Origin of the sequence: Sphaerisporangium perillae (assembly GCF_023276435.1) — a bacterium.
GTDB lineage: Bacteria > Actinomycetota > Actinomycetes > Streptosporangiales > Streptosporangiaceae > Sphaerisporangium > Sphaerisporangium perillae.
Genome location: NZ_JALLPO010000040.1, coordinates 1 through 55,475, shown reverse-complemented (window position 1 = coordinate 55,475; position 55,475 = coordinate 1). Strand labels below are relative to the sequence as shown.

Annotated in this window: 56 protein-coding genes, 1 tRNA gene and 1 pseudogene (1 of these 58 running past the window's edge); 25 read left to right on the top strand and 33 right to left on the bottom strand. The window is 70.4% G+C overall.

The window, feature by feature from the left end; all coding sequences use genetic code 11:
• The 4 genes from MYF83_RS32560 to MYF83_RS32545 all read left to right on the top strand — a co-directional run.
• Positions 1-2,506: the 3' portion of an FAD-binding and (Fe-S)-binding domain-containing protein gene (locus tag MYF83_RS32560; protein WP_308201533.1), read on the top strand. Its footprint begins 473 nt before the window's first position; 2,506 of the gene's 2,979 nt are visible here — the last part of the coding sequence; its start codon lies off the left edge, out of view; the stop codon is at positions 2,504-2,506.
• A 272-nt stretch (positions 2,507-2,778) separates the two neighbouring features.
• Positions 2,779-4,641, top strand: a complete 1,863-nt coding sequence (locus tag MYF83_RS32555; RefSeq protein WP_248964593.1) for an acyclic terpene utilization AtuA family protein — start codon at positions 2,779-2,781, stop codon at positions 4,639-4,641.
• Positions 4,642-5,243: 602 nt separating this feature from the next.
• On the top strand, positions 5,244-5,732 hold the full coding sequence (locus MYF83_RS32550; protein ID WP_248964592.1) for a GNAT family N-acetyltransferase: 489 nt from the start codon (positions 5,244-5,246) through the stop codon (positions 5,730-5,732).
• A 505-nt stretch (positions 5,733-6,237) separates the two neighbouring features.
• A complete protein-coding gene (locus MYF83_RS32545) occupies positions 6,238-7,224 on the top strand; it encodes a M48 family metallopeptidase (RefSeq protein WP_248964591.1) in 987 nt (328 codons plus the stop codon).
• 58 nt (positions 7,225-7,282) lie between these two features.
• Here MYF83_RS32545 and MYF83_RS44010 read toward each other — a convergent pair whose 3' ends face one another.
• Positions 7,283-7,789 (bottom strand): SHOCT domain-containing protein, encoded by a 507-nt coding sequence (locus MYF83_RS44010; RefSeq protein WP_248964590.1) that lies wholly within the window; start codon positions 7,787-7,789, stop codon positions 7,283-7,285.
• A 353-nt stretch (positions 7,790-8,142) separates the two neighbouring features.
• Between MYF83_RS44010 and thrS the strand changes: the two genes are divergently transcribed.
• Complete coding sequence (gene thrS / locus MYF83_RS32535) at positions 8,143-9,399, top strand: threonine--tRNA ligase (protein ID WP_372500311.1); 1,257 nt, start codon at positions 8,143-8,145, stop codon at positions 9,397-9,399.
• Positions 9,400-9,420: 21 nt separating this feature from the next.
• On the opposite strand, the gene dhaM is transcribed toward thrS, so the two are convergent.
• The 3 genes from dhaM to dhaK all read right to left on the bottom strand — a co-directional run bounded on the left by dhaM (position 9,421) and on the right by dhaK (position 11,691).
• Positions 9,421-9,813 carry a dihydroxyacetone kinase phosphoryl donor subunit DhaM gene (gene dhaM / locus MYF83_RS32530; RefSeq protein ID WP_248964588.1) on the bottom strand — a complete coding sequence of 131 codons (393 nt, stop codon included), beginning with the start codon at positions 9,811-9,813 and terminating at the stop codon, positions 9,421-9,423.
• A 54-nt stretch (positions 9,814-9,867) separates the two neighbouring features.
• Positions 9,868-10,620 (bottom strand): DAK2 domain-containing protein, encoded by a 753-nt coding sequence (locus tag MYF83_RS32525; RefSeq protein WP_248964587.1) that lies wholly within the window; start codon positions 10,618-10,620, stop codon positions 9,868-9,870.
• Between the two features lie 78 nt (positions 10,621-10,698).
• Positions 10,699-11,691 (bottom strand): dihydroxyacetone kinase subunit DhaK, encoded by a 993-nt coding sequence (gene dhaK, locus MYF83_RS32520; RefSeq protein ID WP_248964586.1) that lies wholly within the window; start codon positions 11,689-11,691, stop codon positions 10,699-10,701.
• Positions 11,692-12,064: 373 nt separating this feature from the next.
• On the opposite strand from dhaK, the gene MYF83_RS32515 reads away from it, so the two are divergent.
• The 4 genes from MYF83_RS32515 to MYF83_RS32500 all read left to right on the top strand — a co-directional run bounded on the left by MYF83_RS32515 (position 12,065) and on the right by MYF83_RS32500 (position 15,776).
• Positions 12,065-12,838, top strand: coding sequence for a cyclase family protein (locus MYF83_RS32515; RefSeq protein WP_248964585.1), 774 nt, complete (start codon positions 12,065-12,067; stop codon positions 12,836-12,838).
• Positions 12,835-14,505 carry a thiamine pyrophosphate-binding protein gene (locus MYF83_RS32510; protein ID WP_248964584.1) on the top strand — a complete coding sequence of 557 codons (1,671 nt, stop codon included), beginning with the start codon at positions 12,835-12,837 and terminating at the stop codon, positions 14,503-14,505. Before MYF83_RS32515 ends, MYF83_RS32510 begins: the two co-directional genes overlap by 4 nt.
• 71 nt (positions 14,506-14,576) lie before the next feature.
• Complete coding sequence (locus MYF83_RS32505; protein ID WP_248964583.1) at positions 14,577-15,320, top strand: lysophospholipid acyltransferase family protein; 744 nt, start codon at positions 14,577-14,579, stop codon at positions 15,318-15,320.
• 39 nt (positions 15,321-15,359) lie between these two features.
• Positions 15,360-15,776 (top strand): PPOX class F420-dependent oxidoreductase, encoded by a 417-nt coding sequence (locus MYF83_RS32500; RefSeq protein ID WP_308201532.1) that lies wholly within the window; start codon positions 15,360-15,362, stop codon positions 15,774-15,776.
• Between the two features lie 6 nt (positions 15,777-15,782).
• Here MYF83_RS32500 and MYF83_RS32495 read toward each other — a convergent pair whose 3' ends face one another.
• The 3 genes from MYF83_RS32495 to MYF83_RS43240 all read right to left on the bottom strand — a co-directional run bounded on the left by MYF83_RS32495 (position 15,783) and on the right by MYF83_RS43240 (position 18,017).
• Positions 15,783-16,157: an anti-sigma factor antagonist gene (locus tag MYF83_RS32495; protein WP_248964581.1), complete on the bottom strand. Its 375-nt coding sequence runs from the start codon at positions 16,155-16,157 to the stop codon at positions 15,783-15,785.
• Positions 16,150-17,748 (bottom strand): PP2C family protein-serine/threonine phosphatase, encoded by a 1,599-nt coding sequence (locus tag MYF83_RS32490; protein WP_248964580.1) that lies wholly within the window; start codon positions 17,746-17,748, stop codon positions 16,150-16,152. Before MYF83_RS32490 ends, MYF83_RS32495 begins: the two co-directional genes overlap by 8 nt.
• A gap of 143 nt (positions 17,749-17,891) precedes the next feature.
• Positions 17,892-18,017, bottom strand: a complete 126-nt coding sequence (locus MYF83_RS43240; protein WP_279340372.1) for a hypothetical protein — start codon at positions 18,015-18,017, stop codon at positions 17,892-17,894.
• On the opposite strand from MYF83_RS43240, the pseudogene MYF83_RS32485 reads away from it, so the two are divergent.
• The 4 genes and pseudogenes from MYF83_RS32485 to MYF83_RS32470 all read left to right on the top strand — a co-directional run.
• Positions 18,018-18,389 (top strand): annotated as a pseudogene (locus MYF83_RS32485) (glycosyltransferase); the annotation flags it as partial.
• Between the two features lie 147 nt (positions 18,390-18,536).
• Entirely contained in the window at positions 18,537-18,875 is a 339-nt protein-coding gene (locus MYF83_RS32480) for a hypothetical protein (protein ID WP_248964579.1), read from the top strand.
• 182 nt (positions 18,876-19,057) lie between these two features.
• Positions 19,058-20,278: a right-handed parallel beta-helix repeat-containing protein gene (locus MYF83_RS44005; RefSeq protein WP_248964578.1), complete on the top strand. Its 1,221-nt coding sequence runs from the start codon at positions 19,058-19,060 to the stop codon at positions 20,276-20,278.
• A 117-nt stretch (positions 20,279-20,395) separates the two neighbouring features.
• On the top strand, positions 20,396-20,560 hold the full coding sequence (locus MYF83_RS32470) for a hypothetical protein (protein WP_248964577.1): 165 nt from the start codon (positions 20,396-20,398) through the stop codon (positions 20,558-20,560).
• Between the two features lie 50 nt (positions 20,561-20,610).
• On the opposite strand, the gene MYF83_RS32465 is transcribed toward MYF83_RS32470, so the two are convergent.
• Positions 20,611-21,366 carry an SDR family oxidoreductase gene (locus tag MYF83_RS32465; protein WP_248964576.1) on the bottom strand — a complete coding sequence of 252 codons (756 nt, stop codon included), beginning with the start codon at positions 21,364-21,366 and terminating at the stop codon, positions 20,611-20,613.
• 49 nt (positions 21,367-21,415) lie between these two features.
• Positions 21,416-22,306 carry an NAD(P)-dependent oxidoreductase gene (locus MYF83_RS32460; protein WP_248964575.1) on the bottom strand — a complete coding sequence of 297 codons (891 nt, stop codon included), beginning with the start codon at positions 22,304-22,306 and terminating at the stop codon, positions 21,416-21,418.
• Between the two features lie 271 nt (positions 22,307-22,577).
• Here MYF83_RS32460 and MYF83_RS32455 point away from each other — a divergent pair, with 271 nt between their 5' ends.
• Positions 22,578-23,168, top strand: a complete 591-nt coding sequence (locus MYF83_RS32455) for an SgcJ/EcaC family oxidoreductase (protein WP_248964574.1) — start codon at positions 22,578-22,580, stop codon at positions 23,166-23,168.
• 132 nt (positions 23,169-23,300) lie between these two features.
• Here MYF83_RS32455 and MYF83_RS32450 read toward each other — a convergent pair whose 3' ends face one another.
• Positions 23,301-24,038 (bottom strand): hypothetical protein, encoded by a 738-nt coding sequence (locus tag MYF83_RS32450; RefSeq protein WP_248964573.1) that lies wholly within the window; start codon positions 24,036-24,038, stop codon positions 23,301-23,303.
• 386 nt (positions 24,039-24,424) lie between these two features.
• Positions 24,425-27,091 (bottom strand): AfsR/SARP family transcriptional regulator, encoded by a 2,667-nt coding sequence (locus MYF83_RS32445; protein ID WP_248964572.1) that lies wholly within the window; start codon positions 27,089-27,091, stop codon positions 24,425-24,427.
• A 107-nt stretch (positions 27,092-27,198) separates the two neighbouring features.
• On the opposite strand from MYF83_RS32445, the gene MYF83_RS32440 reads away from it, so the two are divergent.
• From MYF83_RS32440 to MYF83_RS32420, 5 genes are read left to right on the top strand one after another with little or no spacing between them, the layout of a single operon-like run.
• Positions 27,199-27,876, top strand: coding sequence for a DUF998 domain-containing protein (locus tag MYF83_RS32440; RefSeq protein WP_248964571.1), 678 nt, complete (start codon positions 27,199-27,201; stop codon positions 27,874-27,876).
• 3 nt (positions 27,877-27,879) lie between these two features.
• Complete coding sequence (locus tag MYF83_RS32435) at positions 27,880-28,329, top strand: YdeI/OmpD-associated family protein (RefSeq protein ID WP_248964570.1); 450 nt, start codon at positions 27,880-27,882, stop codon at positions 28,327-28,329.
• A 45-nt stretch (positions 28,330-28,374) separates the two neighbouring features.
• Entirely contained in the window at positions 28,375-29,157 is a 783-nt protein-coding gene (locus MYF83_RS32430) for an alpha/beta fold hydrolase (RefSeq protein WP_248964569.1), read from the top strand.
• Entirely contained in the window at positions 29,154-29,705 is a 552-nt protein-coding gene (locus MYF83_RS32425; RefSeq protein WP_248964568.1) for a dihydrofolate reductase family protein, read from the top strand. The genes MYF83_RS32430 and MYF83_RS32425 overlap by 4 nt, the downstream gene beginning before the upstream one ends.
• A 59-nt stretch (positions 29,706-29,764) precedes the next feature.
• Entirely contained in the window at positions 29,765-30,310 is a 546-nt protein-coding gene (locus MYF83_RS32420; RefSeq protein ID WP_279340371.1) for an NmrA family NAD(P)-binding protein, read from the top strand.
• 126 nt (positions 30,311-30,436) lie between these two features.
• Here the strand turns inward: MYF83_RS32420 and MYF83_RS32415 are convergent, their stop codons facing one another.
• The 3 genes from MYF83_RS32415 to MYF83_RS32405 all read right to left on the bottom strand — a co-directional run bounded on the left by MYF83_RS32415 (position 30,437) and on the right by MYF83_RS32405 (position 34,418).
• Entirely contained in the window at positions 30,437-31,552 is a 1,116-nt protein-coding gene (locus tag MYF83_RS32415; RefSeq protein ID WP_248964566.1) for a sensor histidine kinase, read from the bottom strand.
• Between the two features lie 314 nt (positions 31,553-31,866).
• Complete coding sequence (pruA, locus tag MYF83_RS32410; RefSeq protein WP_248964565.1) at positions 31,867-33,492, bottom strand: L-glutamate gamma-semialdehyde dehydrogenase; 1,626 nt, start codon at positions 33,490-33,492, stop codon at positions 31,867-31,869.
• Positions 33,493-33,500: 8 nt separating this feature from the next.
• Positions 33,501-34,418 carry a proline dehydrogenase family protein gene (locus tag MYF83_RS32405; protein ID WP_248964564.1) on the bottom strand — a complete coding sequence of 306 codons (918 nt, stop codon included), beginning with the start codon at positions 34,416-34,418 and terminating at the stop codon, positions 33,501-33,503.
• Positions 34,419-34,530: 112 nt separating this feature from the next.
• Between MYF83_RS32405 and MYF83_RS32400 the strand changes: the two genes are divergently transcribed.
• Positions 34,531-35,574, top strand: a complete 1,044-nt coding sequence (locus MYF83_RS32400) for a PucR family transcriptional regulator (protein ID WP_248964563.1) — start codon at positions 34,531-34,533, stop codon at positions 35,572-35,574.
• Between the two features lie 24 nt (positions 35,575-35,598).
• On the opposite strand, the gene MYF83_RS32395 is transcribed toward MYF83_RS32400, so the two are convergent.
• The 3 genes from MYF83_RS32395 to MYF83_RS32385 form a co-directional block, all read right to left on the bottom strand.
• Entirely contained in the window at positions 35,599-36,753 is a 1,155-nt protein-coding gene (locus MYF83_RS32395) for a family 16 glycosylhydrolase (protein ID WP_248964562.1), read from the bottom strand.
• Positions 36,754-36,982: 229 nt separating this feature from the next.
• Complete coding sequence (locus MYF83_RS44000) at positions 36,983-38,161, bottom strand: glycosyltransferase (protein ID WP_248964561.1); 1,179 nt, start codon at positions 38,159-38,161, stop codon at positions 36,983-36,985.
• Between the two features lie 174 nt (positions 38,162-38,335).
• Positions 38,336-40,231: a SpoIIE family protein phosphatase gene (locus tag MYF83_RS32385; protein WP_248964560.1), complete on the bottom strand. Its 1,896-nt coding sequence runs from the start codon at positions 40,229-40,231 to the stop codon at positions 38,336-38,338.
• A 130-nt stretch (positions 40,232-40,361) separates the two neighbouring features.
• Between MYF83_RS32385 and MYF83_RS32380 the strand changes: the two genes are divergently transcribed.
• Entirely contained in the window at positions 40,362-41,090 is a 729-nt protein-coding gene (locus tag MYF83_RS32380; RefSeq protein ID WP_248964559.1) for a GAF and ANTAR domain-containing protein, read from the top strand.
• Between the two features lie 69 nt (positions 41,091-41,159).
• Here MYF83_RS32380 and MYF83_RS32375 read toward each other — a convergent pair whose 3' ends face one another.
• Positions 41,160-41,528 (bottom strand): STAS domain-containing protein, encoded by a 369-nt coding sequence (locus tag MYF83_RS32375; protein ID WP_248964558.1) that lies wholly within the window; start codon positions 41,526-41,528, stop codon positions 41,160-41,162.
• 224 nt (positions 41,529-41,752) lie between these two features.
• Between MYF83_RS32375 and MYF83_RS32370 the strand changes: the two genes are divergently transcribed.
• The 3 genes from MYF83_RS32370 (at position 41,753) to MYF83_RS32360 (ending at position 44,549) form a co-directional block, all read left to right on the top strand.
• The gene (locus MYF83_RS32370; protein ID WP_248964557.1) at positions 41,753-42,535 is read left to right on the top strand and encodes a SigB/SigF/SigG family RNA polymerase sigma factor; all 783 of its coding nucleotides are present in this window, start codon (positions 41,753-41,755) and stop codon (positions 42,533-42,535) included.
• Positions 42,536-42,694: 159 nt separating this feature from the next.
• Entirely contained in the window at positions 42,695-43,147 is a 453-nt protein-coding gene (locus tag MYF83_RS32365) for an ATP-binding protein (RefSeq protein ID WP_248964556.1), read from the top strand.
• A 40-nt stretch (positions 43,148-43,187) separates the two neighbouring features.
• Positions 43,188-44,549 carry an NAD(P)/FAD-dependent oxidoreductase gene (locus tag MYF83_RS32360; RefSeq protein ID WP_248964555.1) on the top strand — a complete coding sequence of 454 codons (1,362 nt, stop codon included), beginning with the start codon at positions 43,188-43,190 and terminating at the stop codon, positions 44,547-44,549.
• 108 nt (positions 44,550-44,657) lie between these two features.
• On the opposite strand, the gene MYF83_RS32355 is transcribed toward MYF83_RS32360, so the two are convergent.
• The 5 genes from MYF83_RS32355 to MYF83_RS32335 all read right to left on the bottom strand — a co-directional run bounded on the left by MYF83_RS32355 (position 44,658) and on the right by MYF83_RS32335 (position 48,158).
• Positions 44,658-45,077, bottom strand: coding sequence for a CBS domain-containing protein (locus MYF83_RS32355; protein ID WP_248964554.1), 420 nt, complete (start codon positions 45,075-45,077; stop codon positions 44,658-44,660).
• 110 nt (positions 45,078-45,187) lie between these two features.
• Positions 45,188-45,379: a hypothetical protein gene (locus MYF83_RS32350; protein WP_248964553.1), complete on the bottom strand. Its 192-nt coding sequence runs from the start codon at positions 45,377-45,379 to the stop codon at positions 45,188-45,190.
• 8 nt (positions 45,380-45,387) lie between these two features.
• A complete protein-coding gene (locus MYF83_RS32345; RefSeq protein WP_248964552.1) occupies positions 45,388-46,275 on the bottom strand; it encodes a hypothetical protein in 888 nt (295 codons plus the stop codon).
• Positions 46,276-46,281: 6 nt separating this feature from the next.
• On the bottom strand, positions 46,282-47,139 hold the full coding sequence (locus MYF83_RS32340; RefSeq protein WP_248964551.1) for a hypothetical protein: 858 nt from the start codon (positions 47,137-47,139) through the stop codon (positions 46,282-46,284).
• Positions 47,140-47,717: 578 nt separating this feature from the next.
• On the bottom strand, positions 47,718-48,158 hold the full coding sequence (locus MYF83_RS32335; RefSeq protein ID WP_248964550.1) for a hypothetical protein: 441 nt from the start codon (positions 48,156-48,158) through the stop codon (positions 47,718-47,720).
• A gap of 194 nt (positions 48,159-48,352) precedes the next feature.
• Here MYF83_RS32335 and MYF83_RS32330 point away from each other — a divergent pair.
• Positions 48,353-48,426: transfer RNA gene (locus tag MYF83_RS32330), tRNA-Pro, on the top strand.
• A gap of 79 nt (positions 48,427-48,505) precedes the next feature.
• Here MYF83_RS32330 and MYF83_RS32325 read toward each other — a convergent pair.
• The 10 genes from MYF83_RS32325 to MYF83_RS32280 form a co-directional block, all read right to left on the bottom strand.
• Positions 48,506-49,717 (bottom strand): tyrosine-type recombinase/integrase, encoded by a 1,212-nt coding sequence (locus tag MYF83_RS32325; RefSeq protein WP_248964549.1) that lies wholly within the window; start codon positions 49,715-49,717, stop codon positions 48,506-48,508.
• Entirely contained in the window at positions 49,717-49,953 is a 237-nt protein-coding gene (locus tag MYF83_RS32320) for a helix-turn-helix transcriptional regulator (protein WP_248964548.1), read from the bottom strand. Before MYF83_RS32320 ends, MYF83_RS32325 begins: the two co-directional genes overlap by 1 nt.
• Before the next feature lie 15 nt (positions 49,954-49,968).
• Positions 49,969-51,570: a replication initiator gene (locus tag MYF83_RS32315; protein WP_248964547.1), complete on the bottom strand. Its 1,602-nt coding sequence runs from the start codon at positions 51,568-51,570 to the stop codon at positions 49,969-49,971.
• The gene (locus MYF83_RS32310; protein WP_248964546.1) at positions 51,567-52,217 is read right to left on the bottom strand and encodes a hypothetical protein; all 651 of its coding nucleotides are present in this window, start codon (positions 52,215-52,217) and stop codon (positions 51,567-51,569) included. The genes MYF83_RS32315 and MYF83_RS32310 overlap by 4 nt, the downstream gene beginning before the upstream one ends.
• Positions 52,217-52,582 carry an RRQRL motif-containing zinc-binding protein gene (locus MYF83_RS32305; RefSeq protein ID WP_248964545.1) on the bottom strand — a complete coding sequence of 122 codons (366 nt, stop codon included), beginning with the start codon at positions 52,580-52,582 and terminating at the stop codon, positions 52,217-52,219. Before MYF83_RS32305 ends, MYF83_RS32310 begins: the two co-directional genes overlap by 1 nt.
• A complete protein-coding gene (locus tag MYF83_RS32300; protein WP_248964544.1) occupies positions 52,579-52,827 on the bottom strand; it encodes a helix-turn-helix domain-containing protein in 249 nt (82 codons plus the stop codon). Before MYF83_RS32300 ends, MYF83_RS32305 begins: the two co-directional genes overlap by 4 nt.
• Positions 52,824-53,159, bottom strand: a complete 336-nt coding sequence (locus tag MYF83_RS32295; protein WP_248964543.1) for a hypothetical protein — start codon at positions 53,157-53,159, stop codon at positions 52,824-52,826. Before MYF83_RS32295 ends, MYF83_RS32300 begins: the two co-directional genes overlap by 4 nt.
• An 86-nt stretch (positions 53,160-53,245) precedes the next feature.
• Positions 53,246-53,455, bottom strand: a complete 210-nt coding sequence (locus MYF83_RS32290) for a hypothetical protein (RefSeq protein ID WP_248964542.1) — start codon at positions 53,453-53,455, stop codon at positions 53,246-53,248.
• 39 nt (positions 53,456-53,494) lie between these two features.
• Positions 53,495-54,352: an FtsK/SpoIIIE domain-containing protein gene (locus MYF83_RS32285; RefSeq protein ID WP_248964541.1), complete on the bottom strand. Its 858-nt coding sequence runs from the start codon at positions 54,350-54,352 to the stop codon at positions 53,495-53,497.
• 101 nt (positions 54,353-54,453) lie between these two features.
• Positions 54,454-55,422, bottom strand: coding sequence for a hypothetical protein (locus tag MYF83_RS32280; RefSeq protein ID WP_248964540.1), 969 nt, complete (start codon positions 55,420-55,422; stop codon positions 54,454-54,456).
• Positions 55,423-55,475 lie beyond the last annotated feature (53 nt).

Genomic DNA, 55,475 nt, shown 5'->3' with positions numbered 1-55,475 from the left:
CGACAACGTCCTGACCCTCGACCTCCTCACCGGAACCGGCGAACGCCTGTCCACCCCCCGTCCATCCGGCTCCCCGGCCGGACAGGACGGAACCGGCTCGCCGACGCTGGACGCGCTCCGGCGGGTGGTCGGCGAGAACCTCGCGGTGATCCGGACCGAGCTCGGGCGGTTCCCGCGGCAGATCTCCGGTTACTCGCTGGAGCATCTCCTCCCCGAGCGCGGGTTCGACGTGGCCAAGGCCATGGTGGGCAGCGAGGGCACGTGGGGCGTGCTGCTCGAAGCCGAGGTCCTGCTGGTGGAAGCGCCCGCGCGTACCGCGCTCGTCGTGCTCGGCTACCCCGACATGGCCACGGCCGCGGACGCCGTCCCCGCCCTCCTGCCGCACCGGCCGGTCGCGCTCGAGGGCATCGACGCCCGCATCGTCGACATCGTGCGGGCCCGGCGCGGAGCGAGCCGCGTACCGCCGCTGCCGAAGGGCGGTGGATGGCTGCTGGTCGAGCTCGGCGGCGACTCGGCGGCCGAGCTGCGGTCCGCCGCCGACGCGCTGATCGCGGACTCGGCGGCCGGCGACAGCCTCCTGGTCACCGACCCCGCCCACGCGGCCGCCGTCTGGCTGATCCGCGAGGACGGCGCCGGGCTGTCCGCGCGTACGCAGTCGGGCGCCCCCGCGCACTCCGGCTGGGAGGACGCGGCCGTCCCTCCCGGGCGTCTCGGCGCGTACCTGCGCGAGTTCGAGGCCCTCATGTCCGCCCACCGGCTGACCGGCCTGCCCTACGGGCACTTCGGCGACGGCTGCCTGCACGTGCGCATCGACTTCCCGTTCGACCGCACGGACGGGGCGAAGGTGTTCCGCGCCTTCCTGCTCGACGCCGCCCGCCTGGTCGCCGCCCATGGCGGCTCGATGTCGGGGGAGCACGGCGACGGCAGGGCACGCGGCGAACTGCTGCCGCTGATGTACTCCCCGGCGGCTCTGTCGGCCTTCGCCGCCGTCAAGGACGTGTTCGACCCCGACGGCGTGCTCAACCCCGGCGTGATCGTCCGGCCCGCGCCCGCGGACGCCGACCTGCGGCTACAGCCGCCACCGCCTTTCGCCAAGGGGACGGCGTTCCGGTACCCGGAGGACGGCGGGGACCTCACCGCCGCCGTGCACCGCTGCACCGGGGTCGCCCGCTGCCGGTCCGAGACCACGGGCGCCGGCATCGTCATGTGCCCGTCGTACCAGGCCACCCGCGACGAGAAGGACTCCACGCGAGGCCGCGCCCGGGTGCTCCAGGAGGCCGTGAACGGCTCCCTGCCCGGCGGCCTGCGGGCCCCTGAAGTGCGCGAGGTGCTCGACCTGTGCCTGTCATGCAAGGGATGCCGGTCCGACTGCCCGACCGGTGTCGACATGGCCACCTACAAGGCCGAGGTGCTCCACCAGACCTACCGCCACCGCCTCCGCCCGGCCTCGCACTACACACTCGGCTGGCTCCCGCGCTGGGCCCGGCTGGCGAGCCTGGCGCCCCGCGTGGCCAACGCACTGCTCCGCGCCCGGCCCACCGCCACGCTCGCCAAGCGCCTCGGCGGCATCGACCCCCGCCGGGCCCTGCCGCCGTTCGCCGAGACGAGCTTCCGCGGACACCACCCGGACCGCGGCCTCCGCCTGACACCCGTAGACCTTCTCCCCGTGAGTGGCGGTCATTCCGGGTCCGTGGATCGCCCGCCGGTGCAAGCCGACGATTCTTTACGGCGGGACCGTCCGGAACCGGCGCAGGCCGCAGGCCGCATGGCGGCCGGGGCGGGGCGGACCGTGGTGCTCTGGGTGGACAGCTTCACCGACCACTTCTCGCCCGAGGTGGCGCTGGCCGCCGTGCGGGTGCTGAACCGCGCCGGCCTGTCGGTGGCGGTCCCGCGTGCCGCGTTGTGCTGCGGGCTCACCTGGATCTCCACCGGCCAGCTCGGCACCGCCCGGCGCAAGCTCCGGCGGACCGTGGACGCTCTGGCCCGGTACGCCGAGGCGGGGACGCCGATCATCGCGCTGGAGCCGTCCTGCACGGCGGTCCTCCGTTCCGACGCCGTCGACCTGCTCGGCGGCGACGACCGCGCCGCCCGGCTCGTCGCGGCCTCGGTCCGCACGCTCGCGGAGTTCCTGACCGAGCTGCCCGGCTGGACGCCACCCGACCTGAGCGGGGTGGAGGTGCTGGCCCAGCCGCACTGCCACCACCACGCGGTGATGGGCTGGGACACCGACAGGGCGCTGCTCAAGGGGGCGGGCGCCAAGGTCACCTCGGTCGGCGGCTGCTGCGGCCTGGCCGGGAACTTCGGCGTCGAGCGCGGGCACTACGAGGTGTCGGTCGCGGTCGCCGAGACCCAGCTCCTCCCAGCCGTACGCGGGGCCGCCCCCGGCACGCTGATCCTGGCCGACGGCTTCTCCTGCCGCACCCAACTCGACCAGCTCGCCGGCGTACCCGCCCGCCACCTCGCCGAACTGCTGGCCGAGCCTCCTGGTGGCGAGGAGGGACCATGACACCGGCCGGCGGCCTCCTACTCCTACCGGCGGGAAGTGACCATGGATACCTGCCTGGGTGGCTCCCTGCCATGCGAAGATCCATCCGTACCGATGGAAACCCGTACCCGGAGCGGTGACATGGTGTCCGGCAACGTGCACCGGGTCGTCCGTTGTTGCCCGGCGTCGGTGAACATTGCTGGAGATACCGTGCCGGAGCCGGTGAGCGTTGCTGGACTCTGCATCAGAGCCGGTGAAGGCTGCTGGACACCGCATCAGAGAAGGAGGGCGTGATGGGCGCCTTACGCCGTTCCATCCGGGTCGCCAATGCCTCGGGGTTCTACGGGGACAGGGCCACCGCGTTCGCCGAGATGGTCACCGGTGGGGATGTCGACGTGGTCACCGGCGACTACCTGGCCGAAGTGACCATGCTGGTCCTGGCCAAGGGACGGGCACGCGATCCCGAGGCGGGATACGCGGCCAGTTTCCCGGCCCAGATCGGCCCGGTGCTGGGAACCGTCCTCGAACGCGGCATCAAGGTAGTGGTGAACGCCGGCGGCCTCAACCCGCGCGGGCTGGCCGACCGTCTCATCGTGCAGGCCCACGCCGCAGGCCTGGAACCACGTGTGGCGTGCGTGGTCGGCGACGACCTGCTGGGACGGCTCGGCGCGCTCCAGGACGGCGGCCACCTGCTGGCACACGCCGAGCACGGTGACCCGCTCGCCGGCTCCGGGCTGTCGCCGCTCACCGCGAACGCCTACCTCGGCGCGTGGGGCATCGTCCGCGCCCTGGAGGCGGGCGCCGACATCGTGGTCTGCGGCCGGGTGACCGACGCGGCGCTCACCGTCGGCCCGGCGGCGTGGTGGCATGGCTGGGCCCACGACGACTGGGACCGGCTCGCCGGCGCCGTCGCCGCGGGGCACGTGATCGAATGCGGCGCGCAGGCCACCGGCGGCAACTACTCCTCGTTCCTGGAGATCGACGATCTGACCCATCCCGGCTTCCCCATCGCCGAGGTCGCCGCCGACGGCGGCGCGGTTATCACCAAGCACGCGGGCACCGGGGGAGCGGTGACGGTCGGGACGGTCACCGCGCAGCTCGTGTACGAGATCCAGGGCACCCGTTACCTGAACCCCGACGTCACGACCCTGCTGGACACCCTGACCTTGCGGCAGGCGGGCCCCGACCGCGTTGAGATCACCGGAGCGCGCGGCACGCCCCCGCCCCCGTTCACCAAGGTGGCCATCACCGGCCTCGGCGGATTCGAGAACGAGATCACGCTCGTGCTGACCGGCCGCCACATCGACGAGAAGGCCGCGCTCATCGAGCGCACCGTGCAGGACGGGCTCGAGAAGTCCTGTTCGGTCACCTTCCAGCGCATCGGCACGGCGGGGCAGGACGCCGCCGGCCAGAACGCGGCCTCCTGCCTGCTGCGCATCGCCGTCAAGGGGCCGGAGGAGAAGAAGGTGGGGCGCGCGTTCTCCGGCCTGGTCGTGGGGCTCGCCCTCGGCAGCTACCCGGGCTTCTACGCCACCGGCACCCCACAGGGCGCCCGCAGCTATGGCAGGTACTGGCCGACGACCATCCCGATCACCGAGGTCCACCACCAGGTGGTCCTGCCCGACGGCACCGTGGAGGCCATCCCATGGCCCCCCACCGCCGCCCCCGACAACGAACCCGGGACCGAACCCGGGACCGAACCCGGCACCGAGCCCGGTACCGAGCCCGGTACCGAGCCCGGTACCGAGCCGGGGAAGGAGTCCGGCAACGGGCCCGTCCCCGAACCGGATGCCACGGTCGTGCGGCTGCCGCTTGGTGTGGTGGCCGACGCGCGCTCCGGTGACAAGGGGGGCAACGCCAACCTCGGCCTGTGGACGCGGGATGACGAGGCGTACGCCTGGCTGCGCGGCGCGCTCACCACGGACCGGCTGCGCGAGCTGCTCCCCGAGGCCGCGGCCCTGGCGATCGACCGCTACGAACTGCCCAACCTGCGCGCGCTCAACTTCGTCGTCCATGGCCTGCTGGGCGAGGGCGCGACGGCGACCAGCCGCTTCGACGCCCAGGCCAAGGCCCTCGGCGAGTTCATCCTCTCCCGCCACGTCGACGTCCCCGCGTCCCTGGCACAAAGGGGATCGGGAGGCGCGCCTGATCGGTGATGTCGCCCCGAGAGCCGTCGCCATTCCACCCCACGGCGTCGCCGTGCCGAGCGCCGGCCATGCGGCTCCGGCCGCCCGCGTGGCGTTCGGCCGCCCGGCCTGGACCGGATCCACCAAGGTCGCCGCCGAGCTCCGCAGCACGGGCTCCCAGGTCGCCTACCGCGTCTACGACGGCCTGGAGCACGACACTTACGGAGCCGCGACCGGCATCGACGACTGGCTTGATCCTCGTCTCAGCACCGAGGACGCGGACATGGCCCACCCGGCACCCATGCCGGTGGTGGGCCAGTGGTGCCCACCCGAGCATTTACCCGCATTCACCACGCGAAGGCGCGGCACCACCGGCCGATCAGGGCACCCTCAGGTGACTGGGACACTGACCAGGCACCACCTGATCTCGGATAAGGAGGCAGGACCAGATCCACTACGACCACCCCCAGGGCGAAAGGACACGATGCAACCCCTCCTAGGGCGTAGGGCGTGTCCTGTGTGTGGATCATTAGACCGGTTCGTAGCGAGCGAGCGAATCCTCCTCGGCTCGACGGTCATCGTGGCTCGAAACTGATTTGCGGTTCGCGGCCGGGCGGCCCAGGCTGGCAGCCGTGCTGATCAGAAAAGCGACGTCGCATGACTGGCCCCTGATGTGGTCGTTCATGGTGGGCATCGTGCGGGCGGGCGAGACGTTCTCGTGGGACCGCGGTACCACCGAGTCCCAGGCCAGGCAGATGTGGTTCCCGGAGCCGCCGGGCCATACCTTCGTCGCGGTGGACGTGGACGGAACCGTGGTCGGCACCGCGAACAGCGTCCGCAATCACCGCGGCGGCGCAGCGCATATTTCCAGCGCGAGCTTCATGGTCGATCCGGCTTACTCGGGCCGGGGTGTGGGCCGGGCGCTCGGCGAACATGTGCTGGAGCAGGCGCGCAAAGACGGCTTTCGAGCGATGCAGTTCAATGCTGTCGTGGAGACCAACACCCGTGCGGTCTCCCTGTGGAGGTCACTGGGCTTCGAGGTGATGACCACCCTTCCGGAGGGCTTTCACCATCCGGTCCATGGCTACGTCGGACTGCACATCATGTATCGACAGCTCTGAGTCACCACCAGTCTCCCGGAAACATCTGCTGGGCCGTCGCCTCCTGCGTGGGGGGCGTGCTCCGGTGTTGCTGGTGGTGCCCCATCTTCACTGGTGGTGCCCTGCCTTCATCTGCTGGGTGGAGTCGATTGCTCGGGTGGGCACCACTGGTTCACCACCGGCATGGGTGCCGGGTGGGCCGTAGTCCATGTCCTCGGTGCTGTAGCGGGCACTCAGCGAGTTGCTCGGGCCGGTGCCCGATGTCACCGTGTGGGCGTGCCGGCAGCAAGGAGCTACGGGACATTATCCGTGGGAGCACACGCTGGGTGATCAGCCGGGCGGCATCCACTTCCTCCGCATCGCGAGGTCGGCTGAATCAGATCAGCCCCGGCAAGGAGAGCTCCCTTAGGATCAGCCCACGGCGAGCGTCACGACACGAACACGGCGGGCGTCCGGATGCCTCCGATGCCTTTCCGTGCAGTGCGCGTGGCCACCCCCTCCTGTATTGCCGGAACGGAGTCTCCGTGTGGATGCCCTGAAGAAGATCACCGCTGTGTTCGTGTCGCTCGTGGTGCATGGGATCACTCTCATGTTCATCGTCTTAGGCGCTTCGATCATCTACCGAAGTCCGGGTTTCCTGCTGGCCTGGGCGGTCGGCGGCCTGCTCATCGCGATCGGTGCGCTGCTGTTTCCCCGCCCGCGCCGGCTGCCCGCCGATGCCGAGGTGCTGGCACGCTCTTCGGCCCCGGAGTTGTACGGTGTCGCGCGGCGCGTGGCGGAGGCCGTCCGCGCACGCCCGCCGGCGGCGGTGGCGGTCAGGGACCTGGAGGTGGCGAGTGAATACGTTCGCGTGGGCTGGCGGCTCAGGCCCGTCCTCGTCGTCGGACTGCCCCTCTGGCTGGTGCTGTCGGCGAGACAGCGGGTGGTGCTGCTGGCCCGGACGTACACCAAGAAGGACGATCACGGGCTGCTGATGAGCGGAGCGCTGTGGACGCTGGCGCAGTGGCGCGAGTCGCTGATGTCCGGTGGTGGGCCGCTGGAACTGCGGGAGGAGGCGCACAATCGCCTCGTGATCTCCCTGGGTGCGGAGGCGCCGCGCGGGAGCTACCAGGCCGCCGGCACTCTCGGCCGGGTGGTCGGCTACGTGCTGGGCTGGCCGGCGCTGTTGCTGGAACGGGCGCTGCTCTGGCTCGCCCGCCCGGGTGACGGCCGGGACGTTCAGGCGGGGCCGGCGCCGCTCGAGGGTGTCGCCACGGAGGCGGAGGCGGCCCGGTTGACCGAACTCATCGAAGGAAGGCGCTTCCTGGCCCCCGTGCAGGCGGCGGCACTGCGGGGGGCGACCATCTCGGAGATCCGTGAATCGACGCTGGCCCGCGCGGGCGACCTCGACGAGCGCGCCGCCACCGCCCGTCAGGGTGAGCGCCTGTTGGATCCCGCGTCGTCGGCGGCCATCGACGAGGAACTGTCCGCCCACTACGCCCGAGCGGTACGCGGCTTCGGCCTGATCTCCTGATGGCCGACGCTGATCTCGTGATGGCCGGACGGTGATCTCGGCGTGGATCTCGGGTAGGTCACATCCCGTTGAGGATCCTCGCCTTGGCCGCCTCGAACTCGGTCGGCGTCAGCGTGCCGTCGTCCAGCAGGTCACGGAGCTTCCGCAGCCGGGCGATGGGATCCTCGCCGTCCGCGGGCGAGCCGTGCGTCCCGCCAGGGGTGAACGGCCGCCCCCGTGCCACGATCACCCGGCCGCCGAACATCACGGCCGGGTCGAACGGCGCCGCCCCGGGCTCGCGGGCCGGGTAGGCGGCGCCGGCCGCGGCACGCTTGCCCGTCACCTCCGGCGCAGGTCCGAACCCCTTGAACGTGCCGAGGAAGAAGCTGAGGAGCCCGCCGATGATCGAGCCCGGCAGCACCCAGGCCCATTTCTCCGTGCCGGGCGGACACTGCCGTACGGAGACGTAGTTGCCGCCTGAAGCGCAGCTACCGCCACGGATCAGCTGATACAGCGCATAGAACGCGAACCCCAGGCAGACCAGGGAGATCAGCGCACCGATGAATACCCGGATACGGTAGGCCACAGCCCCGAACCGTACTGCAACGGCACATCGCCCGCTACGTGCTGAGATACGACGTGTTCCAGCTCGATTCCCGGCTTTCAGCCGCGGCCGCCCGAGCTCCCCGCCCCGCACGCCCTCTCCGCCTCGTACGCCGTTCCCCACCACGCACGCCGTTCCCCGCCCCCGCAGTCGGCCGGTCCGCCGAGGGCCTGTGGTCGGCGGGCTCGAAAACCGGAGGTGTGGAGATCGACGCCTCTGTTACCGTTGCCCACATGAAGCGCGCTGGTTTGACGACGACGCCGGAGAGTGTCCCGGCGCGCTGACAGATGTTCTCAGTCCGAAGCCCCGGGGCGAGTGCCCCGGGGCTTCGCCGTGTGGTCACTCGCCCCGTAGTCCGCGAGGAGACCACGATGCACGATCACCGCAAGCTCGGCCGCGAGCTCGAGCTGTTCGACACCGACCCGCTGATCGGCGCGGGGCTGCCGTACTGGCTGCCCGACGGCGCGGTGGTGCGGCACGCCCTGGAGGAGTACATCCGCGACGCCGAGCGCCGGGCCGGCTACCGGCACGTGTACTCGCCCGTGCTGGGCAAGCGGGAACTGTACGAGATCTCCGGGCACTGGTCCCACTACAGCGACGACATGTTCCCCCCGATGGATCTCGGGGGAGAGCAGGTCGTCCTGCGGCCGAGCCTGTGCCCGCACCATGCCCTGATCTACCGCTCCCGCTCCCACAGCTACCGGGAGCTGCCCCTGCGGATGGCCGAGCTCGGAGGCATGTACCGCTCCGAGCTGTCCGGAGTGCTCGGCGGGCTGACCCGGGTACGGGCGATCCAGCTGAACGACGCGCACATCTTCTGCACCTTGGACCAGGCCGCAGGCGAGGCGCGGGCGGCCCTTGAGCTGATCCGGCGGGCCTATGGCGCTCTCGGCATCCGCTCGGCCCGCTACCGGCTCTCCCTGCCGGGGCCGGGCGGGAAGTACGTCGCCGGCCCTGAGATGTGGCGGCGGGCCGCCGCCCTGCTGACCGAGGTCCTCGACGCGTCCGGCGTCGAGTACGAGGCCGCCGAAGGCGAGGCGGCGTTCTACGGCCCCAAGATCGACGTCCAGATCGCCGACAGTGCCGGCCGTGAGGCCACCTTGTCCACCGTCCAAGTCGACTTCCACCAGCCGGAGCGGTTCGGCCTGCACTACATCGGCCCCGACGGCGCCAAGCATCGGCCGGTCATGGTCCACCGCAGCATCATCGGCAGCGTGGAGCGGGCCGTCGCCCACCTCATCGAACTGCACGGCGGCGCCTTCCCCGCCTGGCTCGCCCCCACCCAGGTGGTGGTCCTGCCGGTCTCCGACGACGAACTGCCGCAGGCCGCCGCCCTCGTAGGACGATGCGCCGCCCAAGGGCTGCGCGCCGAGATCGCCGGGCCGGAGCACGGCACCCTGGGCGCCCGCGTGCGGGCCGCCCGGCTCGTGCCCTACCAGGCGGTGATCGGCGCCAAGGAGGCCGCCGGCGACCAGGTCGCCTTGCGCCTGCGCGACGGGCGCCGCCTGGACGCCGTGCCCGCCGCCGAGCTCCTGACCCGCGTCCGCGCTCTGGTCGACGCACACAGCACCGACCTGTGGGACACACCGTGAGGTGACCGCCGGGCGGCGGGGTCAGAGTTTCCGGTACTCCCTGGCTTCCTGGGCGGCGATGAGGACGGTCGCGAGCGTGGCCCCGGTGCCGGCGAGGACGGCGGCGGAGATGGCGCCCTCGACGAAGGGGACGTCGGCGATGACGATCGAATCCGGCTGCTCGAACAGGCGGGCGGTGAGCACCGAGCTGCCCAGGTCGGGGATGAGCACCACCCCGATCCCCTGGTCGACCTGCTCGATGGCGGCGGCCACCTTGTCGGCGCTGGTGCCGCAGCCGCCGTCGTCGGTGCCGCCGGCGGGCGCGACGTGGACGTGCGGGCCAGCGATCTGCACGGCCATGGCGGCGGCCTCCCGCGCCAGGGCTTCGCTGTGGGAGACCAGGACGATGCCGACCTGCTTTTCGGGGATGGTCATCCGGTCACCGCTCTGTCCAGGACGGTCATCCGGCCACCGCCGTCTCAGGGATGGTCATCCGGCGGCCACCGCGCGCAGGGCGGCGAAGATGAGCGCGGTGGAGGCGGCGCCCGGGTCCTTGTGCCCGATGCTCCGCTCGCCCAGGTAGCTGGCGCGTCCCTTGCGGGCCTGGAGCGGGATCGTCGCTTGCGCGCCCTCCTCGGCGGCGGCGAGGGCGGCGTCCAGTGCCTCTTCGGGCTTCATCCCGCCGTTCGCGGCGACCGCCAGCGCGCGCGTCGCGGGGGCGAGGGCGTCCACCATGGTCTTGTCGCCCTCGGCGGCCCCGCCGAGCCTGCGCACCCCGGCGAGCGCCGCCTCGAACGCGGCGGCCAGTTCGGAGAGCGTCACCTCGCCACCGCCGGCGGGTGCGGTGACGCCCTCGGCGCCCGGCGCAGTGGTGGTCCCGGCGTCCCCGGCCGGTGGGACGGCCCCGGCGTTCCCGGGCGGCGGGGCGTCCGCGGGTGGCGGGGCGGGCTGGGCGGCGGCGTTGAGGGCGGTGCCCATCTGGCGGAAGGCGGTGCCGTACAGGGGGCCGGACGCGCCGCCGACCTTGCGGATGAGCGTCGTGCCGGTGAGGGTGAGGACGTCTCCGGGGGTGCCCGCCGGCCTGGCGGCCAGGGCCTCGCGGACGGCGGCGAAGCCCCGGTCCAGGTTGGTCCCGTGGTCGGCGTCGCCGATCGCGGCGTCGAGCCGGGTCAGGTGGTCGCGATTGGCGGCGATGACCCGCGCCGTCTCCTCGATCCAGGCGGTGAAGAACTTGGCGTCCATGAGACTGTGGCTCCTGAAGGCGGCTGCGGGTCGTCCTGTCGGGGGTGTGCCTTGCTCGGAGGGGCGGGGCGGCCGCCGTCACCGGCCCCAGCGCAGGGCAGGGGTCTGCACGGGGGCGTCCCAGAGCCGGGTCAGCTCGTCGGTCAGCCGGCACACGGTCACCGAGAAGCCCTGCATGTCCAGGCTCGTGATGTAGTTTCCCACCAGGCTGCGCGTGGGTGACGCCCCCTTCTCCCGCAGGTACGCGGCGACCTCGGCGAACACCACGTACAGCTCGATGAGCGGCGTGCCGCCCATGCCGTTCACCATCACCAGCGTGTCGCCGGAGAGCGGCAGGTCGGCGTGGACGGCGTCCATGGCGATGCGCGCCAGCTCCCGTGCGGGTGCGGCCGGCGCGCGGGTCCGGCCCGGCTCGCCGTGGATGCCGATGCCCAACTCGATCTCGTTGTCGCTGAGGTCGAAGGTCGGCTTGCCCGCCGCCGGCACGGTGCACGGGGAGAGTGCCACGCCGAAGGACCTGCTGAGCGTGTTGACCTGCCCGCCGATCCTGGCCACCTCGGCCAGGGACGCCCCGGTCTCGGCGAGCGCTCCGGCGATCTTCTCCACGAAGACGGTCGCGCCGGTGCCGCGCCGCCCGGCCGTGTAGAGGGAGTCCTTGACCGCCACGTCGTCGTTGACCAGCACCGAGGTCACCTCGATGCCCTCCTCGGCGCACAGCTCGGCGGCCATCTCGAAGTTCATCACGTCGCCGGTGTAGTTCTTGACGATGTGTAGCACCCCGGCGCCGCCGTCGACGCCCTGGGTGGCCGTCATGACCTGGTCCGGCACCGGGGAGGTGAAGATCTCTCCCGGGCAGGCCGCGTCGAGCATGCCGTACCCGACGAAGCCCGCGTGCAGCGGCTCGTGGCCGGAGCCGCCGCCGGACACCAGCCCCACCTTGCCCGGCGTGGGCCCCTGCCGGCGGTACACGACCTTGTTGTCCCGATCGACCCGGAGGCCGGGGTGGGCCTCGGCCATTCCGGCGAGCGCGTCGGTCACGACGGAGTCCGCGCTGTTGATGAGCTTCTTCATGACCCAGACCTCGCCTTGCGTTGGTGGTCTCTCCGGCCAATCTCTCCCCGTTCGCGACTCCCGGCAAGCACCGTGCTCGTGCTCGTCGTCATCTCGATCTGGGGTGGCATCGGGCTTCCCGCCGTGGTCTACCCTCCACTCCGGATACGGCGCGGCGGTCGCGTACGGGCGAGCGGCCGTCGTCGCAGGTGCTCATGGTGGACGCGGCCGAGGGCCTGTCGAGCCCGCATCCTGATGCCCACGGCGCTGATATTCGCGGCGCCACTTCGTGGCCACCATGAGCTTCTCCGGCATCAAGTGAGCCACGGATGATGACGCAAGGCGGCCGGAGGGAGGAGTATCGGTCCGTACGAGCACGAGTGGGAGGCAAGAGATGTCGGTGTTGAGCAGTCTCGTCGACGGGATCCGGAACGGTGCGATCGAGGTGATCGACCTCACCGCGCCACTGAGCTCGGAGACGCCGATCCTCATGCTGCCCGAGCCGTTCGGCAACACGGTGCCCTTCCAGCTCACCGAGATCAGCCGGTACGACGACCGTGGCCCCGCCTGGTACTGGAACGACATCACCACCGGCGAGCACACCGGCACCCACTTCGACGCGCCGGTCCACTGGATCACCGGGCGCGACGGCGAGGACGTCTCCCAGGTGCCGGCCGCGCGCCTGATCGCTCCCGCCGTGGTGCTCGACTTCGCCGGGCACGCCGCGGGCGACCCCGACTTCCTGCTGGAGATCGAGCACGTCAAGGCGTGGGAGAAGGCCCACGGCCAGCTGCCCGACGGCGGCTGGGTGCTCTACCGCACCGGCTGGGACAGCCGCGCCAACGACCAGGCGGGCTTCCTCAACGCCGACGAGACCGGCCCGCACACCCCGGGCATCTCGGTGGAGTGCGCGAGGTGGCTGGCCGAGGAGACCCCGATCACCGGGCTCGGTGTGGAGACCGTCGGTACGGACGCCGGAGCCGCACACTCCTTCGATCCGGCCTTCCCCTGTCATTCTTTCCTGCTCGGCGCCGGGAAGTACGGGCTGACCCAGCTCCGCAACCTCGACCGGCTGCCCGCCACCGGGGCCGTGGTCCTCGCCCCGCCGCTTCCCATCGTGGGCGGCTCGGGCAGCCCGGTCCGCGTCCTGGCGCTCGTCGAACGATGATCGTCGCTCACGCTGTCGGCGAGGTCCTGGCGGGGCTCGGCGTGAGCACCGCCTTCGGCGTGGTCGGCAGCGGCAACTTCCACGTCACCAACGCCCTGGTGAAGCACGGCGTGCGCTTCGTCGCCGCGCGCCACGAGGGCGGCGCGGCCACCATGGCGGACGCCTACGCCCGCATGAGCGGCACCGTCGGCGTCCTCAGCGTCCACCAGGGACCGGGCCTGACCAACGCGATGACCGGGATCACCGAGGCCGCCAAGAGCCGAACGCCGCTGCTCGTCCTGGCCGCCGAGGTGCTGGAGCCGCGGTCGAACTTCCACATCGACCAGAGCGCCCTGGCCGAGGCGGTCGGCGCGGTGCCCGAGCGGGTGGAGTCGGCCGTGACCGCCGTCGCCGACACCGTACGGGCCTGGCGGCTCGCGGCGGAGGGGCGCAGGACCGTTCTGCTCAACCTCCCGCTGGGCGTGCAGGCCGAGCACGTCGAGGACGATCTCACGGTCCCGTACCTCTCACCGGGGGAGCCCGCCCTGGAGCCGTCCGCCGAAGCGGCGGCGGAGCTGGCGGGGGTGCTCGCCGGGGCGCGGCGTCCCGTCTTCGTCGCCGGGCGGGGGGCGAGGCACGCGCGACGCGAGCTCGAGACGCTCGCCGACCTCACGGGCGCCCTGCTCGCCACCTCGGCCGTCGCCCGGGGCCTGTTCACGGGCAGCCCGTGGAACCTCGACGTCAGCGGCGGGTTCGCCTCGCCGCTGACCGCCGAGCTGATCCGCGAGGCCGACGTGATCGTGGGCTGGGGCTGCTCGCTCAACATGTGGACCATGCGGCACGGCACGCTGATCGGGCCGTCCACGACGGTCGTCCAGGTCGACGTCGAGGCCGGCTCCCTGGGCGCGCACCGCCCCGTCGACCTCGGCGTCCTCGGGGACGTCGCGGCCACCGCGCGGACGGTCGCCGATCTCCTCGCCGGCTCCGGCGCCGACCGTTCCGGCGGTGGCGAGAACGGTGCGGGCGGTGGCGCGGTCCGGACGCCCGCGCTGGCGGAGCGGATCGCCCGCGAGGTCGCCTGGCGGGACGTGCCGTACACAGACGGGTCCGGCGGTGGCCGCATCGATCCCCGCACCCTGTCGATCGGCCTGGACGACCTGCTGCCGGTGGAGCGCGTCGTCGCCGTCGACTCGGGGAACTTCATGGGATACCCCTCGATGTTCCTGTCCGTCCCGGACGAGAACGGCCTCTGCTTCACCCAGGGCTTCCAGTCCATCGGGCTCGGCCTGGCCACGGCCATCGGGGCCGCGCTGGCGCGCCCCGACCGGCTGCCCGTCGCGGCGCTCGGCGACGGCGGCACGCTGATGGGCATCGCCGAGTTGGAGACCGTCGTCCGCCTGGGGCTGCCCATGGTGATCGTGGTCTACGACGACGAGGCGTACGGCGCCGAGGTGTACCACTTCGGCCCGGACGGCCACGCCCTGGACCAGGTGAGATTCCCGCCGCGCGACATCGCCGCCATCGGCCGGGGGTTCGGCTGCGCGGCGGTGACCGTCCGGGAATGTTCCGACCTGGCGGAGGTGTCGCGCTGGCTGGACGGCCCGCGCGACCGGCCACTGCTGGTGCACGCCAAGGTCACCGCCGACCGCGGCTCCTGGTGGCTGGAGGAGGCGTTCCGAGGCCACTGACCCGCTTCCCGCGACACTGATCCGCTCGCCGCCGCCTCGCAGGTTACCGATGCGTAGGTTACGGTGCAGACATGGCTGAGATCGTGTACCCCCCGGTGATCGCGACGGCGCGCGCGCTGTTCAAGGCGCTCGACCTGAGAATCGACGTGAGGGGGGCCGAGCGGGTGCCGCGAAGCGGCGGAGCGGTGCTCGTCAGCAACCACATCAGCTACCTGGACTTCATCTTCGTCGGGTACGGCGCGTTCCCCTCCCGCCGTCTCGTACGGTTCATGGCCAAGAAGGAGGTCTTCGCCAACCCGGTGTCCGGGCCGCTGATGCGGGCGATGCACCACATCCCGGTGGACCGGTCGGCGGGCGCAGGAGCCTACGGCCGGGCGGTCGCGGACCTGCGCGCCGGAGAGGTGGTCGGCGTGTTCGCCGAGGCCACCATCAGCCGGTCCTTCACCATCAAGGATCTGAAGAACGGTGCCGTCCGCATGGCGGCCACCGCCGAGGTGCCGCTGATCCCGGTCACGGTGTGGGGGACGCAGCGGATGTGGACCAAGGGCCGCCCGAAGAGGCTGACTCAGCGGCACATCCCCATCACGATCGACCTGGGCGAGCCGCTGTTCCCCAAGCCCGGCCAGGACCTCGAGGAGGTCACCGCCGGCCTGCGGACCTTGATGGCCGAACGGCTGGAGCAGGTCCAGCGCACCTACCCCGACGACGGAGAGGGCGCCTGGTGGCAGCCCGCCCACCTCGGCGGCGCCGCCCCGACCCCCGAGGAGGCCGCCGCCCTGGACGCCGCCGAACGGCGGGCCCGCCGCAAGGCATGACCCGCCGAGGCCATGCCGTACCGTGACGGTATGGAACTGATGAATGACAGAGAGTGGCGATCGTTCGCGACCGAGGGGACGCGCACGGCGAAGGTCGCGATCACGCGCGCGGACGGCAGGCCGCACGTGACCCCCGTGTGGTTCGCCCTGGACGGCGACGACCTGGTGTTCACCACCAGCGGCACCGGCCAGAAGGCCAAGAGCCTGCGCCGTGACCCCCGAGCGGCCGTGTGCGTCGATGAGGACCGGCCGCCGTACGCCTTCGTGATGCTGGAAGGCACGGTCACCCTGACCGACGAGCTGGACGACCTGATCAAGTGGGCGACCGTGCTCGGCGGGCGCTACATGGGCGCGGACCGCGCCGAGGAGTTCGGCGTGCGCAACGGCGTCCCGGGGCAGATCGTGGTGCGGCTCCACATCGCCAAGGTCATCGCCCAGCGCGACATCGCCGTCTGACGCCGGTCACTGGTGGGCCGGAGCGGCGGCCAGCGCCTCCTCGACCGTGGTGAACACCGGGATGCGGGAGGCCAGGCCGGTGATCCACAGCACCCTGGCCGCGCTGCGCTGCACCGCGACCAGCCCGAGCCACCCGCCGCCTTCCCTGGAGCGCTTCCAGCAGTTCACGAGCAGCCCCGTGGACCTGGAGTCCAGCAGGTCGAGCTGGAGCAGGTCGATGACCAGGTCGGGCCCGCAGCGGGTGAACGCCTGGTCCAGGAAGTCCTCGAGAGGCTGGCGGACGGTGTAGTCGAGGGTGCCCTTCAGCTTCAGGAGCCCGATCTCCCCATGGCGCTCTGCGGCGAACTGGGCAGAGTCGGTGGAGACGTGCAGGTCAGACATCGGGCACTCCCTCGGTGTTCGGCTTCACGTGAGCGACGAGAATGCAGGTGTCGTCGCTGGTGTTGCTGGGCACCAGGGCCTCCATGACCGCGGACAGCCGATCGGCGGGCGCTGCGCGCACCACCTCGGCGATGGTCGCCGCCAAGATGTCCAACCCCTCATAAAGATCACGACCTGGGCGTTCGATCAGACCGTCGGTGTACATCACCAACATGTCGTCGGGCTCCAGCCGTATGTTGGCGTGAGTATAGCTGGCGTCGTCGAAGACGCCGAGAAGCACTCCCGGATGCAGCACCCGCTGCACCGTGTGCCCGCGCACGAGCAGCATCGGCGGGTGGCCGGCGTGGGTGAAGGTCAGCGTCCTGTCCTCCGGCCTGTACCGGGCGACCACGGCGGTGGCCAGCACGTCGGGCCGCACGCACCGCAGCAGCCGGTTCAGCGCCACGAGAATGCGGTCGGGGTCGTGGTCGGCGAAGGCCAGCCCGGTGATCGCGTGACGCAGCTTGGCCATGGCCGAGGCGGCGGGCAGGCCGCTGCCCGCGACGTCACCGACGGCGAGCAGCACCTGGTCGTCGCTCAGCCGCATCGCCTGGTACCAGTCGCCGCCCAGCAGGGCCGTCTGGGCGGCGTCGTACCGCACGCCCACCCGCAGGCCGGGCAGGGTGAGGAGGCTCTCCTGCACCGGCATGATGATGTGCTGCAGTTCGGCGGTGAGCAGGAGCTCCTCCTCCAGCCGCCGCTGGGTGAGCGCGAGTTGGTCGTTGGCGTGCCGCCAGTGGGTGATGTCCTGCGCCACGCCGTGGACCTCGAGGGCCTGCCCGCCGGCGTCCCGGTTGGCCTCGCCGACGATGCGGAGGTGCCGCAGCCTGCCGCCGGTGTGCACCCGGACCTCGAACTCGTGGGCACCCTCGGTGCCGGTGATGGTGGCCAGCGCCTGACGGAGCAGGGGCAGGTCGTCGGCGTGCGTGATCGTGGCGTAGCCCTCCAGGTCGAGCGGCCCGTCGGCGGGGTCGCGCTCGTGGATGGCGTACATGTGCTCCGACCACTCGACCTGGCCGGTGGCCAGGTTCCAGTAGGCCCATCCCAGGTCGCCCAGACGCTCGGTGTGGGCCATCCGGGCCGCCAGCCGCGCCTCGTCGTCGTCGCGGACCCAGGCGGCGAGCAGCCCGCCGCCGACGCGCGTCGCCGTGACGGTGTAGGTCGAACGGTGGGCGACACCCTCGACCGTCTCCACGTGCACGTAGCGGGCGATCTCCTCGGGGCCGCCGGTCTCCATCGCCCGCAGGTAGCCCTCCCACAGGGAGCTTCCGGCGACCGAGGGGTAGGACGCGAGGGCGCGTACGCCGATCAGCTCCTTGCCGGTGCGGCCGTGCACGTCCCTGGCGTGCGGGCCGGCCGCCCGCACCTCGAAGTCGGTGATCCGGCCGTCCTGGTCACGGATTGGCGCGTACCAGGCCGACTGCGCGGGAATGCCGTCCAGCACGGCCTGGATGAGGGAGACCGTGCCGGTATCCGCTCCCGGGGATCCGCCCGCCGCGTCCGATGACGGGACCACGGGGGTGGAACGCAGACCGCGTTCACCGCAATCCATGAGCCATCACCACTTCCACAGGCCACGCGTCCGTACACGGAGAGGGGGTATCACCTTAGGTTGACGCCGGTCCCTTGCTGAGAACGACTCCTCACCGACCCTACCAACGGCGGATCCCTTCTCCGCCCCGCCCTCGAACACGTTCAGTCGGGCGGGCGGCGACGTGCGGAGGGCAGCGGCACGGCGCCGGTGCCGGTGCCGGTGCCGGTGCCGAGGACGTCGGCGGTGACCGGCCACGCCGAGTGTGGCAGCAGCTCGACCTCGGGCATGCGCGCTACCTGCTGACCGGCTTCGTCGGGCCCGAACTGCCCGACGTCCTCGCCTTGGCGGACGTGTTGATCTCCCGCAGCGGCGCGGGGACGATCGCAGAGGTGACTGCGCTGGGCAAGGCGGCTATGTTCGTTCCCCTTGCCTCCTCCGCAGGTAACGAGCAGGCGCACAACGCGCGGCACCTGGCCGAGGACGGCGCCGCGGTGGCCGTGCTCGGCGAGGTTTCCGCGGAGGCCCTGCGGCAGGCCCTGGCTCCGCTGCTTACGGATCCGGGTCGGCGTGCCGCGATCGCGGAGCGGGCGCGGGCGCACGGTAGGCCTGACGCGGCTGACCGGCTCGTCGACGTCGTGCTGTCTGCCGCGGGCTGCTGACGTCTGCGTACGTGGTGGAGCCCGAGGCGAACCGTCGCCTCGGGCTCCACTGGTTCTGCGTCCGGATCCGATTAGGTGCTGGCAGCGGAGATGCCCCTCGTCCGGTCGCTGCGGTTCCCCAGGCCGGCGTTATCCCGGCCGTAGTGGGTGACCGCGCGTGATTCGTCCTGGGTCCTGGGCGCGATGTGGTGCAGCCTGGGCAGCGTGTCGGAGATGAGCTGGCAGCCGTACCTGATGGCCCGTTCCCAGACCGGCACGTTCCCGGAGCTCATCCGGGCCCATCTGCGTACCCCCGCCTCGCCGAACGGCCACCGAGGACGGCGACCGCACCCCACTCCGCCTCGAGACCTCGCGGCATGGCAGCGGCTCGACACGGCCGTCAGCCGCACGCTCGGCACCACGCGGCTGCCGACCGAACTCACGGTCTATCGAGATTGGGCCCCTCAGGTCGCCCGCTTCTCCTTCCGTACAGGCCATCTCGTCTAAGGGCCGTCGGCCTCCCGGCGTGTACCGGCGGCACGCCGTCGTGAGCTTCCGATAGATCACGAATTGCCGGGGAACCTGCCATGATGATCCCGAGCGGGGACATTGCGGGAGACGGGGATCTCCGCGCGCGGATCGCGTTCTGCCCCCGAGTTCTTCCAACAGACTTCCAAAGGGGACAGAACGTGCCTCACTTACGCCTCCGCCCCGTGGCGGGCGCCCTCGCATTGGCACTGGCCGCCACCGGCATCGCGGTGGCCCTTCCGCTGCTCCCGGCCTCCGCCACCCGGGTGGACGCCACCTGTGCGAACACGGCCGACGACGCGAAGACCATGCAGGCCGCGATCGACTCCTCCAAGGACGGAGACGAGGTCGTCTTCAAGGGACCGTGCCTGATCAACGCGACGATCACCCTGCTCGACCGCCGGACCTACCGCGGCGACGCGAAGGCGGGAACGGTGATCAAACAGGCGGACGGCGCGAACCTGCCGGCCATGCTGGCCTCCGAGTCGTGGGTCACCGACGCCGAGTACAGCTCGGACACGGTGCGCATCGAGCGGCTCACGCTCGACGGCAACCGGGACAACAACACCGGCACCGTCGGCCTGATGCTGCGATCGTGGAACGCCCGAGTCTACGACGTCGACATCTACGGCGCGCCCTCCGACGGCATCCGCATCAGCAACCCGTCCAAGAACGGCACCCTGCTGCGGAACACCATGGTGAACAGCGTGATCAGCGACGTCGACATCGAAGGGGCCGGCGGCTCGGGTCTCAAGGTGGTCGACCCGGGCAACTCCGTCACCGACTGGACCTTCCAGCGCTCCTGGATCGGCTTCAGCGGCGCGAGCGCCATCGAATCGGACAACGCGGCCGGGTGGACGTTCAGCGACCTGCACCTGTACGGGACGCCGAAGCACGCGATCGACGCTCACCGGTGCTTCGGCACCTCGATCCAGAACAACTACATCGAGGACTTCGGTGGGGAGGGCGCCGCGAACCAGACCTACTACGGTGTCCGCTGCGACCTGCAGGGTGAGGCGAACACCACGATCTCCAACAACCGGATCCACCGGTTCCTGCCGCCGCCGGACGTCCTCGCCGGCTACGGCAAGGCGCGCAAGCTCGGGATGGCGCCTCCGGTGCGTGCCCGTACCCTCACCGGCGCGCTGCCCCCGCACACCGACTTCGTCTACCTCGCCCTCGACGAGGTCAACTACGGCACGGGGCACGCCTCGGTGACCGGCAACACCATCCTCGGCCAGGGGACCAGGCGCGAGACCGGGATGCTGTTCGAGAAGGGGCAGGGCGACGGGATGTCCATCGCCTCCACCGGTAATCTCGTCGACAACGTCGGCAACCCGCGCGTCACCGGATCCGGGGTGCGCCTGACCCGCGGCTACTGATCCGTTCCCCGGGACGGTGACCGTCCGCCGCGCCGCCCCGCGTCCGCCCCGTCCCATCGAGCCGTCCGCCCTCGTCCGTCTCGCCGGCCGCGTCCATTCTCAGGTGGGCAGGCCGGCGTGTGCGGCCAGGCCGCGCTCGGTCCGCTGCTGTTGGTCTCCGGCCTGGCACAGGCGGCCGACGCGATGCTCGGGCTCCTGCGACGCGTCCCCGGCGTGGTCGTCACCGCCGGGGTGCTCGCCGTCCTCCACCTGCTGTCCGCCTGGTGGATCGCCGCTAGCTGACGGCCGTGCCGTCCCGGGCGGCCTGATTTGCCAGACCCCCGGGACGGCCGCTACCACGGGATGGGGCCGTCGTCTCCGAAGCAGCCGCCCGTCGGGCCGTCGTCGCCGAGGGTGGCGAGCCGCACCGCGATCGCGGCGCCGTCGGCCGCGCTGCGCGTGACGCCGGGAACGCCCCTGGTGAAGGCGGTGGCGCACAGGCCGGGATCCGCCGCGTTCACGAGGATCCCGTGCGGGCGGAGCGCATTGGCGTACTGCACGGTGAGCGAGTTGAGCGCCGTCTTGGACGGGACGTACGCCGCCGAGGGCGGCCGGCGGGCGAAGTGGCCCGCCGGATCGCCCATCAGTGTCAGCGAACCGAGGCCGCTGGTGACGTTGACGATGCGCCCCGCGGACGAGAGCAGCAGCAGCGGGATCATCGCGGTGGTCACGCGGACCACGCCGAAGACGTTGGTCTCGAACACCTCCCTGATGACGTCCAGGTCGGCCTCGCAGGGATCCTGCCCGGCGACGTCGCCGAGGATCCCGGCATTGTTGACCAGGACGTCGAGCACGCCGAACTCCTCGTCGACGTGTCGCGCGGCGGCCGCGACCGACTTGGCGTCGGTCACGTCGAGCTGGACCGCGCGCACGTCGGCCTCGCGGGACCGCAGGCCGGCCGCGGCCTCCTCGCCCCGGCCCAGATCCCTGGCGCCGAGCAGCACGGTCATGCCCCGCCCGGCCAGCTGCGCGACGATCTCGCGCCCGATTCCCTGGTTGCCGCCTGTGACCAGCGCCGTCGCGCGCCGGGTGGCGCCGTCGCCCGTCATGGCCGCCTGCCGTTTCGCGCGTTCTCGGCCGCCCCGGCGATCTCCCGGCTCATGCCGGGCTCGCGGTCGACGGCTTCGGCCGGCGCTCGGCGCGGAGCACCTCCACGACCGCGGCGATGTCGGCCTGGCTCCCCGCGTGCTCCGCCGCCTGCTCGTACCGCTGCCCGACCAGCCGGGCGATGGGCAGCTCGAGCCCGTTGGACTCCGCCACCTGCACCAGGTGCCCGACGTCCTTGGCGCCGAGCCGGGTGGAGAACCATCCCCGGTGGTCGCCGCTGATGAGGTCGTCGAGCCGGTTGCGGATGCCGACCGGGATGGTGGGCCACTGGTCGAGGACCTCGCGCAGCAGCTTGGTGTCGAGCGCCGCGGCCTCCGCCGTGGCCACCACCTCGGCGACCAGGGCGATCTCGGCCATCAGCAGGTAGTTGTTGAGCAGCTTGAACGTCGCCGCGCTGCCGGGGTCCTCGCCGCAGTACCAGTGGACGTTGAAGATCCGCGACCAGAGCGGCTCCAGGTGGTCGACCAGGCGCCGGTCGCCGCCCAGCAGGCCCGAGGCCATGCCCTCAAGAACGGTCTTCGGCGCCGCGATGATCGGCGCGGCCACGAACCGGTTTCCTGGTGCCATGTCCGCGAGCTTGCGGGAGGTGTCCGGTGCGACGGTGCTCATGTCGACGATGATCGGCGCGTCCGGGCCGGATCCGAGCCCGGTCAGTTGTCCCATGACCTCGAGGGCGGCCCGATCGTCGGCGAGCGACATCATCACCGCGTCGACGCCCTGCGCGGCCTCCGCCGGCGACGACGCCTCTGTCGCGCCGGCTTCGATCACCTCCGCGGCCTTCCCCGGCGTCCGGTTCCAGACCGTGACCTCGTGCCGGTGCGAGACCAGGCGCCCGGCCACCGCCCGGCCCATGTTGCCCATCCCAAGGACGGCTATCTGCATATGTCATCCCCCCTTGCCGCCATTGTCGCGGGCCTTTCACCGGCGGCGGCGAAGACTCGCTGGAGAAAGGCCGAGATGAAGGTTCGTTGGGGGAGCTGCGGTGCGATATCCATAATCGGAGGTAACAGGTCGTCCTTGTCCGGACATGCTGCTGAAAGGGGGGGAGTACCGTGATATCCCCTGGCGGTCAAGAGGACACGTGGTCGTGTTAGCCGCTAATAAGGCGAAGCGCATATATGTTTGCTGCAGGTGCACGTAAACGGGGGCATGAATGCGCATTCACCAACACAGGAAATGGGCCGGCGGCCTGGTTCTCATCGGCGGAGCGGGGATGGCGTTCCTCTGCGCCGTGACGCCGGCGGCGGCCCTGACACCGGCCGGCGGCGTCACCGGTACGGGGCAGGCCACGGCGCCGGCCGGCGGGCCGGAGCCCCGGGCGGGCCGTTCCGATCCCGACCTCATCGCCATGGGCGAGATCTGGAAGCGGCAGGCGGCCGCCTGGGCGCGGGGAGACGCCAACGCGTACGCCTCGATGTACACCCCCGACGCCGACCTCATCAACATCAGGGGCGAGCATCTGCACGGCCGTACCGTCATAGCCGCCCGGATCCAGCATTACTTCAACAACCAGCTCAAGAACACCCGCATCCTCCGGCTGGCCGAGCAGATCCGCCGCGTGTCGCCCACGATGGCGATCATCATCAGGAAGGACTGCGTGCTGTACGGCGCGGAGACGACCTGCAGCCCGGTCACCCTGTCGATCAACAGCAGCATCGTCGTCAAGCGCCAGGGCAAATGGCTGATCGAGTCCTTCCACAACACGCTCGTCCACCCCGAGGACGGGCGGCAGCGACCGTTCTAGAAAGGCCGTCGCCGGCCTCGCCGCTCCGGACCGGCTCTGACGGCGGCGGGCCGGCCTCGCGGGCGACGGCGCTCAGCCGATGAGGCTGAGCGCCCGCTCGGTGAGGCCGGCGGCCGGTGCGTGCGGCGGGGCTCATGGGCCGGTCGCCACCGAAACCAGCAGCCTCACCGCCTCGCCGATCGCGAACGCGGCCAGGCCGGTGACGATCGCGACGCCAATGGAGACCAGGCACCCCATCCTGCCGCCCATCTGGGAAGACCTGGGCAGCTCCTCGTGGACTCCCCACCACACAGGCCGGGGCTCCAGCATCAGGAACAGGATCGCCCCGACCTGGCCGACCGTGAAGAGCCAGAACCACGCCCAGCGGTTGCCGATGCGGGGCCGCGCCGTGCCCAGCATGCCGAGGAAGGCCAGAACGTAGGCGCCCCCGGCCAGCCACCCCACGTGCGCCACCGGCACCTGGAAGGGCCAGTCGGGGAAGATCCCCTGCGAGTTGTTGCCGTTGTTCTCGTGCCGTACGAACGGCCGCGCCTTCGCGGCGTACAGGTCCTTCGCCAGATCGGCCGACTCGTAGACGGCGACGCCCTGCTCGTCCACGTGCCAGAGCCCGTCCACCCGGTACCAGAACAGCGGCCCGGCGGACCAGCGCAGGTCGTTCAAGGACGGGCCCGACCCCCGCTCGATGATGTAGGTGACCTCGCCCGCCCGCAACGCGGCCTGGAACTCCTCGACGGAGCGGGGCGGGGGACTTGTGCTCAGCACGCTCACCAGCCCACCCCACAGCAGCACGACGAGCAGCAGCACCCGTCCCCATAACACGATCGACGCGTACGGCTCGCGCAGGACGAGCCTTTCCTGATCCGTCTCCACAAGCCCCACCCGTCGACGCCGATCCCCCTGACACCGACACCCTCCAGCCACCTCGATACCGGGGTCAATAGTGTGAGGTGGGTCTCGGCTTCCCGGGGCGACGGCGGCACGGGCGGCCAGGATCTGCTCGGCGGAGGTGTCCTCGCCGTTGGAACCCGCGGGCTGGGTGCCGTCGAGGTGGGGGGCTGTCAGTCCGGGAGTCGGTTGGGCGGTGGCGGCGAGGTCGGGCTGGTAGCCGTCAGAGGTGTCCACGACGAGGGTGGGAGGCCGAGGGAGATCGGGACCAACGATTCGATCGGGCTGTGGCCTGCCGCGATGGCGTTGAGCAGGTCGGTGTCGGCGTGTGCGGCGCGGTGGGCGTCATGGCCGGCGCGTCGGGCGGGGTCTTAGAGGAGGAACTGCTCCAGCAGGGGCGCCAGGATGTCGGGTGCCATGTCGTGTGGTGCGTCCACGCTGTGGCGCCGACCGTGAGCCAGCAGGTCGGTGACCGTTTGTGCGGCGTCCCGTCGCCAGGCGGCACTGTGGGTGCCGTCGATGACCAAGGTGGGGACGGAGATAGTGGCCGCCCAGTGCATGGGCAGGGAGAAGTCGCCCATCACGGCCATGTCATAGGCCAGGGTGTGGGCCATGGCTTCGAGGCTTCGCCACTGGGGAGCCGAGCGCATCGCGGCGATGACCTCGGCCGGCATCTCCACAGCGGTGGTCAGGAAGAGTTCGACCGCGTCGCCTCGGCGATCTGCCCGTACGAGCTTGTCGAGCTGCGCGCTGAAGTCCAGGGGTAGGGCTGCGCGGGCGTCGTCGAGCATGAAGGGCGGCTCGATCAACACCAGTGCGGTGATCGGCACGCTGCGCGCAGCCGCCTCGGCGATCAGGACGGCGCCTGAGGAGACGCCGAGGGCGAAGGCGGACTCACCGTCCTGGCCGATGACGGCTGCCAGGTCCTCAATCTCCCGGGCGACCGTATACGGCTCGGTGTCCCCGCTCCCACCGCGACCGCGGCGATCATAGGTGATCACGGTGAACCGCGGTGCTAGCCGTACGGCCAGCGCGGTGAAGTCCGTCCGCTCGTTCAGTGCGCCGCCGACCAGGATGAGGGGCGGGCCTTGGCCCCATCGCTCGACGGCGATAATCGTGCCGTCGGCCGCGGTGGCGGTGGCCTTGGCTCCGCTCTGCGCCCCGCTGTCCGGGGCGCCCGTTGCCGGGTGTGGCTCACGGTAGAGGTCGCTGGCCTGGATGAGCAGGCCGCCGTGCCCGTAAAGCCGTGGCTCGTTGCGGCCTGTCAGCTCCTCGTAATAGGCGAGGTACTGCCTGCGGGTCTCCTCCAACTCGCCCGAGTCGCGCAGGCGGTCCAGGCAGAAGGCCCGGACGGTTTCCAGGAGCCGGTACCGGGAGCCGGTCGTCTCGGTCAGCGGCCAGACCAGGGAACGATCGACGAGGCGGGTGAGCAGGTCGGCGACGTCACCGGGGCAGATCGCCTCCGCCGCCTGCAGGCTCCACGCCTCGGGGTGGATGGCCAGTCGGCGCAGCACGGCCTGTTCTGGCTCGGTGAGCAGGTCCCAGCTCCATTCGATCATGGCCTGCAACGTCCGCTGCCGGTCCGGCGCGCCGCGACGGCCGGTGGCCAGCACCCGGAAACGATCGTCGAGACGCGCGGCGAGATCGTGGATCTCCAGGGCGCGGACGCGGGTCGCGGCCAGTTCGAGCGCGAGGGGCAGGCCGTCGAGTCTGCGGCAGATCTCCACCACGGCCGCCGTGTTGGCGGCAGTGAGCTGGAAGTCGGGCTTGGCCGCGGTGGCCCTGGCCACGAACAGCTGGATGGCGCTGGATCGCGCCACGGCGCCGGAGTCGGTGGCCGAGGACGGCAGGTCGAGCGGCGGGACCGGCCACACCTGCTCGCCGAGGATGCCCAGGGGTTCGCGGCTGGTGGCCAGGATCCGCAGCTGCGGAGCGGTCCGCAGCAGCCTGTCGGCCACTGCGGCGATCTGCTCCACCACGTGCTCGCAGTTGTCCAGGACCAGCACGCGCTCCCCGTCGGGCTGGGTGAGGTTCCCGATCGCCTGGAGGAGCTCCTGCTCACTGGCGGAGCCGTCGAGGGCGGCCAGCTCCACCAGCCAGGCGTCGTCCAGATCCCGGGCGATCTCCAGGGCCAGGCTGGTCTTGCCCACGCCACCCGGCCCGGTGAGCGTCACGAGCCTGCCGCTGCGCAGGCGGGCCCGAACACGTTCCACTGCCGCGGCCCGGCCGATCAACTCGGTCATGGCGGCGGGCAGATTCGTCTGAGCCGACGCCTTTGCCGGTACCGCGGCCAGCGCGGGATCCTGGCTGAGGATCGCCTGGTGGAGGCTGACGAGGTCGGCGGCGGGGTCCAGGCCCAACTCGTCGGCCAGGCGGGTACGGAGGTCATGGTAGGTCTCCAGCGCCTGGCTATGCCGTCCTGACCGGTACAACACGCGCATGTAGATGGCGCGCAGGCGCTGCCGTAACGGATGTCCGGCCACGACCTCGGCGAGCTCGGCTGACAGCAGATGGTGCTCTCCCAGCTCCATGCGGGCCTCGGCGTGCTCCTCGATGACGACCATCCGCTCCTCTGCGAGCCGGTCGATGGCCGCGCGGGCGAAGGGCGCTTCGGATACGTCGGCGAAGGCCGGTCCCCGCCACAGCGCTAGAGCGTCGGCGAGAAGCGACCCGCGGGTACGTGGCTCGGCGACTGTCCGCGCACGCTGGGCCAGCCCACGGAACCGGCTCACGTCCACCGCGTCGTCCGCTACTCGCAGCACATAGCCCGGTGGCTGGGTCACCACCAGGTCCCGGCTTCCCGGCTCCGCCTCCTCCAGCGCCCGCCGCAGTTGGGAGACGCGGGTCTGCAGGGTGCTGGTGGGATTGGCCGGAAGCTCATCGCCCCACAGATCATCGATGAGGGCGCTGATCGACACCGGGCGGCCCTCTCCCAGGAGCAGGTCGGCCAGCAGGGCGCGGACCTTCGTGTCGGGAACCCGAACCAGTGCACCGTCATCTGTCCAGACGGCAAGCGGACCAAGTACGCCAAATCGCATGCCTCAGGCTAGTGGTCCAAGGCCGCCCGGAAGTAGTTCTAAAGCCGTTCTGAAGCCTCCGCCGACAAGCTGTGGACATCAGCAAGACAGACGGAAGGAACCCCGAGATGACCGCCATCACCACAACCGCCCGCCGTACCAACTGCTCGCCTCAGGCCCGGATCACCAAGTCCCTGCTGGGCTGGGGAGTGGTCGCAGGTCCGCTGTATGTGGTCGTGACCGGCGTGCAGGCACTGACCCGCGACGGGTTCGACCTCACCCGGCACCCGGCCAGTCTGCTGGCCAACGGCGGCCCCGGCTGGATCCAGATCGCCAACCTCATCCTGGCGGGCCTGATGACCATCGCCGCCGCGGTCGGAATGCGGCGGGCCGTGCGGGCGGGCAGGGGCCGCGTCTGGGGGCCACGGCTGATGGCACTGTACGGCGGAGGCCTGATCGCTGGCGGGATCTTCCGAGCCGACCCGGCCCTGGGCTTCCCGGTCGGAACGCCTGAGGGGCCCGGGCCAGTCAGCTGGCACGGTCTGCTGCACTTCGTCGGCGGCGGAATCGGCTTCCTCGGGCTGATCGGCGCCTGCCTGGTGTTCGCCCGCGCCTACGCCGCCCTTGGCCGCCGCGGATGGGCGATCTACAGCGGGGCTACCGGGATCGTCTTCTTCGCCGCCTTCGCCGGGATCGCGTCCGGCCCAGGGAACGCCGTCATCAACCTCGCCTTCACCGTGGCCATGGTGCTGGGCTGGGCCTGGATCTGCGCCACCTCCGCCCACCTGATGCGACAGGCGGCCTAAGTCATGAGGTTCCACACCATCGTCCTGAGCAGCGGCAAAACCACCACCGGGATCGAAGTGCCCGCCGAGATCGTCGAAGCCCTCGGCGGCGGGAAGCGGCCGAAAGTTCGCCTCACCATCGCCGGCCACACCTTCCGCAACTCGGTGGCGCCGATGAACGGCACCTACATGCTCGGCCTGAACGCCGACGTCCGGCAGCAGACCGGCGTGGCGGCAGGCGACACCATCGAGATCGACCTGCAGCTCGACACCGAACCGCGCGAGGTCGCCGTTCCGGCCGACTTCGCGGCGGCCCTCGACCGCGAACCGGCAGCCAGGAACCTCTTCGACCGGCTCTCCTACAGCAACCGCCGCGCCCACGTCCTGTCGATCGACGGCGCCAAGACCGACGCGACCCGCCAGCGACGCATCGACAAATCCGTCGCCACCCTGGCCGCCGGGAACATCCGCTAACCAGCCCAGTCCCACCCACTGCCCAACGAATCGGAAGAGATCATCATGACCTTCGTCACCTCCCAGGACGGCACTCGCATCGCCTACGACAGCATCGGTTCAGGCCCGGCGGTCATCGTGATCGGCGGAGGGCCGGTCGATCGGACAGCCGAATCGCCGCTGGCCGCACTGCTGGCCGAACACTTCACCATCTACAGCTACGACCGGCGCGGCCGCGGTGAAACCGTAGACACCGCTGCGTACTCGGTCGACCGCGAGTTCGACGACCTCCAGGCCCTGATCACCGAGGCCGGCGGGTCCGCGATGGTCTACGGCACCTCCGGCGGCGCAATGATCGCGATCCAGGCCGCCGCCCGCGGCCTGCCCATCACCAAGCTGGCCCTATGGGAGGTCCCTTACATTCTGCCCGGTACCCGCGAGCCCGTCCCCGCCGACTACCGCGACCAGCAGTACGCCCTACGGGCCCAAGGCCGCTTCGGCGACATGATGGAACTGTTCATGCTCAAGGCCGCGCTCATGCCCGCCGGGTTCGTCGAAGGCATGAAGGCCGCTCCGTTCTGGGAGGCGATGGCGGCCGGGGCGAGCTGCCTGGCCTACGACGCCGACGTCGCCGCAGACTTCGGCCTGCCCTCCGAGGCACTGAAGACCATCACCATCCCCACCCTCGTCATAGACGGCGCGACCACCCCCTGGATCACCGCCGCGGCCGAGGCGATCGCCGATGCCCTGCCCGACGCCCACCGCACCACGCTGCACGGCCAACCCCACAACGTCGACGCGGCGGCCATCGCCCCCGCCGTCACCGAGTTCTTTGGCGCGAACCGATGAGGAAGATCGTCGCGCAGCTGTTCGTGTCCGTCGACGGCGTCATGCAAGCCCCTGAGAACTGGCACTTTCCCTACTACGACGAGCGGATGGCCGAAGTGGTCGCCGAGCAGTTCCACCAGTCCGACATCCTGCTTCTGGGCCGGACCACCTACCAGGCGTTCGCCGGCTCCTGGCCCCAACGCGGCAGCGAAGTGCCGCTCGCGGACCGGATCAACACGATGCCCAAACTGGTCGCCTCCACCACCCTGAACACCGTGACGTGGCAGAACAGCACCCTGATCAGCGGCAGCGCCGCCGACGAGCTCACCAAGCTCAAGCAGCAGCCCGGCCGCAACATCACCATCGCCGGCAGCCCCACCCTGATCCGCTCACTCCTGCACGACGACGTCCTGGACGAACTCCAGCTGCTGGTTCACCCGGTGGTCCTCGGCCGCGGCGGGCGGCTTTTCGAGGAGGGCGGCTTGAACAAGTCACTACGCCTGGCCGGCTCTGAGGTCTTCAAGACCGGCGTCGTCCACCTGACCTATCAGCCGGCGGTTCCCCAGTAGAGGACACCCTTGTAGCCGGTATTCCGCACCGGGATACCGGCTACAAGGGTGTCCGCACTATGACGAGGCGACCCTACGTTTCGAGCGGGGCCGGCCATCGCGCAGGACCCAATACCGCCACCCGCTGCTCGCCGCAGGCCTTCATGGAGAACTACACCGGCGGTTACCACCTGCGCGACGGCACCGTGACCACCGCGTTCGAGCCGGACGTGCCGCAGCAGGTCATGGCCGTCGACGACGTCGGCGTGTTCACCGCGCTGGCCTTCGCCCGGCCGAGCGAATGGATCGGCCGGACGATCGACCTGGCCGGTGACGAGCTGACCCCACGGCGGATCACCGAGGCCATCGGGCGGGCGATCGGGCGGACCGTGCCGTACGTGCAGCTCCCGATCGAGGTGATCCGGCAGGTCGGCGAGGAGTTCGCGTACGCCTACGAGTGGCTCAACGAGCGCGGCTACCGGGCCGACGTGGCCGCCGCGCGACGAATCCACCCCGGCTTGGCGGACTTCCGTACCTGGCTGGACCGGACCGGGGCGGCCCGGATCGAGACGTTCTTCGCCGCTGAACGCGCCGAAAAGCACGCCGGCAGGCCGGGCGTCGTCTAGAGAGGAGCAGTTCGAAGATCCGCCGCCACATCCCCCGGTCGGGTGGTAGCCCCCGCACACGCCTCGTTCTGAGCGGAGGGTGTGCGCCGCCGTACTCGGTCTGTCAGCTCTCGATGCGGAGGCGGGTCAGGCCTTCTCCTTGCCAAGAGGCAGGGGGAGCTGGGCCACGAGCGCGAAGCCACCCTCGGAAGTCGGTCCGGAAACGAGCTTGCCGCCTGCGAGGACGATCCGCTCCCTGACGCCGGCCAGACCGTAGCCGCCCCCGAGGGAGGGCGCCGCCCGGACCGCTTCCCCGCCGCGGTCCGCGCTGTTGACCACGGACACGGTCACGTGGTCGCCGCTGAGCTCACAGGAGACCCGCACCTGGGAGTTGGGCGCGTGCTTGCGTATGTTGCTGAGTCCCTCCTGGACGAGCCGGTAGCACGCGTGTGCGACCTGCCTCGGCAGCGTCCCAGGGGGCACGTCGAGGTGGAGGCTGACCTCCAGCCCGGTGGCCTGCTCCTCCTTCACCAGGCGCGTGATCCCCCCGACCCCCTGGGTCCTGGGCAGGTCCTCGTGACGGAGCACCGTGAGAAGTTCACGCAGTTCGCTGAGCGCCTGGACACCCTTGTCTTCGATGTGGGCCGTCAGCTCGCTGATCTCACTGGGTTCCTCGGCGCCCTGGATGATGCCCGCCGTGAGGACCATGGCGGTGACCGCGTGGGTCACGGTGTCGTGCAACTCTCTGGCGATCTTGCGGCGCTCCTCGGAGGCGGCGTGCTCCTCGCGCTCGCGCACTCCGGTTCGCAGGTCGCGGATCAGCCGCCGGTAGCCGTGCACCCAGGTCCCCACCAGCGCGGGCAGATAGATGAGCGTCAGCGCGCGCACCATGCTGAGATAGACGACCTTGTCCGTGTGGGGATTCGTATAGTCGACCACGATGTACACGGCTGTGAGAGCCAGGGCGACATACTGCCATCGGCGCATCCTGTGCTCGGCCGTCATCGAGTAGACGGCGAGGATCATCGGCACGGTCTGCCCGGTGAGGCAGGCGCATGCGGCCGAGGCGATGATCGCCGGCCAGGGGGTGCGGCGCCGTACCAGCATGGTCGCCGCCGTGATCGCCCCGATGAGGAACTCGATCCAGTCCGGTACGGGCCCCCACAGGGAGAAGGAGTAACCGATGACCGTCGTCGGGATGGTGAACGCGAGAACGGCCGCGGCCAGTAACACGTCGATGAGTACATCGCGGTACCGGGCCACGAAGTCGCCCCATTTCCCCCCCATACTGCTAGTTTGCGGCCTGACCTGCTGGTTGTCATATTGCTTGCGGCCCGTTTGGTGCCGCTCTGCCGTACCCTGACCGCGCTGCTGGTCATAGCCCGATCGCATGCGCTGTATCGACTTGTCCGTGGCGGTGGCCATACCTCAGGTGGCGAAGGTGGCGGGAACGGGTGACGCCCGGGTCTCCGACTGGAGACCCGGGCGTCGTTGTCCATCCGGGGCCGGGGACGAAGGTGCCCTTGATGGCCCGGGTGCTGTGCGGCGGCTCGCCCGCCCGTTCCGGGCCGGGGAGGTCAGCCCATGTGGGGGTAGCGGTGGTTGGTCGGCGGGACGAAGGTCTCCTTGATGGCGCGGGCGCTGACCCAGCGGACGAGGTTGAAGATGGAGCCGGCCTTGTCGTCGGTGCCGGAGGCGCGGGCTCCGCCGAAGGGCTGCTGGCCGACGACCGCGCCGGTGGGCTTGTCGTTGATGTAGAAGTTGCCCGCCGCGAAGCGCAGCCGCTCGGCCGCCGAGGCGATGGCGTACCGGTCCTGGGCGATGATCGAGCCGGTCAGCGCGTACGGCGACACGCTCTCCATCTGGTCCAGGACGGTGTCGAACCGGCTGTCGTCGTACACGTGCACGGCCAGGATCGGGCCGAAGTACTCCTTGACGAAGATCTCGTCGGCGGGGTCGGCGCCCTCGAGGATGGCCGGCTTGACGAAGTAGCCGGTGGAGTCGTCGTAGGAGCCGGTGAGCACCTCGATGCCCTCGGTGGCGCGGGCCCGGTCGATGGCGGCCTTGTGCTTGGCGAAGGCGCGGGAGTCGATGACGGCGCCCATGAACGTCGACAGGTCGCCGGCCACGTCGCCCACGGTCAGGGACTCGGCGGTCGCGACGACGTCGTCGCGGATCGCCGACCAGATGGAGCGCGGGACGTACGCCCGGGACGCCGCCGAGCACTTCTGGCCCTGGTATTCGAACGCGCCGCGGATCAGCGCCGTCGACAGCACGGCGGGGTCGGCGGAGGGGTGGGCGAGCACGAAGTCCTTGCCGCCGGTCTCGCCGACCAGGCGCGGGTAGCCGTGGTAGGAGCCGATGTTGGCGCCGACGGTGCCCCACAGGTGCTGGAAGGTGGCGGTGGAGCCGGTGAAGTGGATGCCGGCCAGGTGGGGGTCGGCGAGCGCGACCTCGGAGACGGCCGCGCCGTTGCCGGTCACCATGTTGATGACGCCCGGCGGCAGCCCGGCCTCCTCCAGCAGGCGCATGGTGAAGTGCGCGGCGAACTGCTGCGTCGGCGACGGCTTCCAGACGACGACATTTCCCATCAATGCCGCAGAAGTCGGCAAATTTCCGGCGATGGCGGTGAAGTTGAACGGCGTGATCGCCAGCACGAAGCCTTCCAGCGGCCGGTACTCCATCCGGTTCCACACGCCCGGCGACGAGATCGGCTGCTCGTTGAGCAGCTGCCGTGCGAAGGACACGTTGAAGCGCAGGAAGTCGATCAGCTCGCACGCGGCGTCGATCTCCGCCTGCTGCACCGACTTCGACTGGCCGAGGATCGTGGCCGCGTTCAGCGTCGCGCGGTACGGCCCGGCCAGCAGGTCGGCGGCCTTGAGGAAGATCGCGGCGCGCTCGTCGAACGACAGCGCCCGCCAGGCCGGCGCGGCCGCGAGCGCGGCGTCGATGGCGGCGCGCACGTCGGCGCCGGAGGCGTCGGCCGCACGGCCGAGCACGTGGGCGTGGTTGTGCGGCTGGACGACGTCGATCGAGGCGCCCGAGGCCATGCGACGCTCGCCGCCGATCGTCATCGTCAGGTCGATCGTGGTCCCGGACAGCTCCTTGATCCGGCTCTCCAGCGCGGACCGCTCGGCGCTGCCGGGTGCGTAGCCGTACACCGGCTCGTTGGCCGGGACGGGGACGTTGCTGACGGCATCCATGGAAGACCTCACTTGGAGCGGAGTGAACGCAGGAAGAAGGCGATGTTGGCGGGACGCTCGGCGAGGCGGCGCATGAAGTAGCCGTACCAGTCGTCGCCGTAGGGGACGTAGACGCGGACGCCGGACCCGGCGCGGGCGAGGGCCTCCTGCTTGTCGGTCCTGATGCCGTAGAGCATCTGGTACTCGAAGGAGTCCCGCTCGCGCCCGGCGCGGTCGGCCAGCAACTCGGTGATGGAGATCAGCCGGTCGTCGTGCGTGGCCACCATGGGGTATCCCTTCCCCTCCATCAGGATACGCAGGCACCGCACGTACGCCTTGTCCACGTCGCTCTTCTTCTGGTGGGCGACCGAGGCCGGCTCGCGGTAGGCGCCCTTGACCAGGCGGACCCGTGACCCCTCGTGGGCCAGGTCGCGCAGGTCGGCCTCGCTGCGGTACAGGTAAGCCTGGATGGCGACGCCGGTCTCGGGGAAGTCCTCGCGCAGCGCGCGCAAGATCGACAGCGTGGAGTCGACCGTGGTGTGGTCCTCCATGTCGAGGGTCACCGTCGTCCCCGCGTCGCGCGCGGCGGCGCAGATCTGGCGGGCGTGGTCCAGGGCCATGCCCTGGTCGAGCACCTGGCCGACGGCGGACAGCTTGACCGACACCTCGGCGCGGCGGCCGAGGCCGATGGGGCTAAGCGCGTCGAGCATCGAGACGTAGGCCTTGACGGTGTCCGCCGCGGCCCGCGCGTCCTTGGTCTCCTCGCCGAGGTGGTCGAGGGTGACCGAGAGGCGGGCGTCGGTGAGGCGCTGGACGGCCGAGAGCGCGTCCCCCGCGTCCTCGCCCGCGACGAACCGGTCGACCACAAGCCGGGTGACCGGGAAACCGGAGACGGCGCGGCGCGCGAGAGGGCTCCGCGATACCGCCAAAAGTACGGAACCGAGCATGTTCACCACCATAAATCCGCAGCTCAATGGCTTCCATGGACATCCGCCACGGCCCACGTCTACCCCTTTCATACAGATGTATGACAATGGGCGGGTGGACCTGCAGGAAATCGTGGATGACATCGCTCGCATCCTGGACGCCTCGGCGACGCTGGAGGACCGCGCCTTCCAGTTGCTCGCGTACGCGGCGCAGAGCGGCGACATCGACACCGTCCGGCGCGAGTCCATTCTGCGCCGCCGCGCCTCCGACGAGGTGCGCGCGTACTTCGAGGGCTATGGCATCGCCACGGCCACCGGCCCGGTCCGCATCCCCGCCGACGCCGGCCTCGGCGTGCTGGCCCGGGTCTGCGTCCCGCTGCGCAACCGGGAGGTGACCTACGGGTACCTGTGGCTGCTGGACTCCGGCAGCCTCACCGACCAGCGTCTCGCGGGCGTCGCGCCGATGGTCGCCCGGGCCGCCGCCGCGCTCGCCCAGGAGGCCCGCAGCCGCCAGGACCTCGGCGTGCGCCTGCGCGACCTGCTCTCGGCCGATCCCGAGGTCCGCGCCTCGGCCCAGTTCGACCTCGCCGGTCCGGTCGCCGCGATCGCCGTACAGAGCGCCTCCGGACGGGTCGCGCCGCTGTGGACGCTGCCCCGGGGGGTGCTCGCCGACGCCGGGGACCCCCTCACCGCCATCCTGGCGCCCGCCGCCCAGGCCCTGGCCGTCGCCACGAGGGTCCAGGACATGTACGGAACGGCCGCGGGCGTCGGCGGGGCGCGGGAGGATGCGGGCGAGGCGTGGCGGAGCTGGCGCGAGGCCACCCTGGCGCTCCGCGCCGCCCAGCGGGTGCGAAGGCTCGGTCCCGTCGCGGCCTGGGGCGACCTCGGCGTGCATCGCCTGCTGGTGCGCCTGTCCGGGGCCGAGCTGGCCGATCTCGCGGCCGAGGCGGCGGCCCTTTCCGGCGAGCTGGCGTACACGGTGGTCACCTACCTCGACCAGGGCGGGCGGGCACGCGAGACGGCCGCGCGGCTCGGCGTGCACCGCCAGACGCTGTACTACCGGCTGGCCAAGGCCGAACGCCTCACCGGGCTCGACCTCGCCGACGGCGAGAGCCGCCTGGTCCTGCACCTCGGGCTCAAGGCGGCCGAGCTGCTCGCCGGTCCCGGCAGGTCCTGACCCGCCCTTCGCAGGCGACGGCGGTCAGCGAGCGCGGTAGATCTTGACCCAGTCGACGTACATCGACACCGTCTTCGGGGTCGAGGCGTTCCTGCAGGGCGACCACTGGTTGCAGACCACGTCGTTCTGCAGGGTCAGGTGCATCGGCTGTCCGGCGGGGACGCGCGGCCCGGTGTAGTCCCACGTCCGCTTGCCGTCGAGCCAGAACGTCAGGCGGCCCGGCAGCCAGTCGACGGCGACCGTGTGCCACTTGGTGAAGTCGGCGCGCATCTGGCTCTGCGCCTGCGGGGCCTCGCCACGGTGGATGAAGATGCCGCCGGTCCGCCGGGTCGGGTCGATCACCTCGGCGAAGTCGATCTCGGCGTACTCGCCGCGCTCGCTGCTCGGCCACAGGAGCGTGACCAGGGAGTATCCGGCCCCCGCCTCGCCGCGGAACCGAACCTCCCAGCGGCCGTAGGTCTGGGACAGGTGGCTGGCGACGCCGCCGGAGAGGTCCTTGCCGCCGTAGAAGCCGCCGGTCATCTGCAGCATGCCGCCGTGGACGGTCGTCGCCTGCGCGGTGCGCGGGTTCACCCGGGCGTCGGGGGAGTGGTACACCTCCCACTTGCTCCGGTCGACACGCGTGCCGTCGAAGTTCTCGACCAGCACGGGCGTGCCCCAGCGGGCGTCCGGCTGGGCCGACATCCGGCCGCCGGCGGAGGGCGGGGCGGCCGGAGTCGCCGAGGAACCGCCCGGAGTGCTCCCGTCACCGGGAGGGACGGCTGCCGGCGGCTCGGAGACGCGCCCCGCCGGAGGCGGCGGCGAGCCGAAATCCCCGTACCCGGTGCCGGCCGGGGGCGGCGGCGTGTCGGGCGTCCCGTAGGAGGGGGCGCCGGTGGCGGACAGTGGGCCGTACCGGTGGTCGTAGACGGGCGGCGGAGGCTCGCCCGGCGCGGCGCCGCTCCCGGAGGCTCCGGAAGGGGGGCTCGCGTAGGGCGCCCCGCCGGGGGTGCGGCTCGCGACGGGGCCGGCGTGCGGAGGGGTGCTCTGCTCCCGGCCGGAGGGCGCGGCGCCGCCATGGGCCGCCGGCGGGCGGCCGTCGCCGTGCGGGCGGCCGGCGTACGGGCCGTCCTGGCCCGGACCGGGACAGAGGCTCAACGTCGTCGCCGCTACGATCATGTATGCGTTACGAATCGACATGCGCCCATGAAAGCAAGCATCCTCCCCTGATCACAGGGTTATAGCGATTTGGCGTCCCGGCGCCCCGCATATCTCCGGGTATTCACCGCTTACCCGGAATGTGGCGTTGTGCGGTACCCCGGCGCGCTCTGGTACACGGCGGAGCCCGTGCCACCTGGGGTGACACGGGCTCGATGATCGCCTGGGGAAGCGGCCGGTCCCGGCCTCGGCGATCGGCAGGCTCCGAAGGTCAGGCGGCCTCGACCTCTTCGGCCTCCGCCTCGACAAGCTGCGTCCGGCCGGTGACGTTGTCGTACACGCGGACCAGCTCACGGCTGATGCGCTCCATCGAATAGCGCGACCCCGCGCGGTCGGCGCCGGCGAAGCCGAGGGCGGTCCGGCGGGTGAGGTCGCCGAGGAGCAGGCGGGTGCGGCGGGCCAGCAGGGCGGCGTCGGCGGGGCGCACCAGCATGCCGGTCACGCCGTCGACGACGGAGTCGAGGTGGGCGCCCACGGCGGTGGCGATGACCGGGACCCCGCACGCCATGGCCTCCAGGGCCACCTTGCCGTTCGGCACGGCGATCGGCAGGGAGAGCACGACGTCGGCGCTGCGCATCAGCTTGGCGATCGAGTTGTGCGGCACGTGCCCGAGCAGGGTGACGCGGTCCTCGACGCCGACCTCCTTGGCCAGCAGGCGCAGCCGCTCGAGGTCCTTCTCGGTGTCCGGCGCGCCCGCGACCGGGCCGCCCGCGATCAGGAGCTCCGCGCCCGGGATGCCCTCGAGGGCTCGGATCGCGGTGTGGGCGCCGCCGCCCCGGGTGATGTGGCCGACGTGGGCGAGGCGGGGGCGCTCGCCACGGGTCAGGGACGGGCCCTGGCGGCGGAAGCGCTCGGTGTCGACGCCGTGCGGGACGACCGCGATGTTCTTGCGCGGTACGCCCAGCCGGATCAGTTCCTCGCCCTCGTCGACGCAGGAGGCGATGACCGCGTCGGCCCTGCGGCCGATCGCGCGCTCCAGCCGCACCCGGGCCGCCTGCTCCCGGCCACCGCCGGGCTGGATGCGGGACGAGCCGAGCTGGTGGAAGGTCTGGATGATCGGGACGTCGAGGCCGTCGGCGCCGGCGACGGCGGCGAGGCCGCCCGTCCAGGAGTGGGCGTGCACGACATCGGGGCGGTCCTTGCCCCACCGCTGCGCGAGCTGCGCGCTGAACGCGGAGATGTGCGGCATGAGCTCGCTCTCGGGGAGCCGCTCCGCGGGACCCGCGTCCAGGTACTCGATCGTCACGCCCGTGGTCACCTTGACCCGGGACTTGCGGTCGGGGGAGTTGCGGCGGGTGTAAACGGTGACACGGTGGGAACCGCTGAGTTCGCGGGCGATCGCCGGGATGTCGGCGGAAAGCTCGTGCACGGAGACGATGGCGATATTCACGGGGCACACCTCAGGGAAGCCGGGTCACAACGAGGACCCGCAGACGTACTGAGTTGTGCCTGCGTCTTAGGCACGGAATCTGTCAGTCAGCTTACCGGCGTTTGGAACACGACAAACCCCCCAGGCCAAAAAATCTCAGGAAAAGTCATCGCGCCGGCCTCCTCGCCCGCCGCCTCAGCGGGCGCGGCGCATGGCCAGGATGGTGATCTCGTCCAGCACCTGGCCGCCGCAGAAAGCCTGCTGGTCCTCCTCGACCGCCTTGACCACCGCCGCGGCCGGCTGCCCGGTGCAGCGCGTCAGCACCTCGGTGAGCCGGCTCTCGCCGTAGGCCAGCTCCTCCTGGCCGGACCTGCCGCGCGAGCCCGCGAGCCCGTCGGAGTACAGCACCAGGGTCTCGCCGATGGCCAGGGAGACCTCCTCCACCGGGACAGCGGTGCCGGTCTCGATGCCGAGCGGCATGCCTCCCCCCAAGGTGTAGCGCACCCCGCCGTCGGCCTTGAGGACGGCCGGCGGATGGTTGCCGGCCGAGGCCAGCCTGACCCGTCCGCCGCGCCTGCCCGGCGTGACGAACCCGGCGGCCACCATGACGAACATGCCGGTGTCCTGCATCACCAGGGCGTCGTTGAGCTTGGCCACCACAGCCCCGGGGTCCTCCTCCCACACGCTGAGCGTGCGCAGCCCGCCGCGCACCATCGCGGTGACCGAGGCGGCCTCATCGCCCTGGCCGACGACGCCGCCGACGGCGAAGCCCCAGCCGTCCTTGACCGGGAAGACGTCGTAGAACTCCCCGCCGATCGCCCTCGGCCCGGCGCCGGTGTGGTACGACGCCGCCACGTCGTAGCCGGGGACGTCCGGCAGCGTGCGCGGCAGCACGCCGGTCTGCAGGGTGTCGGCGGCCTGCGACCTGCCCTGGAAGACGCGCTGGGCGCGTAGGGCGAGCCCGATGTGCCCGCCCGCGTCCTCCAGCAGCGCCAGGTCGGCCAGGCCGAACGGGGGCCGCTCGCGCAGGCGCAGCAGAGTGATGACGCCGTGGACCTCCTCGCCGGCCTTGATCGGGACGCTCAGGACCGACCCGGCCCGCGTCGCGTTCAGCACGGGGGAGCCGTCGGGCAGGACGCCGAGCAGGCTGTCGTCCTCGACCATCTCGTGGACCACGCCGCCTCCGCTGGCGAGCACATGGGAGACCAGCGGCGCCACGGAGGGGTCCATGCGTTCCAGCGTCTGCACCAGGCGGGCGACGGGCTGGTTGGTCGGGCCGATGACCAGGGACCGCTGCGCCACACCGTTGCGGACGACGTCGGCGAACACCCAGTCGGCGGTGTGGGAGGCGAGCAGCCGCCCGGCCCGGATGAGGGCCACCGGCTCGCTCAGGCTCTCCTCGTCCAGCAGCAGGCGGGTGAGCTGCGACATCAGCTCGTGTCGCCGGGCGGTGGCCATGACCAGGGACTCCTCGGGCGCCTGCTCGGGCTCGGGCGCCTGCCCCGGTTCGGGCGCGCGCACCTCGACGGGCAGCGCCACCGCGGCGATCATCTCCTGCGGCTCGCCCGGCATGCGAAGCTGGGTCAGGACGAGCTGCACGTTGTGCGCGCGTCCCTGGTGGGCCAGCCGCGTCGGGAAGGCCGCCGTCTCGCCGGTGTGCAGCACGGAGGTCAGGTGCGACCGGAAGGCCGCCCGGCGCGAGACGTCCACCAGCAGCGGGAAGGCCCGGCCCGTCAGGTAGCCGTCGGGGCTGCCGAGCAGCCGGGAGGCCTCGGCGTTCACGCGCCGCACCGTGCCGGCCGTGTCAAGGATGATCACCGGGACCGGCATCGTGCGGTACACCGTCCGCAGGAGCTTCAGCTCGCGGTTGGAGCTGCTCTCCTTCCCGCCCGACCTGCGCCGCGACTTGCCCAGCTCGCCGATCGAGGCCCGCAGCAGCTCACGGGCCGTGTCGAGCTCGACGAGCGCCGCGTCCAGGGTCGAGCCGGGGTCGCCCGGGTAGGCCGAACGGGCGTCCCTGAGCGAGGAGATGCGGGCCGTCAGGCCGCTCAGTGCCTGCTCGAGCGCGGGAAGATCAGTAGGGTCGGTCAATTGACGTCCTTCGTATGGGGGGAGGCGCGTGGGTTCCCCTGCTAGACCGTACGTCAAAGAGGCGCCCGCCATCGATCGAGCACCTCCCGCGGGGATTTAACCTGGCCCTTGAGGGAAGCGGAGACCTTGTATGGAGACGATGCGCATGTTCAGCCCGGCCCTCGCCCGGGATCTCGCCGCACTGGGCCGGGTCAACGAGGACACCTCGATGGAGAGCGTGCTGCGAGGCGTCACCGCGGCCGTGGCGGTCGGCGTCCCCGGCTGTGCCGGCGGCACGGTCGAGCTGCGGCGCGAGGAACGGCTCATGATCTCGGCGTCCCACAGCGACCTCATCGCCCTGGTCGATCGTGAGCGGGCCCTGGGGGAGGGCCCGTCGGTGGAGGCGTCGGCGACCGGCAGGAACATCCTGGTCCCCGACGTGCTGCAGGACACGCGCTGGCCCCGGTACGCCGCGACGGCCGTGAAGCACGGAGTGCGTTCCACGCTCGTGCTGCCGATCACCATCGACGGCGCGACGCTGATCCTCGGGCTGTACGCCGTGCGGCCCGGGGCGTTCCCCGGCGGCACCGCCGACCCGCTGGCCGCCCTGCTGAGCGAGCAGCTCACCGTGGCCCTCGCCAACGTGTCCGACTACGACGAGGTGCTCACCGACGCGGCGCAGCTGCAGGAGGCGCTCGCGGGGCGTGCCGTGATCGACCAGGCCAAGGGCATCATCATGCACGCGAGCGGATGCTCGTCGGAGGCGGCGTTCGACGAGCTGCGCCGCCTGTCGCAGCACCATCAGGTCAAGGTGGCCGATCTGGCCCGCCTGCTGGTGAGCGAGCACCAGACCAAGCACGGCGGTGCCCTACCGTCCTGACCGGTTCCCGTAGCTCTTCATGCTTTGACCAACTTTAGCGCGATATATCACCCAAAGCATGATCGACGATCATGCTCTGAAGGCGGCCAGCGCCTCCTCCAGCGTGTCGTACAGCGGGAGCCGCTGCGCGAGCCCGGTCACCCACATGACCTTCGAGTTGGAATACTGCACGCCGACCAGGGCGAAGTGGCCCTTGGCGGCCATCGTGCGCTGCCAGTGGTGCACGATCAGCCCGAGCGCCCGTGAATCCATGAACGTGACCTCGGCGAGGTCGAGGACCAGGTCGGGACCGTGCTCGTCGGCTATCTCGGCCAGCCGGTCCGTGAACTGGCCGCGCGTCGTCGCGTCGAGGATGCCGGCCACCCGCACCACGGGCACACCCTCCGCGACCGCAGACGTAAGGGTCAGAGCGGAGTTTGCCCTGTCTGGAACGGTCACCACGCGCCTCCTCGCCGCTTCCCTGGCGCATGGCGCCAACCCCGTCGGGGGTCAATCGCAACATTACTGTTGCCCGGGGGGTAGCAATACTCTTGATTTTTGGGGAATACTGGAGCCGAGGTCCAGCAGAGGGCCTCGTCTCGACAGTAGTACGCGAGGCGATGTCGGCTCTGCATGGGCATTGTCGGTTCCGCCTCGCTTGCAAGGCATACGAGGGAGCAGCAATGGCTGCCGAGAACCACACTTTCGCCGAGACCGAGATCACCGCCGAAGACCTGCTGCGCGAGCTCGCCGAGCCGGGCACCACCGAGGCCAGGCGGGCACGGCTGCGCGAGATGATCGTCGAAATGCACCTCCCCATGGCGCGGGAGATCTCCCGCCGCTACCTCCACCGGGGCGAGCCCATGGAGGATCTGCTCCAGGCCGCGTACGTCGGCCTGATGAAGGCGATCAACGGGTTCGACGCCGACCTGGGGCATAGCTTCAGAGGCTATGCCATGGTGACCATGACCGGCGAAGTGAAGCGGCACTTCCGCGACAGGACCTGGGCCATCCGGGTCCCGCGCCTGTACCAGGAGCGGCGCTCGGAGCTCAACCGGCTCGTCGCCGACTTCACCCAGGAGCTCGGCCGGTTCCCCACAGTCGCCGAGCTGGCCCAGAAGATGGGCATCTCCGAGGAGGACATGCTCCTCACGATGGACGCCTCCGCCGCCTACAGCACCCTGTCCCTGGACGCCCCGATGGGCGCCGACGACGACGCCGCCGCGCTCGGCGACCTCATCCCCGATGAGGACGACGAGCTGGCCGTTCTGGTCGACCGCGAGGCCATCAAGCCGCTGATCGACCAGCTTCCCGAGCGGGAGCGCAACATCCTGCTCCTGCGCTACTACGGCAACATGACCCAGGCGGAGATCGCAGGGGAGTTCGGCATCTCCCAGATGCACGTCTCCCGCATCCTGCGTAAGGTCCTCGACCAGCTCCACTCGCAGCTCGTCGCCGCCGGCTGATTAAGCCGCCCATCCTTGGGCACTGAACGGCGGAACAGAAGTCGCGCTGAGGGGCCACTTTCCTAACGGGCCGGGATCCCGGGGTATCTTCGTCGATGTAATCGGCCCCGTTGCAGGGTGACCTTCCCATAGCTGATCGCTCTTGGAGGCGGTTATCGGGTGAACGAGGACGAAGTCCCTCCTCCCCGCTTCCTCACGGACGGGGGCGGCTCTTCGCCGCTCCCGTCCGGCGTGGCGGTCAAGGAACTGACGTTCTGCGTCGGGGATCTCCCCGAGGTGCGGGACTTCGCCGCTCTCCAGGCCAGGCGGGCGGGAATGGCAGCGGACTCCATCGGCGACTTCCTCGTCGCGGTCAACGAGGTCGCCACCAACGCGGTGACGCACGGAGCGGCCAAGGCGCGGCTGCGGGCGTGGTGCGAGGGCGGCGACCTGATGATCGGCGTCTACGACGACGGCCACTGGATCCCCGAGGAACCACCCGGCATGGTGGCCCCGCACGACTACTCCACCAGCGGGATGGGCCTGTGGGTGGCCAGGAAGCTGACCAAGGAGCTCGTCCTCCGAACCGGGCAAAACGGCACAGAGCTCATAATGCGCTTCAAACTGCCATAAATGCCTGTATGGCGTCCTTGGGTGGGGTACGTCCCAGAGTATGACTCAGCGAATCCCTCGCGTGCTCGTCGTGGGAGGCGGGGCCGTGGGCATGCTCGCCGCCCGGCGCCTGCAAAAGAGGCTCCACCGCGGCGAGGCCCACGTCACCGTGGTCGACCTCGACTCCTACATGACCTACCAGCCCTTCCTGCCGGAGGCGGCCGCGGGGAGCGTGGAACCACGCCACGTCGTCGTCTTCCTGCGCCGCGTGCTCCCGAGATGCGAGATCCTCTGCGGCCGCGTCGCGCGCGTCGAGCTGGCCTCGCGCACGGCCTTCTTCGAGCCCTACGAGGGACCGCCGCGCCGGCTCGAGTACGACTACCTGGTCTTCGCTCCCGGATCGATCTCCCGGACACTGCCCGTGCCCGGGCTCGCCGAATGCGGCATCGGCTTCAAGACCCTGGAAGAGTCCATCCACCTGCGCAACCACGTGCTCGCCCAGCTCGACCTGGTCGCCTCGACCAACGACGAGCAGGTACGCAGGCGGGCGCTGACCTTCGTCTTCGTCGGCGCCGGCTTCGCGGGCGTCGAGGCGCTCGCCGAACTGGAGGACATGGCGGCCGACGCGTGCCGCTACTTCCGCCAGGTGAAGCCGTCCGACATGCGGTGGGTCCTGGTCGAGGCCACCGACAAGATCCTGCCCGAGGTCGGCGTCGAGATGGGGGAGTGGACCGCCCAGCAGCTCCGCAGCCGCGGGATCGAGGTCCGCACCCACACCCGGCTCAACTCCGCCGAGCACCACCACATCGTCCTCAGCGACGGCGAGGAGTTCGACGCCGACACCCTGGTGTGGACCGCCGGCGTCAAGCCCAACCCGCTCACCGGCGCCGGAGACCTGCCGCTCGACGCGCGCGGGCGCGTCAAGGTCGACGCCTGCCTGCTCGTCGAAGGCACCGGCTTCGCCTTCTCGGCCGGCGACTGCGCCGCCGTCCCCGACCTGACCAGGCCCGGGGAGACCACCCCGCCCAACGCCCAGCACGCCGTACGGCAGGCCGCCCGGCTCGCCGACAACCTGATCGCCACCCTGCGGGGCGAGCCGCGCACGCCGTACCGGCACAAGAGCGCCGGATCGGTGGCGAGCCTCGGCATGTACCGCGGCGTCGCCAACGTCTACGGGCACCAGATGCGCGGGTTCCCCGCCTGGTTCCTGCACCGGACCTACCACCTGTCCAAGATCCCGACGGTCAACAAGAAGGCCCGCATCCTGATGGACTGGACGCTCGGCCTGCTCTTCACCCGCGAGATCGTCTCCCTGGGCGCCATGCAGGATCCGCGCCAGGAGTTCGAACTGGCCGCCCGCACCGGCCGCCAGGACCTCCACCAACGCTCCCCTGCCCACTCCGGCGCCGCCCCGGACCACTGACCGGCCCTCACGCGGACGATCACGCACGCGGAAGGGCGCCGTCCGGTGGGGCGGCGCCCTTCTTCCTTCACCGCGCGCCCGAGGCCCGGAGGGACACGCGATGGGTCTTCAGCCGTTCGGGGGAGCGCCGCTGATCTCCGAGAGGGGCGACGACGGTTCACGTTCCAGGGCCATGTCCCCCAAGGACACGATGCCGACGGGACGGCCGTCCTCGACGACGGGAACCCTGCGGACGGCTCTGTCCCGCATCAGCCGGACCACCTCGTCCACGTTCTGGTCCGGCCGCACGGTGACCAGGTCGGAGGTGCACAGCGTGCCCAGGGGCGTCGCATCGGCGTCCCGGGCCTCCGCGACGGCGCGCACGACGATGTCGCGGTCCGTGACCAGGCCGTACAGTTGATCGTCCTTGGTCACCAGCACGTCCCCGATCGCCTGGTCGCGCATGAGCCGGGCCGCCTTGGACACCGGCGCGTCGGCGGGCAGGCAGATCGGCCGGTGGGTCATGACGTCCCGCACCTTCTGGCTCATCCTCGACACCTCCTCTCCCTATCCGCTTTCGGCTATCCGCTTCGGCTTTGGCTTTCGACTATCCGCATTCGACTATCCGCTTTCGGCTTTCGGCTTTCGGTGCCCGGCCGTCAGCGGCGGGTGCGCCGGTATCCGCGCCAGTTGCCGCTGCCGATGCTGGTAGTGCCGATGCCGCCCTGGTGCAGGGCGAGCAGGCACAGCCCGAGCGCGATCAGCGCTGTGGTCGAGATGCCGATACTCGTACCGATCAGGCTGAACAGGAAGGCGATTCCGAAGACGATCGCCGCGACGATGGCAAGCATCGGTTACCTCACTTCGTTTCGAGCCGGGGCATGTCGTGCCCGGCGCTGGAGTAGGAAAGCCCCACGAGCTCCTGGAGCAAGGAGCGGTAGTCGCGCAGCGCCAGCCGGAGCCGCTCGGTGTCGTTCTGGTCGCCGTTCTGGTCGCCGTTCTTCCAGCGGTCGACGAGACCCTGCTTGCGAGAGGTGATCGCCGCCACCGCCTCGTCGGCGAGCCGGTCGGCCCGCTCGACGGCCTCTCGAGGGTCGTCGACGAAGCTCGCTTGCACCTTGCGCCACCGCCGCTCGAAGTCGGCGCCCTCGTCGTCGTTGTGATCCTTGCCGGTGTCGGTACCGGCGCCGGTATCAACGCCCGAGCCGATGCCGATGTCCAGGCCGGTCCCGGTCCCGGTGCGGGTGTCGGCTCCGGTGCCCGAACCGGGGCCGGTGGCCTGCGCCACGAGCACGGGATCCAGCTCCGCGCCCGGAACGCCGGCGGCCAGGCTGGAGTCCTCGGCCGGGGTGGGGTAGTCCGCCTCCTCCGGGTACACGATCAGATCCCGCTGCTCGGCCTGCTCCCCGCGCGTCTCAGCGTCGCCGAGCGTGCCGGAGGCATGAGCCGGGTCGGGATTGCTGACCATGCCTGTGCTCTCCCCCTGAGGACGCTCCACATCGACATCGCCCAAACCACGCTCGTCCGAGCCGTGGTCATCGAGTCCACGCTCGTCCGAGCCGTGGTTGTTCAGACTTTTGCTCTCGTCCCGCGCATGCCCGGCGGGGTCGTACACGGTGCCGGGGTCGTCGGGGGAGTTCTCGAGGTCGGAGGAGTTCTCGGGGTGGCCGGTCTCCGGGTCCTGGGCGTGGCCGGTCTCCGGATCACGGTCCGCCTCGGTCGTGGTGTCTCGGCGATAGGGTTCCATCGCTCGTCAGCCTCCCTGGGTGTTGCGGTAGGACGTACGGCCTCCGGCCACGTGGGCGTCGGTCTCCATGGACTCTCGGCGCCCCGGCTCCTGGCCGCCGTACTGCCGGCGGTCCTGCTCGCGGCGCGCGTCCTGCTCCCGGCGCGCCTCGTCGTAGTCCCGGCCCGCCTGCTCGCCCTGCTCGTACCGGCGCTCGTCCTGCCGCGCCTCGTCGGTCCGGCGTTCGTCCACCTGCCGCGCCTCGTCGGTCCGGTGCTCTTCCTGCCGGGTCTCGCCGTACTCCCGGCCGTCCTGCCGGCGGTCGTCGTGGGTCCGGCGGTCACCGTCGGTGGCCGTGGTGTCCTCCAGGAGCTCCTCGAACAGCGCACGGTAATGCACCATGGCCTGCCGCAGCTCTTCGGTCGACGCCTCCTGCCGCGCCGCGCGGCTGCTGATCTCGTGGGCCTTGCGGTAGTGGTCCAGCGTCTGGCCGTGGGCGACCGACAGGTCCGACACCTGCTGCTCGAAGCCCTCGGTGGGGTAGCCCCGGTCCGCCATCACGGCGGTCACCAGGTGATCGGCCTCGGTGACGGCGAAGCCGGGAGCGTCGACGAACCGCTCCTGGACCTCGGTCCACTTCTTGGCATAGGTGGAACGGCTCTCCAGGGCAAGCGGCCTGATGTCCAGCTGGGCGTGCCGCTGCTCCCTTTCGCGTAGTTCCTGCTCCGCCTCACGGCGGCTCTCTCGTTCGCGCACGGTGCGCTCGTACTCGGGGCCGAAGCGTTCTTGGAGCCGGCGCCTGCGCTGCTGCTGCGCCACGAGGTAGCCGACGGCCAAAATCGCCACCACCGCGGCTACAACGACGGCCACCCAGGTGATGGTCATGTCTGCCTCCGGTTATGTGTGCTTTGTAACCCCCCGACTGCCCGAGAAGGCGACCCCAAAACAGAGCGAAAGCACGCTTTCACGCAAACAGCACAACCCCCGACCCGGCCCACCCCCTCTCGACCTCCAGCACCACCCCACCCCGAGGACGGTCCCGGCCTACCGCCCGAGGACGGTCCCGGTCCTCTCAGGGATCCCAGGACGGTCCCTGCTCCTCAGGGATGGGGGTCCCGCCCCGCTGGCGGAGTAACCACTGACCTTGACCGGGTCGCCTCCTCCACCGCCCGGTGCGGAGCTCTCCCCCGATCGGCGCCCCTTGGCCGGGTGCCTCTCTCACGGCCCAGGATCTGCCCCAATTGGCGCTCTTTGGCCGGGCGGCTTCCTCTCACCGCTCGGTCCCGAGCTCACCGATCGGCGCCCCGGGTTGGCCGGCTGCTCCTCTCACCGCACCGAATGGCGCTTGTCCGATAGGCGCCGGGTCGGCGAGTAGTGGTACGGCGATGCCGGCGCCGCGTTACGGCGAGCAACCCGGCGATCGTTCGTTCGGGCTGCCCTGGAAGTCCTTCAGCCTCTGAGCCCTAGGAATGCCCCCCGGCCTCCCGTTCGCGCAGAACGGTCAGCGCGTCGTTCAGCACCGTCTCGACGTGGGACGTACCGGCCACGGCCCTCTCGTAGAACCCCACTTCGGGGCTGTAGGAGATGTCCAGCCCGCCGTCGACCAGCTTCCGTGCCCAGCGGAGAGCCGTGTTGATCTTGGCCTGCGGTACGTTCCCGCCCTGGGCGATCGCGGACAGGTTCCGCAGGTTCGTGGCCGGCCCTGTCTGGTTGTGGACGCGGTTCAGCTTCCACGGGATGGCCCGGCTGTGGTCGAGCATCGGCTTGGCGAGCCCCGCCGCCCGCTTGGCCTGCAGGATCCCGGACTCGGTCACCTCGAAGTGCGCGGCCAGTTCCGCGTTGGACCAACCGGCCGCGACGAGCCGCCGTAGCTCTTCCCGATCGATATGAGCCTTCCGCCCCATGCACCCATCCCGTCTTCAGTTCGCTCCGTGGACGCTGCCGTCACATGATCCCGGACCACTGATCATCCGCCATCACCCGACGCCCTGAGCTAAGACGCGCGACGCACGGGGCAGGAGTGCCCGGGACGGGGGGTACGCGTACGCAAGAGTCCTCGATCTGCGCTAGGGTTGTTCTCGCTCGCCTAGGTGAGCAACGGGACGTAGCGCAGCTTGGTAGCGCACTTGACTGGGGGTCAAGGGGTCGCAGGTTCAAATCCTGTCGTCCCGACAGACGAGAAGGTCTGTCGATCAGAGGGAAACCTCAGGTCAACAGGCCTTTCTTCATGTCGGATAGATCAGCGGGTCAGCTAGACGACCTTGAGGTGGGGACCATTTGGGGACCGCCTGACAGCCAGATGGGCACTCAGGGCATCACCGGCGTCGGCGATCGAGCGCGAATCCGGGTGTAGGTACCGCTGAGTGGTGATCAGTGATCCATGGCCCGCGATCTTTCGCAGCACGTGCACGGGAACGCCTGCGTCGGCCATCCAGGTTAGGCCGGTATGCCGCAGATCATGGCGGCGGAGATGCTCGTAGCCGAGCCGTGTCACCACGTCATCCCAATGTGTGGCGTCGCGGAGTACGGCGGTGGTGATGCGTCCACCTCGGGGGCCGACGAACAAGCGCGCCGCAGGGTCCGGCCCGGAGACGTCCAAACGTCTGGCGATCAGATCACGGACCTCAGCAATGAGCGGCACAGTTCGAGCCCGCTTACCTTTCGTGCCCTTGTCCAGGATCCCGCCAGGGCTGGGAGTGGTCTGCCGGCGTACAGTCCAGGTCCACGTCTCGCGGTTGATATCGCCGACGCGGACTCCGGAAACTTCGCCGATACGCGCTGCGGTGCACGCCGCAAAGATGACCACTTCACCCCAGCCCGCGAACTGACCGGCCGATCTTTCAACGAGTGCCGCAGCGAGCTGGGCCAAGGCATCCCAGTCAGGTAGTGCGAGCGAGCGAGGATCATCCAGTTCGTCTTCCGCACGCTGATACTCGCGTTGCCAGCCGCTCACCTGAGCCGGGTTGCGATCAACGATCCCGTCACGAACGGCTTGCTCCATAATTCGGACCAGCACGGCGAGACTGTTCTTTACCGTCGACCGGCCGCATTCGTCAGCGATCCACCCGTGAACCGCGCGATCAACGGCACCGTTGGTGATCAATCGGACGGGCAGGTGCCCCAGAGTCGGGACGACCCGTTTACGCCAACCCGCCAGGTACGGATCAAGGGTCTTGCCCTCCAGACCTCGCAGCGCGAGAGGCATCACAGCATCGCCGTAGTCCCCGAGGGTGGCAGTTGCCGCCATCGGATCAATTCCTCCTTGCGCGGCTCGTTTCATGCCGTTGATCCACGCTTGGGCGGCCTCTGGGGTGTCGAAGGATTCCGACTTGGATTTGCGCTCATTACTGACCGGATCAGTCCACCGGACCCGAGCCCGGTACGGGTGGGGACGGCCGGGGCGGTGCTCCACGTCAGAGGCCAACGACACCCCGATTGGGGGTAGCTCCTTGCGGATGACCATCAGGCCACCTTGCCGGGGTCAGTGCGGCGGCTCGATAGCCAGCGCTCAACATCGTGAACGCTATACAAGGTCAGCCGCGATGACAGCCGAACGAACGGCGGACCTTGCACGGGTCGAGCGGTACGCCACCGACGAACCGTCGAGGGATCAACCTTGAGCAGTTGAGCCAACTCCTCGGTGGTGTACCAGCCGCTTGGTAGAAGATCCATTGCCTCATTTGCTGGTGTGATCGTCACTACGGGTTCCTCCTGTCACGCGGCGATCGGTGTCTGTTCGGTGGCGAGTTGGTGGGCGATTTCTTCGCGGCCGGCGGCGCGGCGTTTGCGGGCTTGGTCGGCGGCGGTGTTGGCCAGGAGGGCGTCTCCGGTCGTTCTCCACCCGGATCCGGCATAGGAGAGGTCGCCGATCACGAGCGTGGTTTCTTCGTCAAGGTCGGGTTGACGGGTGACGGCGTCGGCGACGTACTCGTGGCCGATGTCTTGGGCGCGGCGGTAGCGGACGCGTGCGGCGCGTAGGGCGGCGAAGGTGGTGGAGTAGCGGCGGGCTTTGGTGAAGAAGTGGCCACCGAAGCCGAGCATGTGCGCCCACCTGCGTAGCCCGTCGAATCCGGGGTGGTCGGGGTCGCCGAGGTCCCAGCAGGCGGCGATGAGTCGTTCGGTGTGGGTGCCAGTGCGGTTGGCGTGCTGCTCGACGGTCTCGGGGTTGAGCCGGCGGGAGGCGTGCCCGGTGACTTCGGTGCCTTTGGTGGCGTACTTGGCGAGGTAGGCGGCGACCATGGCGTCGGTGACCGGGTTGTCTCCCCGGAGGGTCAGCGGGCGTACGTCGAGCTGGTCACCCCAGACGATCGGCCATCCGCCGGGCTTTTCCGCATGCGTGGCAGCGGTGAAGCCGGTAACGGTGGCGGCGTGCTCGACGGCCTCCTGGAGGTCGTCGACGGTGAGCCCGTCCGGTGGTGGGAGGACGGCGGTGGGGTCGTCGGGGTCCAGGCCGTCGAGGCGGAGCAGGACGTGGAAGTGAACGGCTCCGCGTCGTTGGTATTCGGCGGCTTTGCCGTGCGCAATGCGGATGCGGGGCAGTCCGCGGCGGCGTGCTACCTGGTTGAGATGGCGTTCCATGGCCTGCTTGGTGCGCCGCCACAACTCCCCTGCCTGGTTGTTCCAGACGACGTGGTGGTCGTGGTCGTAGCAGTCGAGGCAGAGCGGTTGCCCGACTCGGGGATCAGTGGCCTCGTGGCGGGCGAAGCAGGCTTGCTGCACCCTGTGGGGGCAGGTCTGGAGGGTGCGGCGGGCGTGGCAGGGTTCGGGCCGGCAGGTGCATCGGGTCTTGTCCGAGCAGGTGTGGACGCGGACGTGCCGGGTGTGGACCGGCCCGAAGGTGGGGGCGGTGAAGGTCGCGAAGACCGCCGGATGGGTCGAGACCGACTCAGAAACGCCTTTGCCGCCTGCCAGGCCGGAGCGGACGAGCTGGTAGGCATCCCGCCGGTAGGTCTCCGCGCAGGACGGGCAGACCGTCACGCGGCGATTTCCGCACGCCTTGTAGATGACAGCATCGGGCAGGGCCGAGGTAGGCAGCGTGCTCAGCACCTGCCCGGTGTGGGTGTCGACGGTGTGGACCTGGCCGTGCAGGCGGACCGGGGCCGAGCATCCAGCGGCGGACCAGATGTGATCGAGCCAGGCGAAGTAGCCGTCACCGCCACGGGTCAGCGCAGTGTCGCGGGCGAACAGGGCAACATCAGCGGGCAGGCGAGCGGGGTCGGGTTCGGTGTTCGCCCCCGTGCCCGGGAAGGTGAGCTGTTGCCCAGTCTTCCCGGGGACGAGAGCCAGCGTCGAAGGTGCCGACGGGCTGGAGGTCATGCGCGGCCCCCGTGGGTGCCGTCGAGGTGGTGCAGCACGGCGGTGGCAACATCGGTGCCGATGCCGAGGTGGTCGGCGAGGATCGCCGGGGTGATGGGCTGCTCGGTGCGTTGCCGGTGTGCGAAGACGGCCATGCGAGCGCCCTGGATGAGTTCGTCCGGGATGGACGTCGCCGGGGCTATGGCAGGGGTGTCACCATGCGGGACTTCCGCTGTGACGGTGATCGTCTCGTTGAATTCCCCGGCAAGGGGAGCCTTGCGGGTTGTGGTGCTCGACAGGGCGAGCTTGGTGAGGGCGAGGAAGGCCAGCGCCGGTACGACGTTGAGTAGCCATCCGCTGGGGCTGTGGGCGGCGACCGCGAGTTGTGCGGAGATGGACAGCGCGGCGGCGGCGACTAGGACCACCATGGGGTAGGCGACCGAGAGCCCGGCGCGCTTGCGCCGGCGGATCTCCAGACCGGCAGCGGTCGGGGTGAGTTCGGAGATGATGGCGTTGGTCCAGCCGAACCAGTCGCCGGTCCCTGGGGGGACGTGTTGCATGGTCCAGTCGTGGACGTGGGTGAAGGAGACCGCGCCGGCCATCCCGCCGATGACGAGCAGGATGCCGATTTGGGCGGCGGACTCGATGCGTTCAGTCCTGGTTTTCATCAGGCTGCTTCTCTCTCGTCAGGGGTTTGGCAGTCGAGGCAGGCAGGCCACCGCTTGCGGAGGCAGTAGCCGATGTCGCGCAGGCAGCGCGGGCAGGTGCGGCGGGCTTGCATCGCCCGCTCAAGGGCGGCCAGTTGCGCGGCCGTGGGTGTGCGCTTGGGCTTGGCCAGCTCGACGGCGTAGAGGTAGGCGACACGCTTTCCGCGACGCCACAGGATTTGCGCTTGGACGTCCTGGCCGGCAGGGCGCAAGCCGAGTGCGGTGAGTTGACGCCGGGTGGCCAGCCCCTTGGGCGCCATCCGGTAGGGGTAGGTGGGGATGCCGAACTCGGCCCCGGTGGGGTCCCAATAGATGCGCCCGCTCATGAGGTGGCGTCCTCATTGCGGAGGCGTCGGAGGCGTTCCCAGCGTTGAGCGGTGCGGTAAGTGACACCGATGCGTTCGGCCGCTTGGGCCATCGTGTGATGTTGCTCGGTGCGGAGCCAGGCGTAGTCTTCGCGGCGTCCGGCTGCGACGGCTGAATAGGCGGCGCGAGCATTGAGCGTCGCTCGGGCCCAGGCCTCGGTCACGGTTCGCCCGTCCTTGGCCTGCTCGCTGTTCCGGGTGGTCATGAGGGTTCACCGCCCCAGCGCTGTTGCGCGGCCTGGCGGGTGATGGCCAGGGGTCGGGCGATGTCTGCCCAGGAGTAGCCGTGCTTGCCACGTAGGCCGGTGACGGCGTGGACTATGGCGTCGTCGAGTTCCTCGATGAGGGCGACGGCGTCGGCGAGCGCTTCGACATCGCCAGCGGCGATGCGGCGGCCGTAGGCGCGGATGATGCGCTGGAGGAATTCGGCGTATTCGTCGTTCTCGACGACGCGTCGTGCAGGTTGGGGTGTCAACGGAGGGTTGACGGGGGAATCGGTTTCCGGCGTGGCGGAAAGCTCGGTGCAGGTACGCTGCATCGATCCACATCCTTCGCTTGAGGGTGGAGAGGTGGAGGCAGGGGCCGGGGAACTTTGGAAGGTGGTCCGGCCCCTGTTACCTGTGGTCAGGCGCTGCGCAGGGCAACGAGGATGAGCACAGCGGCTATGCGGTTGACGCACGGCGGGCAGTAGGTGCGCACTCCCGGCTTGGGGTGCTCGGGAATGAGCCAGCCTTTGATGTCGCCGATGTTGTGGCGGCAATGGCAGTGGTCACATTCGAAGATCCACCGCCGGAGGTCCGGGGTGCCGTTGCGGCGATACCGTTTGTGGATCACCAGGTGTTCCTTCCGGATCGTGACCAGCTCGCCAGGGGGTCAGGCTGCGAGTCCGTGGGTGGGTGAGGATGAGCCGCCCCGACCGGCGCGGCGGGTCCATGCGGCGTAGTCAGCGATGTGAGCGATGTCGCTATCGGTGAGGTAGGCGACCTTGATCTTTCGAGGGGTGCCGCCTTCGGCGATGAGGTAGCAGACGCCCTGACTGGTCGGTGTGATCTCGGTGGCGCAGTAGCCCGAGGAGGACCAGCCGTCGCCGAGGATGATGTCGCTGGACCCGGAGGAGGTGCAGCGGAACGCGGCCCGGTAGCCGAACAGGTCGCGCATCGACTTGGGGATGATGTCGACGCTGGGCCGCTGCGTAGCGGCGACCACGACGATGCCGGCAGCGCGGCCACGGGCTACCAGGTCCCGAAGGAAAGCGATGAATTCGCGCTGTTGGCGCTCATCGCCCACGGTGGCCGAGAAGTAGGCGATCTCGTCGATGATGACGACGATGACGTTGACGTCGTCATGGTCCTCGATCTTGCGGCGGCGGCGTGCCAGCAGCCATGAGTAGCGGTTGTTCATCACCTGCTGGAGTCGTCGCAGGGTGATGGTGGCTTCGTCGATGTCAGGCCCGACGAATTTGTCGGCGGCCTGGGCGAGCATGCCGAGTTCGACCTGTTTGCCGTCCAGGAGGACCAGGCGGGTCCGGTCGCACAACGCGGCGTGACAGCCGATGGCCTGGATCAGGCCGGACTTTCCGCCGCCCGGTTCGCCGGCGGCGAGGATGTTGCGGTAGATGAGCGGCAGATAGACCGGCCGGCGCATCTCATCGATCCCGATGAAGATCGGGTCATACATCGACAGCATCGGCCCTATCGGCACCCCCGCAGCGGTGGGGTCGGCAGTGGTCATGGTCGTGTGCCTCTCGGACAGAGGGAGATGGGACGGCTAGGCACCAGGTGCGCGGCCGTCCCGAAGGTGGTTGCGGGTGGATACGGCGAGGTGCGGCTACCTCAGTCGATGTAGTCGCTGATGTCGTCCGCGCCGTGGGCGGCCGGGACCGTGACGGTCTCCCGGGCAGGGCCGGGCTTCTTGCCGTTGTCGGTCCGGCCGTTCTTGACCGTGTTCTTCTGCGCGTCCAGGACGAACGCTTCGGTGACGTCGTCCAGGTCCAGCCCATCGGCCGGCGTGTCGAGGACGAGTGTCGAGGGTTGGATCAGTGCGTCGCTCGGCTCCCTGATCTCGCCTGTGAGAGGGGAGACGACCGTTCCGGTGAGGGCATCGCGGCGGCTGATGTCCATCCGCACATAGGCGGAGTTGGACTGCGAGGCACGCTCGACCGTGACCTTGTCGGCCCAGCAGGCAGCCGCGATCTGTTCCAGGCGACCTTCCAGGTCGGACATGGCAAGGCCAGGGCGCAGCCATAGCCACACCGATTCGCCGACCAGGGTGGGACGCGCCCACAAGACGAACGGCAGCGAGGCCCGGTTGTTGCCGATGATGAATTCGGCGAAGCAGGTCCGCAGACGGTGCCGGGAGATGAAGCACCAGGCGACTTTCATGACGTGGCGCCGGACCTTGGGGAAAGCGAACGGGGCCGCCAGCACGACGACGACCACCAGGCGCACGGCCAAGGTGGTGTGCTGGGCCAGGACCACGAACCCCAGCACGCAGTCAGTCGTGAAGACGATTTCGGGCAGCCACCACACGATGACCCGAAGCACGGGCCAGATGGCGATCACGGCAGCGATCGGCAGCGCAACCGCCACGCCGAGGACACCGCCCAGCAGGAGAGCGAGGATCGGATGCCACGTGTCCGCCAGGACGGTGGCGGCCAGCAGGCCGGCCACGATGGAGACCACCCAGAAGGCGATCTTGGCGTTACGGGTGTAGGACCGGGAGACGTGATCCTCGATCACCGTAACCGAGCCGCGGCGGCCGGAAGCTCGCCGGGAGAAGGAACGGCCACTACTCTTGGCCATGGGTCGACTTCCTTCCACAAAGGGATGTCGGTTGAGTGATGCGGCGGGGCCGG

Excerpts from the sequence above, each read along its gene's own strand:
- MYF83_RS32305 (WP_248964545.1), bottom strand. The coding sequence starts at position 52,582 with ATGAGCGGGCGCATCTATTGGGACCCCACCGGGGCCGAGTTCGGCATC.
- MYF83_RS32380 (WP_248964559.1), top strand. The coding sequence starts at position 40,362 with ATGGAGACGATGCGCATGTTCAGCCCGGCCCTCGCCCGGGATCTCGCC.
- MYF83_RS32315 (WP_248964547.1), bottom strand. The coding sequence starts at position 51,570 with ATGACCTCCAGCCCGTCGGCACCTTCGACGCTGGCTCTCGTCCCCGGG.
- MYF83_RS32395 (WP_248964562.1), bottom strand. The coding sequence starts at position 36,753 with ATGTCGATTCGTAACGCATACATGATCGTAGCGGCGACGACGTTGAGC.
- MYF83_RS32325 (WP_248964549.1), bottom strand. The coding sequence starts at position 49,717 with ATGGTCATCCGCAAGGAGCTACCCCCAATCGGGGTGTCGTTGGCCTCT.
- MYF83_RS32465 (WP_248964576.1), bottom strand. The coding sequence starts at position 21,366 with ATGACGGGCGACGGCGCCACCCGGCGCGCGACGGCGCTGGTCACAGGC.
- MYF83_RS32295 (WP_248964543.1), bottom strand. The coding sequence starts at position 53,159 with ATGCAGCGTACCTGCACCGAGCTTTCCGCCACGCCGGAAACCGATTCC.
- MYF83_RS32335 (WP_248964550.1), bottom strand. The coding sequence starts at position 48,158 with ATGGGGCGGAAGGCTCATATCGATCGGGAAGAGCTACGGCGGCTCGTC.
- MYF83_RS32300 (WP_248964544.1), bottom strand. The coding sequence starts at position 52,827 with ATGACCACCCGGAACAGCGAGCAGGCCAAGGACGGGCGAACCGTGACC.
- MYF83_RS32495 (WP_248964581.1), bottom strand. The coding sequence starts at position 16,157 with ATGTCTGACCTGCACGTCTCCACCGACTCTGCCCAGTTCGCCGCAGAG.
- MYF83_RS32500 (WP_308201532.1), top strand. The coding sequence starts at position 15,360 with ATGAATGACAGAGAGTGGCGATCGTTCGCGACCGAGGGGACGCGCACG.
- MYF83_RS32430 (WP_248964569.1), top strand. The coding sequence starts at position 28,375 with ATGACCTTCGTCACCTCCCAGGACGGCACTCGCATCGCCTACGACAGC.
- MYF83_RS32405 (WP_248964564.1), bottom strand. The coding sequence starts at position 34,418 with ATGCTCGGTTCCGTACTTTTGGCGGTATCGCGGAGCCCTCTCGCGCGC.
- dhaM (WP_248964588.1), bottom strand. The coding sequence starts at position 9,813 with ATGACCATCCCCGAAAAGCAGGTCGGCATCGTCCTGGTCTCCCACAGC.
- MYF83_RS32285 (WP_248964541.1), bottom strand. The coding sequence starts at position 54,352 with ATGACCACTGCCGACCCCACCGCTGCGGGGGTGCCGATAGGGCCGATG.
- MYF83_RS32515 (WP_248964585.1), top strand. The coding sequence starts at position 12,065 with ATGTCGGTGTTGAGCAGTCTCGTCGACGGGATCCGGAACGGTGCGATC.
- MYF83_RS32310 (WP_248964546.1), bottom strand. The coding sequence starts at position 52,217 with ATGAAAACCAGGACTGAACGCATCGAGTCCGCCGCCCAAATCGGCATC.
- MYF83_RS32440 (WP_248964571.1), top strand. The coding sequence starts at position 27,199 with ATGACCGCCATCACCACAACCGCCCGCCGTACCAACTGCTCGCCTCAG.
- dhaK (WP_248964586.1), bottom strand. The coding sequence starts at position 11,691 with ATGAAGAAGCTCATCAACAGCGCGGACTCCGTCGTGACCGACGCGCTC.
- MYF83_RS32420 (WP_279340371.1), top strand. The coding sequence starts at position 29,765 with ATGACGAGGCGACCCTACGTTTCGAGCGGGGCCGGCCATCGCGCAGGA.
- pruA (WP_248964565.1), bottom strand. The coding sequence starts at position 33,492 with ATGGATGCCGTCAGCAACGTCCCCGTCCCGGCCAACGAGCCGGTGTAC.
- MYF83_RS32525 (WP_248964587.1), bottom strand. The coding sequence starts at position 10,620 with ATGGACGCCAAGTTCTTCACCGCCTGGATCGAGGAGACGGCGCGGGTC.
- MYF83_RS32505 (WP_248964583.1), top strand. The coding sequence starts at position 14,577 with ATGGCTGAGATCGTGTACCCCCCGGTGATCGCGACGGCGCGCGCGCTG.
- MYF83_RS32370 (WP_248964557.1), top strand. The coding sequence starts at position 41,753 with ATGGCTGCCGAGAACCACACTTTCGCCGAGACCGAGATCACCGCCGAA.
- MYF83_RS32350 (WP_248964553.1), bottom strand. The coding sequence starts at position 45,379 with ATGCTTGCCATCGTCGCGGCGATCGTCTTCGGAATCGCCTTCCTGTTC.
- MYF83_RS32355 (WP_248964554.1), bottom strand. The coding sequence starts at position 45,077 with ATGAGCCAGAAGGTGCGGGACGTCATGACCCACCGGCCGATCTGCCTG.
- MYF83_RS32360 (WP_248964555.1), top strand. The coding sequence starts at position 43,188 with ATGACTCAGCGAATCCCTCGCGTGCTCGTCGTGGGAGGCGGGGCCGTG.
- MYF83_RS32510 (WP_248964584.1), top strand. The coding sequence starts at position 12,835 with ATGATCGTCGCTCACGCTGTCGGCGAGGTCCTGGCGGGGCTCGGCGTG.
- MYF83_RS32460 (WP_248964575.1), bottom strand. The coding sequence starts at position 22,306 with ATGCAGATAGCCGTCCTTGGGATGGGCAACATGGGCCGGGCGGTGGCC.
- MYF83_RS32425 (WP_248964568.1), top strand. The coding sequence starts at position 29,154 with ATGAGGAAGATCGTCGCGCAGCTGTTCGTGTCCGTCGACGGCGTCATG.
- MYF83_RS32490 (WP_248964580.1), bottom strand. The coding sequence starts at position 17,748 with ATGGATTGCGGTGAACGCGGTCTGCGTTCCACCCCCGTGGTCCCGTCA.
- MYF83_RS32345 (WP_248964552.1), bottom strand. The coding sequence starts at position 46,275 with ATGGAACCCTATCGCCGAGACACCACGACCGAGGCGGACCGTGATCCG.
- MYF83_RS32445 (WP_248964572.1), bottom strand. The coding sequence starts at position 27,091 with ATGCGATTTGGCGTACTTGGTCCGCTTGCCGTCTGGACAGATGACGGT.
- MYF83_RS32280 (WP_248964540.1), bottom strand. The coding sequence starts at position 55,422 with ATGGCCAAGAGTAGTGGCCGTTCCTTCTCCCGGCGAGCTTCCGGCCGC.
- MYF83_RS32455 (WP_248964574.1), top strand. The coding sequence starts at position 22,578 with ATGCGCATTCACCAACACAGGAAATGGGCCGGCGGCCTGGTTCTCATC.
- MYF83_RS43240 (WP_279340372.1), bottom strand. The coding sequence starts at position 18,017 with ATGCCCGAGGTCGAGCTGCTGCCACACTCGGCGTGGCCGGTCACCGCC.
- MYF83_RS32555 (WP_248964593.1), top strand. The coding sequence starts at position 2,779 with ATGGGCGCCTTACGCCGTTCCATCCGGGTCGCCAATGCCTCGGGGTTC.
- MYF83_RS32435 (WP_248964570.1), top strand. The coding sequence starts at position 27,880 with ATGAGGTTCCACACCATCGTCCTGAGCAGCGGCAAAACCACCACCGGG.
- MYF83_RS32340 (WP_248964551.1), bottom strand. The coding sequence starts at position 47,139 with ATGACCATCACCTGGGTGGCCGTCGTTGTAGCCGCGGTGGTGGCGATT.